Consider the following 57,671-nt stretch of genomic DNA (forward strand, 5'->3'; position numbering starts at 1 on the left):
GATCGTCTTCGAGTCCTCCCCGGGCGACACCGGCGACCCCCGCGAGGACGCCCGCCGTCGCCTTTACTACGTGACCCGGCGCAGCAGCACGAACCCGCCGCCCTCGTCCGCCCGGACGAACTCCGCGCCGGGGTGCAGTCGGCGGGCCTCCTCGCGGGGGTCGCCGGTGTCGCCCGGGGAGGACTCGAAGACGATCCAGTCCGGCACCAGGCCGCGGGTGCCCCCGATCCAGAACACCCGGCAGCGCGAGGTGAGCCGGGCGATCGGGGCGACGTCCGCCTCCACGCGCGCCCCGTCCGGGATGCCCGCGAAGAGCCGCTCGGCGGCCGCCACCCGGTCGGGCATCCGGTACGTCCCCGGCTCGGCCAGCCGGGCCAGGGGCAGCGTGGTCACACTGAGCGCGAGCGCGGCGGCCAGGACGGCCGAGGGCACCTGGAGGGCGTACGCGCGCAGCCGCGGCCGCGGCGAGTGCCGGGAGAGGTCCACCGCGTCCGCGAGCGCGAGCGCCAGGACCGGCATCAGGACCGCGCTGTAGTGCCAGTCGGTGGACCAGTAGTGCGGGTCCCCCGAGAGGAACCGCCAGCCGAGGGTGGGCAGCGCCACCAGCAGCAGCGGTGAGCGCAGGGCCAGCAGGCCGGTGGTGGGGACCAGCAGCCAGCCGAGGGTGGCGAGTTTGACGCCGAGGCCGTCCGTCAGGGCGGCGCCCGGCCCCGCCTGCGCCACCTTGCTCCAGTAGTCGTAGTCCCCGGCCGCGTTGAAGGCGGGGATGACGACGGCGAAGGTCAGGACGCTCGCCGCGGTCCCGAAGGCGGCCGCGAGGGCGGCGAGCCGGACCCCGCGCCGATCGTGCGCCCGGGCCCGCCAGGCGGCCACGCAGGCCAGCGCCGCGAGGGTGAGCCCGAGGTCCTCCTTGACCAGGACCAGCGGCAGCGCCCACAGCAGCGCGGCCCGCGTCCGCCGTCGCAGCAGCGCCTCCAGGGCGAAGGCGAGCAGCGGGACCGCGAAGCAGATCTCGTGGAAGTCGAACTCGACGGCCCGCTGGACCCCCCACGACAGGCCGTACGCCGCGCCCAGCGCGAGCCCGCGCGCCGGCCCCAGCAGCCGCACCGAGGCCCGGGTGACGGGTACGGCGGAGAGCGCGAACAGCGCGGCCTGGGCGACGAGCAGGGTGACGGGGGTCGGGAAGAGCCGGTAGAAGGGCGCGAGGAGCGCGGTCACCGGGCTGAAGTGGTCGCCCAGTATCCGGGTGCCGGGGCCCTTGAGGTCGACGACGGGCGCCTGCAGGTGCGCGTAGGCGCGGACCGCCTGCTCGAATATGCCCAGGTCCCAGGACATGGTCTCCAGGCGCGCGTAGCGGAGCACCGAGAGCAGGGTGTAGGCGGCGAAGAGGACCGCCGCCAGCAGGTATGGGGCCCGGCCCCCCGGCCGCCGGGCCGCGGCGCCGGGACCGGGGCCGGGCGCCGCGGTGGCCCGTACGGCCGGTGGTACGGCGGCCCAGGCCGGGGCGGGGGCCGGGGCGTGCAGGGCGGTCACCGCAGCGGGCTTTCGCCGGCCGCGCTGGAGGGTCCGGGGGAGCCGAAGGCCCGGGGGGACCCGGAGTACCCGGGCGGCGCGGAGGTCCGCGGGCCCGGGGTGACGGGCGCGCTCCCGGAGGCGCCGGTCCCCGGATCCGGGGCGGACGGGGACACGGTGATCACCGCCCCGTCGCTCCCGGGGGCGGTGAAGGGCGGCGAGGATCCGGTCGCCGGGTCGCCGCCCGAGGAGGCGCCCGAAGGGAACGAGGACCCCGCGGGGGCGGAGGAGGAGAGGCCCCCCGGCCCGGACCGGTCGACGGAACCCGACCCGCCGACCCGCGGCGCGGACGGCGCGGCCGGGGGCGCGTCCCGGTGCGCGGGTCCCGTACCGAGGCCGACGGCCGCGAGCGCACCGCCCGCGCCCAGGACGCACACCGCGCAGGCGGACACGGCCGCCAGGCGGCGCCGCCTGCGCCGGGCGCCGCGCTCCGCGACCACCGCGACCGGGGCGGGCAGCACCCGGCGTCCGCTCTCCCCGGCCGCGTGCTTGAACGCGGCGCCGAGCAGATCGTCGTACGGGTGGGAATCGGGGGATTCGGGGAAATCGGGGGAATCACTCACCGCGCGCCTCCTCGAAATGCGGCCGGAGCGCGGCCCGCGCCCGGGACAGGTGGGTCTTGACGGTGCCCGCCGCGATGCCGGTCTCGGCGGCCACCTGTTCCACGGACAGGTCGCAGACGTAGTGCAGGACGGCCACCCGCCGCTGCCGTTCGGGCAGCGTGCGCAGGACGCCGACCAGGGCCACCGTCGCGGGATCGGGTGAACCGGACGCCGCCGGGGGCGCGGCGCCGTGCCGCCGCCAGGCCTCGGCGGCCCGCCCGCGCCGCCGCCACCGGCTGACGGCGAGCCGCCAGGCCACGGTGCGGATCCAGGCCTCGGGCCCGGCGTCGCGGGAGAGCCGGGCCCGCCGGGACCAGGCCCGTACGAAGGCCTCCTGCACCACGTCCTGCGCCTCGTGCAGGTCACCGGTCATCAGGTAGACCTGTCCCACCAGGTGTTTCACGGAGTACGCGTAGAACTCCTCGAACTCCTCGACGGTCATGCGGCTCCCGGTGCTGGACAGATGTCGACGTGTATACGCCTGAGGCACCCGCTCCGGTTGACACGGCACCTCAAGATCTTTTACGCGCCGGACGTACGCATTCCCCCGCGCGACTGTCGGACCCGCGCCGTAAGGTGGGAGGACCCCGGCCCGTACGACGTGTCGGGTCCTTCGCGTTGCCGCCCCACGGCACCCCACCGGACGGAAAGCCGCCTTCATGAGCCTGTACGGACTGCTCGACGCCGTCACCCGGGACCCCGCGCTCAGCGAGGCCGTCCGGGCTGCCGCGGACGGCAACCGCATGCACGTGGACCTCGTCGGACCGGCCGCGGCGCGGCCCTTCGCCATCGCCGCGCTGGCCCGCACGACCGAGCGGACCGTCCTCGCCGTCACCGCGACCGGCCGGGAGGCCGAGGACCTGGCGGCCGCGCTGCGCTCGCTGATGCCGCCCGAGCAGGCCGCCACCGTCGTGGACTACCCGTCCTGGGAGACGCTGCCGCACGAGCGGCTCTCGCCCCGCAGCGACACCGTCGGCCGCCGCCTCGCCGTCCTGCGCCGGCTCGCCCACCCGAGCAAGGACGACCCGGCCGCCGGGCCCGTCAGCATCGTCGTCGCGCCCATCCGCTCCGTGCTCCAGCCGCAGGTCAAGGGACTCGGGGACCTGGTCCCGGTGGCCCTGCGCGGCGGCCAGAGCGCCGACCTCGGCGAGGTCACCGAGGCGCTCGCCGCGGCCGCGTACGCCCGGGTGGAGCTGGTGGAGAAGCGCGGCGAGTTCGCCGTGCGCGGCGGCATCCTCGACGTGTTCCCGCCCACCGAGGAGCACCCCCTGCGGGTGGAGTTCTGGGGCGACGAGGTCGAGGAGATCCGTTACTTCAAGGTCGCCGACCAGCGGTCCCTGGAGATCGCCGAACACGGGCTGTGGGCCCCGCCGTGCCGGGAGCTGCTGCTCACCGACGAGGTGCGCGAGCGCGCCGCCGCGCTGGCCGTCGACCACCCCGAGCTGGGCGAACTGCTCCACAAGATCGCCGAGGGCATCGCGGTGGAGGGCATGGAATCCCTCGCCCCGGTCCTGGTCGACGACATGGAACTGCTGCTGGACGTGCTGCCCGCCGGGGCGATGGCCGTCGTCTGCGACCCCGAGCGGGTCCGCACCCGGGCCGCCGACCTGGTCGCCACCAGCCAGGAGTTCCTCCAGGCCTCCTGGGCGGCCACCGCGGGCGGCGGCGAGGCGCCCATCGACCTGAACGCGGCCTCCCTGTGGGGGATCGCCGACGTCCGCGAACGGGCCCGCGAACTGGGCACCATGTGGTGGTCCGTCTCGCCCTTCGCCGCGGACGCCGACCCGGACGCGGACCTGGGCGGCGACACGCTGCGCCTGGGCATGCACGCCCCCGAGGCCTACCGCGGCGACACCGCCCGCGCCCTCGCCGACACCAAGGGCTGGATCGCCGACGGCTGGCACACCGTCTACGTCACCGAGGGTCACGGCCCCGCCGCCCGCACCGTCGAGGTCCTCGGCGGCGAGGGCATCGCGGCCCGCCTGGAAGCCGACCTCGCGACGCTGGAACCCTCCCTGGTCCACGTCGCCTGCGGCTCCCTGGAGCAGGGGTTCGTCGACCCCGGCCTCAAGATCGCCGTCCTCACCGAGACCGACCTGACCGGCCAGCGCACCGCCACCAAGGACCTCGGCCGGATGCCGACCCGGCGCCGCAAGACCATCGACCCGCTGACCCTCCAGGCCGGCGACTACATCGTCCACGAGCAGCACGGCGTCGGCCGCTACGTCGAGATGGTCCAGCGCACGGTGCAGGGCGCCACCCGCGAGTACCTGCTCGTCGAGTACGCCCCCGCCAAGCGCGGCCAGCCCGGCGACCGCCTCTACATCCCCACCGACCAGCTGGAGCAGGTCACCAAGTACGTCGGCGGCGAGGCCCCCACCCTGCACCGGCTCGGCGGCGCCGACTGGACCAAGACCAAGGCCAGGGCCAAGAAGGCGGTCAAGGAGATCGCCGCCGACCTGATCAAGCTCTACAGCGCGCGGATGGCGGCCCCCGGCCACACCTTCGGCCCCGACACCCCCTGGCAGCGGGAGCTGGAGGACGCCTTCCCGTACGCGGAGACGCCCGACCAGCTGACCACGATCGCCGAGGTCAAGGAGGACATGGAGAAGTCGGTCCCGATGGACCGGCTGATCTGCGGCGACGTCGGCTACGGCAAGACCGAGATCGCGGTCCGCGCCGCCTTCAAGGCCGTCCAGGACGGCAAGCAGGTCGCCGTCCTCGTCCCGACCACGCTGCTCGTGCAGCAGCACTTCGGCACCTTCTCCGAGCGCTACTCCCAGTTCCCCGTCAAGGTCCGCGCGCTGTCGCGGTTCCAGACGGACACCGAGGCGAAGGCCACCCTGGAGGGCCTCAGGGAGGGCTCGGTGGACATCGTCATCGGTACCCACCGGCTGTTCTCGCAGGAGACGAAGTTCAAGGACCTCGGCCTGGTCATCGTCGACGAGGAGCAGCGCTTCGGCGTCGAGCACAAGGAGCAGCTGAAGAAGCTCCGCGCGAACGTCGACGTCCTGACCATGTCCGCGACGCCGATCCCGCGCACCCTGGAGATGGCGGTCACCGGCATCCGCGAAATGTCGACGATCACCACCCCGCCGGAGGAGCGGCACCCGGTGCTGACCTTCGTCGGCCCGTACGAGACCAAGCAGATCGGCGCCGCGATCCGCCGCGAACTGCTGCGCGAGGGGCAGGTCTTCTACATCCACAACCGGGTCGAGTCCATCGACCGGGCGGCCGCCAAGCTGCGCGAGATCGTGCCCGAGGCGCGAATCGCGACGGCGCACGGGCAGATGGGCGAGAGCCAGCTGGAGCAGGTCGTCGTCGACTTCTGGGAGAAGAAGTTCGACGTCCTGGTCTCCACGACGATCGTCGAGTCCGGCATCGACATCTCCAACGCCAACACCCTGATCGTGGAGCGCGGCGACAACTTCGGCCTCTCGCAGCTGCACCAGCTGCGCGGCCGCGTCGGGCGCGGCCGCGAACGCGGTTACGCCTACTTCCTGTACCCGCCGGAGAAGCCGCTGACCGAGACCGCGCACGAGCGGCTCGCGACGATCGCCCAGCACACCGAGATGGGCGCGGGCATGTACGTCGCGATGAAGGACCTTGAGATCCGCGGCGCGGGCAACCTGCTCGGCGGCGAGCAGTCCGGTCACATCGCGGGCGTCGGCTTCGACCTGTACATCCGGATGGTCGGCGAGGCCGTCGCGGACTTCCGCTCCGCGGTCGACGGCGCCGAGCAGGAGGAGGCGCCGCTCGACGTGAAGATCGAGCTGCCGGTCGACGCGCACGTCCCGCACGACTACGCGCCGGGCGAGGGCCTGCGCCTCCAGGCGTACCGCTCGATCGCCGCCGCCACCTCGGAGGCGGACATCAAGGCGGTGCGCGAGGAACTGACCGACCGCTACGGCAAGCTGCCCGAGCCGGTGGAGAACCTGCTGCTGGTGGCCGGGCTGCGGATGCTGGCGCGCGCCTGCGGAGTCGGTGACATCACGCTGGCGGGCCCCAACATCCGCTTCGGCCCCGTCGAGCTGCGGGAGTCGCAGGAACTGCGGCTGAAGCGGCTCTACCCGGGGACGGTCCTCAAGCCGGTCACCTCACAGATCCTGGTGCCCCGCCCGAAGACCGCCCGGGTCGGCGGAAAGCCGCTGGTCGGGCGGGAACTCCTGGCCTGGACGGGGGAGTTCCTCACCACGATCCTCGGTTCCTGACGCCTCGAACGGTCTAGAGGAAGTTCTTCTGGACCAGGAGGCGCACGATGTCGGGGTAGAAGTCCGGGAAGTCCAGCGGCACGATGCCGAAATGGGTCCTCTCGGTCTTCCGGTCGTCCAGGTACTTGAGGACGTCCGGAAGCGTGCCGTAGGCGTTCTGCTGGGGCCAGTTCCCGCCGGCGTAGCTCGTGAAGTTCACGTACATCTTGCCGGAGTTCTGGTTCCGCCAGGCTTCGTCGAACTGCGCCACGATGAGGTCGGTCTTGTCGAACACGGAGGTGTTGTAGACGTCCTGCGTGTCGAAGTAGGTGTTGCTCTTGCTGGACCAGTCGAGGATGCCCCAGGTGTTCGAGAAGTCCGCCGCTATGACGATCTTGCTGCGCACCTGGCCCAGCTTGGGCCAGGACGGCGCCGTCCACACCAGGTTCCGGTAGCCCATGTTGTCCAGGTAGTAGTTGAAGCGGCGCCGGAACTCCTCGTCCCCGAGGGCCTGCCCGCCCCTGCGCTCGTTGCGCACCCTCATGACGACGGTTTCGCCCGGGTAGTTCCTGAAGTGGTTGCGGCAGGCTTCCAGTACGTCCTGGAAGCGGTGCCCTTGGTAGTTGTCCTCGTGGTAAACGCCGAATTCGTTCGGCGCGCCCTGGAGGCCGTTCAGCCGGATGTCGAGGAAGCGGATCCCGCGCTCCAGCTGTTCGGGAACGCCCCAGTTCTGGGTCTGGGACCACTTGGTCCCGTTGGCGGGGTCGGTGCACCACGAGTCGTGCGTCCCGGGGATCGTCAGTTGGTAGAGGTACTTGCTGCTGGGCAGCTTGCCCATCCAGTCGTAGAAGTAGTAACTACCGGCGGCCCGGGCGGTGCCGGGAAGGCCGAGGGTGACCGCTGCTGCGGCGCCTGCTCCGGCTCCCCATTTCAGAACGTCACGACGGGTGGGGCTCATACCTGGTCTCCGTATCTCCGCGGACGCCGTCCGCGGGAGAGTGCGCGCGGTGGTGGTCGGGCCACCGTGTGCGCCGAAAGTAGGCCGGGCCGCTAACGTTTTTCTCACGCCCCACTGACGTGCCAAGAGGGCCGGAGCGCGCGCCGCGGCCGGGGAGGGCACCCTTCGGTGCGCCTCCCCGGCCGCGGAACGGATCAGGCGGGCTGCTCGGGGGCCTTCGCCGTGATCACGGCGAAGACACCGCCCTGCGGGTCGGCGAGGACGGCGATCCGGCCCACCGCCATGTCGAAGGCCGGGGCCAGGACGGTGGCGCCCGCGCGGGTCGCCGCCGCCTGGATCTCGTCGGCGTCGTCCACCTGGAAGTACGGCAGCCAGTTCGGCGGGGTCCCGGGCGGCAGCGCGGACAGGTCCATCATCCCGGCGACCGCGCGGCCGCCGACCTTGAACTCGATGTACCCCTCGGCGCCCGGGATCTCGGTCGTGGCCGTGGTGACCGGCAGGACGGCCGAGTAGAAGGCGGAGGCGGCGGCGGTGTCGCCGGTGCTCAGCTCGTTCCAGATCAGCGCGCCGTGCTCGTTGACGATGCCCGCGCCGTCGAAGGTGCCGGGCTGCCAGAGGCCGACGACCGCGCCCGTCGGGTCGGCGAGGACGGCCATCCGGCCGAGGTCCATGACGTCCATCGGGCCCACCATGACGGTGCCGCCCGCGTCCGTCACCGACTTGAGGGCGGAGTCGATGGAGTCGGTGGACAGGTACGTCGTCCACACGGTCGGCGGCATCGGGTCCGGCACGGTGCCGTCCGGGTTGCTCGCCTTCATGATGCCGGCGACGGGCCTGCCCTTGAGGGTGCAGACCGAGTAGCCGCCGGTCTCCGGCGGGCCGACCTCTCCCTGCCAGCCAAAGAGGTCGCAGTAGAAGTCGAGGGCCGCCTGCTGGTCGGGAACCATCAGGTCGATCCAGCAGGGGGTGCCGGGCTTGTAGGGGCCGTTCATGTCGGGCACGGATGCCTCCGGGGCGGGTGGTGGGGAAGGACGGGCCGTCCCCTACCCGGGCCCTGTCGGGCGGAACCGGGCCGAACGGGTGACCGACCCGGGGCGGGTGCCGATGCGGGGGCGCTTCTGGCCCGTCCGCCCCCTGCTCGGCGTCCTCGGCGCGCCGTCGCTCCCGGCCCAGGCCATGTTCAACCCAGCTGGGCCACCTTCAGCCCGTCCGGCGTTTGAGGACCGGGTCCGGGCGGAGCCCGGGAGGCTGGGCCGCGGGTGGAGTTCGGCGGTGGTTGTCTCCGGCGGCCCCTCAAACGCCGGGGAGGCTGGGATGGTGCCGGGTCAGGCCACCTTCAGCCCGTCCGGCGTTTGAGGACCGGGTCTGGGCGGAGCCCGGGAAGCGGGATGCCCGGCGGGCGGGGACAGCCAGCCGGGCCAGGGTCACAGGCTGGCCCATACCGTTTTGCCCGGCGCACCGCTGCCCCGCGGCCGCACCCCCCACTCCCGCGCCACGGCCCCCACCAGCACCAGCCCCCGCCCGCTCTCCGCAAGGCACGGGTCCACCGCCTCCACCGGCTCCGCCTCGCCCCGCGCGTCGCTCACCTCCACCCGGACCCGCAGCCCGTCGTAGCCGAGCCGGACCTCGAAGTCCCGCCCCGGCACCCGCCCGTGCAGCACGGCGTTCGCGGCCAGCTCCCCGACCACCAGCTCCACGTCCTCGGCCAGCGCGCACCCCCGCGGGATCCCCCACTCTTCGAGCTGCACCCCGGCCAGGCGCCGGGCGAGCCGGGCGCCCCGCGGGGTGGCGGAGAGGAGCTGCCGGAACTCCGGTGCCATGTCACTCTTTTCAGTCGTCACCTCACCGAGCGTGGCCGGACCGCCGTACGCTTTCCAGCAGCGGCGGCACTACGGAGACCCCCCGTAGGTGCGGCGCCGGTTGCGTGTACGTGCTGTACGGGCGAGGGCGGTTCATCACATGAACGACCTGTCGGAACGCGAAGAAGAGCCGGAGCGGCCCATCGAGGTCGACGGCACGGCGCACCTCTTCAAGGCGCTCGGCAAGATCATCAAGGTGCTACGGGAACGGGCGGGCCTCCAGCAGAAGGAACTCGCCGCGCTCGTGCACGTCGGCGAGGACCTGGTCTCCGCCATCGAACGGGGCGTGCGCACCCCGCAACCGGACTTCCTGGAGAACACCGACCGGGCCGTGGGTGCCGGGGGCATCCTGCTCGCCGCCATCCCGGAGTTGAAGGAAGCGCTGAAGCGAGCCCGGACGAGGCACCCCGACTGGTTCCGGAAGTTCGCCGACGCGGAAGCGGTGGCGGTGGCCTTGCACTACTACGAGGTGCAGGCCATTCCGGGGCTGCTCCAGACCGAGGACTACGCACGGGCCGTATTCCGGCACCGCCGTCCTGTGCTGAACGAAGCCACCATCGAGAAGCGAGTGGCAGACCGGCTCGCCCGTCAGGTGATCCTGGAGCGCTGGCCCGCTCCCACAGTGAGCTTCGTACTGGAGGAGTCCATCCTGCTGCGCCCGACGGGCGGCAGGGACGTACACCGCGCGCAGCTGCGCCGCCTGCTGGAGGTGGGCAAACTACGAACCGTCCAGCTCCAGGTGATGCCACTCAATCGCGACGAACACCCATCTCTCGACAGCGCATTCACTCTTCTTCGCCTCAAGGGCCGCAACGAGGTCGCCTATATCGAGAGCTACGGTCACGCGAACCTCATCACTGATCCAGAACAGGTGAGGGTCTACAGCGAGCGCTATGGGATCATCCGGGCACAGGCACTCACGCCCCACGAGTCACTGGCCCTGATCGAGAAGTTGCTGGGAGAACTATGAACACCACGCACCTGGCCTGGTTCAAGAGCAGCTACAGCTCCGGCGAGGGTGGCGAATGCCTCGAAGTCGCCTTCGACTGGCGGAAGTCGAGCTACAGCAGTGGCGAAGGTGGCAACTGCGTCGAGGTCGCCGGATGCGCGGAAGCCGTCCACATCCGGGACTCCAAGGTCCCGGCCGGCCCCCGGCTGGCCGTCGCGCCCCGCGCCTGGGCCGCGTTCCTCGGTGAGGTCACCGGGGCCTAGCGCGGCGGCCGCGGTGGGGGGACCCCGGTGGTCCGCCCCCGCCGCGGCCGGGGATCACTCGTCGGTGTCGATGACTCCGCTGGTCGGGGAGTCGGCCTTCACCGGCTCGTTGAAGCCGGAGAAGGAGACCTCGGAGGCGTCCTTGCCGGTCTCCACGGCCTTGAGCAGGTACGGCCGGCCCGTCGTGGCGACGTAGAGGTTCTCGGTGCCGTCAGTCGTCTTTGTGGTGAGCTTCTGCGCGCTCTGGCCCGCCAGCTGCACGACCCCGTCCTTTCGTGCGCCCGAGCTCTCGTCGAACTCCTTGAGCAGCTCGTCCAGGTCGCAGAGCGCCGAGAGCTCCTTGGAGTCCGCGGCCGACGCCTTGGTCTTCACCCAGTGGCCGGGCAGCTGGGCGAGCGCCGCGTCGGCCTCTGCCTTCGGGGAGTCCTTCATCTGGGTCCGGTAGAAGGTCTCGTCCGCCTTCAGGAAGATGAACTGGGCGTTGCGGATCAGCTCGAACGAGCCTTCGCCCTCGATCGACATCGCCCCCTTGCAGTCCCCGGCCTTGCTGATCGCCATGTCGAGCTTGATCGGCTTGCCCTTGTCCCGGACGGTGCCGGTGATGGTCAGCGAGGAGGCCCCGCGCAGGGCGTCGAGGGAGGAGTTCGCCACCTTCGACCCGGACTGGCCGGGGAAGGGGCCGCCCTCGTCACCGCTGCCGAAGGGGAAGCAGCCGGTGAGGGTGAACAGGGCGGTGGTGGCGACGACCGCGACGGCGGTCAGGCGGGCAGGGCGCACGGGGGACTCTCTTTACGGGGAGGGGGGAGCGGGTGGAACCGGTGAACCGGTGTCCTGCGTGCCATCACAACAGAGTCTGTGAACCGAGTCAACAGTGATCAGTGGGATCGTGCAGTTCACGCTGTGAAGCGGTCCCTCGTCTGTGTACCGGTATGCTCTGTGCATGCCGGACAACGCCACAGAGGTGACCGCAGCCGAGATCGCCCGCCTCGCCGGGGTCGGCCGCGCCGCGGTGAGCAACTGGCGCCGCCGCCATGCCGACTTCCCGAAGCCCGTCGGCGGCAGCGAGACCAGCCCGTCCTTCGCCCTCCCCGAGGTCGAGGCCTGGCTGCGCGCCCAGGGCAAGCTGGCCGAGGTCCCCCCGCGCGAACGCGTCTGGCAGCAGATCACCGCCCACCCCGGCGGAGCCGTCGCCGGGCTGGTCGAGGCGGGCTGCGCGCTGCTCGTCGTCCACGACCGGCCCACCGACTGGCTGGAGCTGAGCGCCGTCTCCGACGCGCGGATGGCCGCGCTGCTGCGGCCCGTCCTCGCCCAGGTGCTCACCGCCCGCCTCGGTCCCGGCCACGCCCTGGCCGTCGACGCCCTGGCCGCCACCACCCCCGCGTCCATGCCGCTGCTGCGCGCCGCCGCCGGGCTCGCCGCGGAGCTCGGAGCCCGTAGCGCCTTCGAGTTCCTGCTCGGCCGCCACCTCGACGCGAACCCCCGCCAGTACACGCTGACCCCGCCCGGCCCCGCCGAGCTGATGGCCGCCCTCGCCGGGCGCGGCGCCCGCAGCGTCCTCGACCCCGCCTGCGGCACCGGCGGCCTGCTGCGCGCCGTCCCCGCGCCCACTGCCCTGTACGGCCAGGACTCCGCGCCCGAACTCGTCGCCCTCACCGCGCTCCGGCTCGCCCTGCACGGCACCGCCGAGGTCCGCGCGGCCGCCGCTGACAGCCTGCGCGCCGACGCCTTCCCGCGGGTCGCCGTCGATGCCGTGCTGTGCCACCCGCCCTTCAACGAACGCAACTGGGGCCACGAGGAACTCGCCTACGACCCGCGCTGGGAGTACGGCTTCCCCGCCCGCACCGAATCCGAACTCGCCTGGGTCCAGCACGCCCTGGCACATCTGCGCGAGGGCGGCACCGCCGTCCTCCTGATGCCCCCGGCCGCGGCCGCCCGCCGCTCCGGCCGCCGCATCCGCGCCGACCTGCTCCGCCGGGGCGCACTGCGGGCCGTCATCGCGCTCCCGGCCGGCGCCGCGCCCCCGTACGGCATCCCCCTGCACCTGTGGGTGCTGCGCAAGAGCGCCGCGCACGCCCCGGCCCCGCCCGGGCTGCTGCTCGTCGACACCGCCGATCTGGGCGGCGGCGAGGGCCGCGAACGGGCCGCGTGGCCCGCCGTGCGGGACGCGGTGCTGGCCGCCTGGACGGCGTACGACGGCGCCGACGGCCCGGACGAGGTCCCCGGCACCCCGGGCCTGAGCCGCTGCGTGCCCGTCATCGAGCTCCTCGACGACGACGTGGACCTCACCCCCGCCCGCCATCTGCCCCCCGCCGCCGCGGGCGGCGGACCGGCCGCGCTGAGCGCCGTACGCGCCCGCCTCGACGAGACCCTCCAGCGCGCCGCCCGGCTCACCCCGCCGCCCGCCGAGCCCGCCGCCGGACCCGTCCGGCTGCCCGCCACCACCATCGGCGAACTCGCCCGCGCGGGCGCCCTGGTGCTGCGCACCGGCACCGGCAGCGGGGCCGGGGACGTGCCCGTCCTCACCGAACACGACGTGTACGGCGGCGGTGCCCCCTCCGGTACCCTCGCCGAATCCGCCGAGGAGCCCGTCCTGACCGAGGCGGGCGACATCGTCGTCCCCGTCGTCGGCGCCGCCGCCGTCGCCCGGGTCGTCGGCCCGGCCGACGCGGGCGCAGCCCTCGGCCGCAACCTCCAGCTGCTGCGCCCCGACCCCGCCGCCCTCGACCCGTGGTTCCTGGCCGGCTTCCTGCGCGGCACCGCCAACAACCGGCAGGCTTCCAGCTACGCCTCCACCGCCACCCGGCTCGACGTGCGCCGCCTCCAGCTGCCCCGGCTGCCGCTCGCCGACCAGCGCCGCTACGGCGAACGCTTCCGCGCGCTCGCCGAGTTCGAGGACGCGCTGCGGCTCGCCGGACGGCTCGGCGAACAGCTCGTACAGGGTCTCCACGACGCGCTGGCGGACGGTACGGTCACGGCGGAGTGAGCCGGTGCGCAACGGTTGTGCACATCCCCTGACCGGCCGGACGGATCGCTGTATACGCTCGCACCCGAGCACGTCCGAGAAGCGCCGTCCCACCACGCGCGAAGTCCGTCAGGAGAACAGCGATGCACGGCCACGGCCCCGGCCTCCCGCCGCCGCACCAGCAGTACGGTCCACAGCGCGGTCAGGACGCCGTCATCGCCCTGCGCGTGGTCTTCGCGCTGGTGCCGCTGCTCAGCTGCGGGTTCCTCAGCTGGGTGACCATGCTGCGGATCGCGATCGTCACCCGGGCCGCCCGCGACTGGGTGCTCTTCGCCCTCTCCGCGGCCCTCGTCATCCTCGGCTTCGCGCTGATCGGCACCGACCCGGTCGCGGACGGCGGCGGCACCCGGGGCGACATCGGACTGGCGCTGCTGCTGGCGACCGGCGTGGCCGCCCTCGCGTATTTCCTCTACGTCGACCTGCGCAGGCCCAGCCGGCCCGCGGCCACCGACTGGTACGCCCCGCCGGTGCCGCCGCAGCAGCCGCAGGGGTACGGCTACGGCTACCCGCCGCAGGCCGGCACGACCGTCCCGGCCCCGCCCCGGCATTCCCCGCAGCCGCAGCCCCGGCCTCACCAGCAGCCGCTTCCGCAGCCCCCGCACACCCCCTCGCCCCCGCGGATCGGCCAGGTCCGCGCCGAGCTCGACGAGCTGAGCGAGCTGCTGCGCAAGCAGGAGACCGAGCGGGGCCACGGCCAGGAGCCCGGCCGGTGACCGAGCGGATCCTCGGCGAGCGCTACCAGCTCGCCACCGTCCTCGGCCAGGGCGGCATGGGCCAGGTCTGGACGGCGTACGACCGGCGCCTGGACCGCCGGGTGGCCGTCAAGCTGCTGCGCCCCGACAAGGTCGCGGGCCCCGGCAGCGTCGCCGAGGAGCTGCGCCGCCGCTTCGTGCGCGAGTGCCGCGTCACGGCGCAGGTCGACCACCCCGGCCTGGTCACCGTCCACGACGCGGGCAGCGACGGGGACGAGCTGTACCTGGTCATGCAGTACGTGGAGGGCGCCGACCTCGCCGACCATCTGGCCGAACACGACCCGTACCCCTGGCCGTGGGCGGTCTCGGTGGTCGCGCAGCTGTGCTCGGTGCTCTCCGCCGTGCACGCGGTGCCGATCGTGCACCGCGACCTCAAACCGCGGAACGTGATGGTGCGCCCCGACGGGACGGTCACCGTCCTCGACCTCGGCGTCGCCTCCGTCATGGACACCGACACCACGCGCCTCACCCACACCGGCTCGCCGATCGGCAGCCCCGCCTACATGGCCCCCGAGCAGGCCATGGGCGGCGCGGTCGGCCCCTACACCGACCTCTACGCGCTGGGCGTGCTGCTCTACGAACTGCTCAGCGGCAACGTCCCCTTCGCCGGGTCCACCGCCCTCGGCGTGCTCCACCGGCACCTGTACGAGCCCCCGCTCCCGGTGCGCCGGCTGCGCCCGGAGGTGCCGCCCCACCTCGAAGCGGTCCTGATGCACCTGCTGGCCAAGGACCCGCAGGACCGGCCCGGCTCCGCGCAGGAGGTCTACGAGGCGCTGATCCCGCTGCTGCCCACCCACGGCAGCCCCAGCGGCCCCCTGGACCCCACCCGCCCCTTCCTGCGCCCGCAGGCCCCCTGGCCGGACCGGGTCACGGTGCCGCCCCGCCCCCAGGTCCCGCCCGCCGCCGCCCCCGCGCGCCGCGACGTCCCGGCGGCCGTCGACGAGGCCAGGAAGCTGCTGGACGAGGGCAGGCTCACCCAGGCCGTGGACATCCTCGGCGACATCCTCCCGGCGGCCGTCGCGCAGCACGGGGAGCACTCGCCCGTCGTCCGGTCGCTGCGCAAGCAGTACGCGGCCACGCTGATGGACGACGGCCAGTACCGCCGGGCCCTGCCCGAACTGCGCCGCCTGGCCGAGGAGTTCCCGGCGGGCGACCCGCAGTCCCTGCGCTTTCGCTACGACGCCGCCCAGTGCCTGGAGCAGCTCGGCGAGCCCGCCGCCGCCCTGGCCGAGTACCGTGCGCTGCTGCCGCTCTTCGAGAACCGCTACGCGAACCCGGATCCGGGGCTGCCGCTGGAGGTCCGGCGCCGGATGGCGCAGCTGCTGCTCTCCCTGGGGGACCGGGCGGCGGCGCACGACACGCTGGTGCGGCTGCTGTTCGACGCGGACCAGCTGCACGGTCCGGGCCACCCGTTCCCCACCGAGGTCCGCCGCACCCTCCAGTGGCTGGGCCAGGTCCGCTGACCCGGGCGCCGCCGCGTGCGGCGGCGCGGACTGTAGGGGTGAAAGCGCACCCCAACGCCCTTGGAATCGTTGGTCGAAGCGGTAGCTGGGACGCCCCGGACTGCATACTATCGATCACCGCAAGGCCCTTGTGCACCAAAGCACAATCCAGCCCGGCCCGGGAGGCTCCTTTGCACCGTCGCACAGCGCTCTCCGTATCCGCCGCCCTGCTCGCGGCGGCCCCCCTCCTGTCCGCCTGCTCCTCCGCCGAGGTCCGCCCCGGCACGGCGGCCGTGGTCGGCGGCGAACGGATCACCACCGCGGCGCTCCAGGCGCAGGTCAAGGACGTCCGCACCGCCCAGAGCAACGCCGAGCAGTCCGCACGGCTCATCGAGGCCAGCGCGGGCCTGGAACGGGTCAAGCTCGGCAAGATGATCCAGCTGCGCATCCTGGAAAAGGCCGCCGACGACGCCGGACTGTCGGTCAGCACCAAGGACGTCGAGGACGCCCGCAAGGCGCAGACCGCCCAGGCCAAGGGCGCCGACCAGCTCGAACAGCTGGCGCTGCAGGCCCGGGTCCCGCTCGCGCCCGACCAGATCGACGGCGAACTCCGCTTCCAGCTGCTGCTCGGCAGGCTCAGCGACCGCTTCGGCGAGGACAAGATCCTCGTCCCGCTCGCGAAGGCCGCCAAGGAGCTGCACATCCAGGTCAACCCGCGCTACGGCGCCTGGAACACGGAGCAGATCGCGCTCGGTGACGCCCGGACCCCCTGGGTCAACCAGAAGACCCGGCCCGAGCAGGCCCCCGCCGGAGCCTGACCCGCCACCGGGGGTAGGTTCGAAGCGTGAACGACCACAGCGCTCCCGAACCCGCCGCACCGCCCGCCGAGCCCACCGGCCGGATCGTCCTGCTGACCGCGAGCCACCGGGTCGCCCCGGGCCTGCTGTCCTGGTCCGCCTGGCAGACCCTGCACGCCGCGGACCGGGTGCTGTGCGCCGACCCGGCGAACCCGCAGCTGCCGTACCTGCGCGAGGCGGGCGTCGAGGTCGAGGCGGGGGTCCCGGACGCCCACGCGCTGGTCGAGGCGTGCGCCGGGGGGCGCACCGTGGTGGTCCTGCCGGGCGGCGAGGGCGACCAGCGGCTCACCGACGGACTGGCCCGGCTGGCCGGCTCGGGCCGCGTCTCGATGCCCGACCTGGAACTGCTGCCCGGCTCCTACGACCTGCCCGGGGCCCGGCTGCTCGACCTGGTGCAGGTCATGGACCGGGTCCGGCGCGCCTGCCCCTGGACCTCCCTCCAGACCCACCGGGGCCTGGCGAAGTACGGCATCGAGGAAGCGTACGAACTCGTCGAGGCCATCGAGGACGGCGACCGCGACGCGCTGCGCGAGGAGCTGGGCGACGTGCTCCTCCAGGTCGTCTTCCACGCGCGCATCGCCGAAGAAGGCGTCGAGGGCGCCGAGGGCGAGGACGGGGAGGCCTTCTCCATCGACGACGTGGCCGGGAGCCTGGTCGACAAGCTGGTCCACCGCCACCCGCACGTCTTCGGCGACGAGGTGGTGAGCGGCCCGCAGGACGTCGAGGCGATCTGGCAGCGCACGAAGGCGGTCGAGAAGCGCCGCGAGTCGGTGACCGACGGGGTGCCGGTGGGCCAGCCGGGGCTGGCGCTCGCGGCGAAGCTCGCGGGCCGGGTCCGCGCGGGCGGCCTGGACGTGCCGCTGCCGAGCGGCGAGGGCATCGGGTACGAACTGCTGGCGCTGGCGGCGCGCGCCGAGGCGGCGGGCACCGACCCGGAGACGGCGCTACGCGCGGCGGCCCGCGCCTACCGGGACGCGATCCGGGCGGCCGAGGGAGTCCCTCCTCTTTAACGCTCCCCTCTTACGCTTTCAGAGCCCTCCGTTTCAACGCTCTCAGCGCGTCCGGCCGCCGGGGTTGTGCCAGTGCGGGTCGGGCCGGTTCAGGAACCACTCGCCGAAGCCGAGCGGCCGGTCGTGGCCCGGGCCGGTGTTCGCGGGCACCGCGTCGTGGAAGATCCGGGCCGGCGCCGCGCCCAGCCCCGCCACCAGCGAGGCGGTCTCGGCGACGAACTGCGGCGGTCCGCTCAGGTAGACGTCCTGGTCGGGCCAGAGCCCGCGGTGGCCGAGCGCCGTCGCGAGCCGCGCGGTGGCCTCGTTGCGGGGGCGCCCGGGCGCGGGCGTGATGTAGGTGACGGCGAGCCAGGGGTGCGCGGCGGCGTACGCGTCGATCAGGGGCCGGTCGTAGAGGTGCGCCCCGTCGCGGGCGACCACGAAGAGCCGTACGTCGTGCCCCGGCGGCCGCGCCAGCAGCTCCTCCAGCATGGCGCGCACCGGAGCCCAGCCGGTGCCCGCCGCGATGAAAGTGGCGGGCCGGTCCTCCCGGCGCAGGGTGACCCGGCCGCCCGCCGAGCCCAGCCGCAGCACCTCGCCGGGCGCGACCTCCCGGACCAGGGCGCTGCTGAGCCGGCCGCCGTCGATCCGGCTGACGTGGAGGTCGAGGGTGTGGTCGGCGCGGGGCGCGTTGGCGACGGAGTAGGTGCGCCAGGTGGCCGGTACCCGGGCGCTGCACACGCTGACGTACTGGCCCGGCAGATAGGGGAGCGGCTGGTGCGGCCGCAGCGTCAGGACGCCGATGTCCGCGCCGTAGCGCAGGTGGCGCACGACCTCCGCGTCCCACCACGGCGGGTCGTGGCTCTGGGCGGCGGCCGCGGTCATCACGTCGGCGATCGCCCGGTAGGCCTCGCTCCAGGCCTTCTCGACCGCCGGGGTCCACGCCGGGCCGCTGGCTTCGGCGAGCGCGGCGAGCAGGCTGGCCCCGACGGCGTCGTAGTGCTCGGGGCGCGCGAGGAACTTGCGGTGGTCGCGGCCGAGGTCGCGGAGGTAGGGGACGAGGGTCCCGTCGTCGATGTGCGCGATGACGTGGGTGAGCGCGGCGAACAGTCGGTCCCGCTGGCGCTCCATGTCCAGGGCGGCGGCCGGGAAGAGGCCGCGGATGTCCGGGTTGTGCCAGAACAGGTGGGTGTAGAAGTACTTGACCGCGTGTTCGGCCCTTCTTTCGACCACGGCGAAACTGCTCTTCAAGATCCTCACATCCACAAGAGCGACAGTAGGAGTGGCCGGGAACCCGGGGTCAAGGGAAGGGTGATCTACGGACAGCCGCGGAAAACCAGTCATATGGGATGAGTGGCGGCGGCCGGGGTACGGTCGCCTGGTGCACCAGCAGACCCCCGCCGAGCCTCCCGCCGAGCCCTCCGCCGGCCCTTCCGCCGAGTCCTCCGCCGAGCGGGCGGGCGGCTGTCCCGTCACCGCCGCCGCCGGGCCCGCCGCCGGACCCGAACTCTTCACCTGGGAGTTCGCGACCGACCCCTACCCGGCCTACGCCTGGCTGCGGGAGCACGCGCCGGTGCACCGCACCACGCTCCCCAGCGGGGTCGACGCCTGGCTGGTCACCCGGTACGCCGACGCCCGCCAGGCCCTCGCCGACCAGCGCCTGAGCAAGAACCCGGTGCACCACGCCGAGCCCGGCAAGACGGGCATCCCCGGCGAGCGCAGCGCCGGTCTGATGACCCACCTGCTCAACATCGACCCGCCGGACCACACGCGGCTGCGGCGCCTGGTGGCGAAGGCCTTCACCCCGCGCAGGGTCGCCGAGTTCGCCCCGCGGGTGCAGGAGCTGACGGACCAGCTCATCGACGCCTTCGCGCAGAAGGGGGAGGCCGACCTGATCCACGAGTTCGCCTTCCCGCTCCCCATCTACGCCATCTGCGAGCTGCTCGGCGTACCGCGCGAGGACCAGGACGACTTCCGCGACTGGGCCGGGATGATGATCCGGCACGGCGGCGGTCCGCGCGGCGGGGTCGCCCGCTCCGTCAAGAAGATCCGCGCGTACCTCGGCGAGCTGATCCACCGCAAGCGCGACGACCTCGGCGACGACCTCATCTCGGACCTGATCCGGGCGAGCGACCACGGCGACCACCTGACGGAGGCCGAGGCCACCGCCATGTGCTTCGTGCTCCTCTTCGCGGGTTTCGAGACCACCATCAACCTGATCGGCAACGGCACCTACGCGCTGCTCCGGAACCCCCGCCAGCGCGCGCTCCTCCAGGAGTCGCTGACGGCCGGTGCGCCGGAGCTGCTGGCGACCGGGATCGAGGAACTGCTCCGGTACGACGGTCCCGTGGAGCTGGCGACCTGGCGCTACGCGACCGAGCCGCTGGCCATCGGCGGCCAGGACGTCCCGGCGGGCGATCCGGTGCTCGTCGTCCTCGCGGCGGCCGACCGGGACCCGGCGCGCTTCGACGCGCCGGACGCTCTGGACCTCGCGCGGAGCGACAACCAGCACCTCGGATACGGGCACGGCATCCACTACTGCCTGGGCGCCCCGCTGGCCCGGCTGGAGGGTCAGACGGCGCTCGCGAGTTTGCTGACGCGTCTGCCCGATCTGGAACTGGCCATTCCTCCCGAGGAGCTGCGGTGGCGGGGCGGACTGATCATGCGTGGCCTGCGCACGCTTCCGGTCCGCTTCACAACCCCAAACGTTGCGGATGCGGAAGGGGCGGCGCCGGGGCCCTTGGCTGACGAAGAGTCAACTCTGTGACCTCGACGTGATCTGCGCATCATCGACTTGTGACAAGCGTTCGAACCCGGCTAGGTTCGCGTCGCCCCCGCCGCCACGCGAAAGGTCCACCCTCATGCGTTCCGGGAACGGCCGCCACAGACGCCCCCGTCAGGTCCCCGCCCTCGTCGTCACCGCCGGAGTCGCCGGCTCCGCGCTCGCTCTGCCGCTGTTCGCCGCCTCCGGCGCGAACGCGGCCGAGACCACCACCTGGGACAGGGTGGCCGAGTGTGAGAGCGGCGGAACCTGGAGCGCCGATTTCGGCAGCGGGTCGTACGGCGGACTCCAGTTCACGCTGGAACAGTGGAAGAGCGCGGGCGGGCTGGAGTTCGCCGCGCGGCCCGACCTCGCCAGCCGCTCGCAGCAGATAGCCATCGCCGAGCGGGTCCTCGCCTCGCAGGGACCGCAGGCCTGGCCGCTGTGCGGGGAGTCCTCCGGGCTCACCCGGGGCGGCCCCGCGCCCACCGTCGACCCGGGCCGCGCAGGTTCCGGTTCCGTCGCGCCGAGCCCGCTGCGCCCCGAAGGAACCCCGGCCTCCGGCACGGGTCCGCTCGCCGGAGCGCCCGCGCCCGCCTCGACGCCGGCCTCCACCGGGCACATCCCCGGAGCCACCACCCCGTCCGGGGCCAGCGCCTCGCCCGGCGCGCTGCCGGCGGTCCCCGAGACCCCGCTGACCTCCGGACTGCCCGTCATGCCACCCCCGGCGCCCGAGACCGGTGGCCCCGCCACCCCGACCGGGCCCACCGGAACGCCCGTGGCGCCCGTAACCGGTGGCTCCGCGCTCCCGGGCGGTCCGACGGCCTCCCCGTCGAACCCCGCGGCCCCGGTGGCCCCGACGGGCCCGGCCGCCACGCCCGGCTCCGCGGCCACGCCGCAGGGCGAAACGTCGGCAACCGGTGGAAAGCACCGCGGAACGCCCGCCGCGGAGACGTCCGCGGCCCCTGACGCCCTGTCGGATCCGTCGTACACCGTCAAGGCCGGGGACAACCTGACGGCGATCGCGACCGCCCAGGGGGTCGAGGGTGGCTGGAATGCCCTTTACGAGGCCAATCAGCAGGTCATCGGGCACGACGCCGACCTCATCACCCCGGGGCAGAATCTCGATCTAAGCCAGAAATAGGGGCACTTCGGGCGCGAAGATCGCCTTGTATGTCCCATTCGTGCAAGTGAGACATGCATCTCTTCGGTCCAACTGGCGTGTCCTGGTCGGAGACTGCCGCAAACCCGGCTCTCACCTGCGTAAACACCCGTCCCGGGAGCGCAAGTAGGGCCCGTTTCTCCCCGATGTCCCTCGTTGAACATCGGGGAGAGACCTGTCTACCTTCTGAATCGCTCGCCACCGCGGGCTCCTTCGACCGCATCGCCGAATCCTGCCGGCGGACGGAGGGAACAGTCGTCGCGCAAGCGCCGAAGGCAGGAGCGGGGGAACCAAGGTAAGTGCCGGAACCGGCCGTTGAGAGACGGTCACGGAACCGGCTTGGGGTTAAGCCGCGCACCACGGTGCGCGACCGGGCAACTCATCCGCCCGAACCCGACAGCTCACTTCGCAGGCGTCGGTGAGGAGAAAACCATGCTGCTTTCCGGCAAGGGCAAGCACCGTCGCGCCTCCAAGGCCACCCGTGTCGTCACCCTCGTCGGTGTCGCCGGTGTCGCCGTGGCGGCCCCGCTGATGACCGCGGGCGCCGCGAGCGCCGCGACCACCTCCCAGTGGGACGCCGTCGCCGCGTGCGAGTCCGGCGGCAACTGGTCCATCAACACGGGCAACGGCTACTACGGCGGCGTGCAGTTCTCGTCCTCCACCTGGGCGGCGTACGGCGGCAAGGCCTACGCCCCGCAGGCCAACCAGGCCACCAAGTCGCAGCAGATAGCCATCGCCGAGAAGGTCCTCAAGGGCCAGGGCAAGGGCGCGTGGCCGTCCTGCGGCGTGGGCCTGTCGAACGCGGCCTACAACGGCGGCGCGGCCGAGGCCCCCAAGCAGGCCAAGCCCGAGAAGAAGGCCGAGAAGAAGGCCCAGCCGAAGCAGGAGACCAAGCGCGCCGAGGCGCCGGTCACCCGCTCCGAGCGCGCCGAGACCCCGGCCCCCGTCAAGAAGACCCCGGCCGCCGAGGCCCCCAAGACGGGCAACGGCTCCTACGAGGTCAAGGCCGGCGACACCCTCGGCACCATCGCCCAGGCGAACGCCGTCAAGGGCGGCTGGCAGCACGTGTTCGAGCTGAACAAGGACATCGTGCAGGACGCCGACCTGATCTTCCCGGGTCAGAAGCTGAAGCTCAGCTGAACCCCGCGGTAACGCTCCACGCATGACCACCACCGCCCGGCGCGTATCCCCCCACGCGCCGGGCCGTCGTGTTTCCGCGGGCGGAATCCCGCCTTCAGCCTTGCTCTATGTCCTGTAAGAGGGGTATTCCCACCCTTTTTCGTCCCAGGGAGCGGTTGCTCGGCGGGCCGACCGCCCCGATCCGGTTAGGCTCTAAGCGGCAGGGCCGTCCCACGGCCCGACACGCCACCGCACACCCAGCGCCACATCCCATAAGGAGATGCTCGTGCCGTCCATCGACGTCGTCGTAGCCCGGGAAATCCTGGACTCCCGAGGCAACCCCACGGTCGAGGTCGAGGTTGGCCTCGACGACGGCAGCACCGGCCGTGCTGCTGTTCCGTCCGGCGCCTCCACCGGTGCCTTCGAGGCCGTCGAGCTGCGGGACGGTGACGCCAACCGCTACCTCGGCAAGGGCGTCGAGAAGGCCGTCCTCGCCGTCATCGAGCAGATCGGCCCGGAGCTCGTCGGCTACGACGCCACCGAGCAGCGCCTGATCGACCAGGCCATGTGCGACCTGGACGCCACCGACAACAAGGGCTCGCTGGGCGCCAACGCGATCCTCGGTGTCTCCCTGGCCGTCGCGCACGCCGCGTCCGAGGCCTCGGACCTGCCGCTCTTCCGCTACCTCGGTGGCCCGAACGCGCACCTGCTGCCCGTTCCGATGATGAACATCCTGAACGGCGGGTCGCACGCCGACTCCAACGTGGACATCCAGGAGTTCATGATCGCTCCGATCGGCGCGGAGTCCTTCTCCGAGGCGCTGCGCTGGGGTTCCGAGGTCTACCACACCCTCAAGAAGGTCCTGCACAGCAAGGGCCTCTCCACCGGCCTGGGCGACGAGGGCGGCTTCGCCCCGAACCTGGAGTCCAACCGCGCCGCGCTCGACCTCATCGTCGAGGCCATCAAGCTGGCCGGCTACGTCCCGGGCAAGGACATCGCGCTGGCGCTCGACGCCGCCGCGTCCGAGTTCTACAAGGACGGCAAGTACGAGTACGAGGGCCAGTCCCGCTCGGCCGCCGAGATGACCGAGTACTACGAGGAGCTCTGCGCCGCGTACCCGCTGGTCTCCCTCGAAGACCCGCTGTTCGAGGACGACTGGGCCGGCTGGAAGATCCTCACCGACCGCCTGGGCTCCAAGGTCCAGATCGTCGGCGACGACCTCTTCGTCACCAACCCGGAGCGCCTCGCCCGCGGCATCGAAGAGGGCTCGGCGAACGCCCTGCTCGTCAAGGTGAACCAGATCGGTTCGCTGACCGAGGCCCTGGACGCCGTCGAGATGGCCCAGCGCAACGGCTTCAAGTGCATGATGTCGCACCGCTCCGGCGAGACCGAGGACGTCACCATCGCCGACCTCGCCGTCGCGGTGAACTGCGGTCAGATCAAGAGCGGCGCCCCGGCCCGCTCGGACCGCGTCGCCAAGTACAACCAGCTGCTGCGCATCGAGGAGATCCTCGACGACGCCGCGGTGTACGCGGGCCGCTCCGCCTTCCCGCGCTTCAAGGGCTGACCCTCCTCCGCGGGGTTCATCCCCGCGGGGCCAGGCAGCCTCCGTACGTCCCCGCGCTCGGTCCCGTACCGTGTGCGGGGACGTATTGCTGTGTGCGCTACAGGGGAGGCGGAGTCAATGGCCGGGAACCGGGATCGGTTCTCCACCTTCTCGACCGCGACCAGGCTCAAGCAGCTCGGAGAACGGACCGCGGCCCACGTCTACCGCTCGCAGACGCGCCGTCAGGTCCGCCGCAGCCGGCTGACCGGCCGGGCCGCGTTGCTGGTGCTGGTGCTCTGTACGCTGGTCGTCGCCCTCGCGTACCCGATGCGCCAGTACGTCTCCCAGCGCTCGGAGATCGCCGACCAGCAGCGGAGCGCCGACGGGGCGCGCAAGCGGCTGGACGAGCTGCGCGACGAAAAGGCCCGCTGGCAGGACCCGGCCTACGCGGAGCAGCAGGCGCGCAGGCACCTGCACTACGTGCGGCCGGGGGAGATCGGCTACACGATGGTCGACTCCGAGACCGCGGAGCACCGCCGCACCGGCGCGGCGACGGCCGACCGGCCCTGGTACTCGAACGTCTGGGACGGCGTCGACAAGGCCGACCGCCCCGCCGACTGACGTTCACCGACCGACCACTTACCGAAAGACGCACCCCAGGCATGCAGACGCCCCCGCCCCAGACCGCACGGACCGAGCCGACGGACGCGGACATCGCCGCGTTCGAGCAGCAGCTCGGCCGCCCGCCGCGCGGACTGCGCGCCATCGCGCACCGCTGTCCCTGCGGGCAGCCCGACGTGGTCGAGACCGCCCCGCGCCTGCCCGACGGCACGCCGTTCCCCACGCTGTACTACTTGACCTGCCCGCGGGCCGCCGGCGCCATCGGCACCCTGGAGGCCAACGGCGTGATGAAGGAGATGCAGGCCCGCCTCGGCACGGACCCGGAGCTGGCCGCCGCCTACCGGGCCGCCCACGAGGACTACCTCACCCGGCGCGACGCGATCGAGGTGCTGGAGGGCTTCCCGAGCGCGGGCGGCATGCCCGACCGGGTGAAGTGCCTGCACGTGCTGGTCGGCCACTCGCTGGCCGCCGGACCGGGCGTGAACCCCTTCGGCGACGAGGCGCTCGCGATGCTCCCCGAGTGGTGGGCCAAGGGCGCCTGCGTCACCCCGTGCGCGGAGAAGTCCGGGGACCCGGAGCCGGCCGGGCGGCCGGAGCAGACGGAGGCCGGCGCGTGACGCGGGTCGCGGGCATCGACTGCGGTACGAACTCCATCCGCCTGCTGGTCGCCGACTGCACCCCGGAGACCGGCGAGCTGATCGAGCTGGACCGGCGGATGACCATCGTCCGGCTCGGCCAGGGCGTCGACAAGACCGGCCGGCTGGCCCCGGAGGCCCTGGAGCGCACCTTCGCGGCCTGCCGCGAGTACGCCGCCGTGATCAAGGAGCTGGGCGCCGAGCGGGTCCGCTTCGTGGCCACCTCGGCCTCGCGCGACGCGGAGAACCGGGACGAGTTCGTCCAGGGCGTCCTGGACATCCTGGGCGTGGAGCCCGAGGTGATCAGCGGGGACCAGGAGGCGGAGTTCTCCTTCACCGGCGCCACCATGGAGCTGACGGGCCGCGACGACCTCGCCACGCCGTACCTGGTCGTGGACATCGGCGGGGGCTCCACCGAGTTCGTGGTGGGCGAGCAGCACGTGCGCGCCGCGCGCTCGGTCGACGTGGGATGCGTCCGGATGACCGAGCGCCACCTCACCGTCGACGGCGTCGTCACCGACCCTCCGACCGAGGCCCAGATCGCCGCGATGCGGGCCGACATCGAGGCCGCGCTGGACCTGGCGGCCGAGTCGGTGCCGCTGTCCGAGGCGCGCACCCTGGTGGGCCTGGCGGGTTCGGTGACCACGGTCGCGGGCATCGCCCTGGGCCTGGCGGAGTACGACTCGCGCGCGATCCACCACAGCCGGATCCCCTACGAGAAGGTCCGCGAGGTCAGCGACCGGATGCTCACCCAGACGCACGCGGAGCGCGCGTCGATCGGCGTGATGCACCCGGGCCGCGTCGACGTCATCGCCGCGGGCGCCCTCGTCCTGCGGGCCCTGATGGAGCGCATCGGCGCCCGCGAGGTCGTGGTGTCCGAGCACGACATCCTCGACGGGATCTGCTGGTCGGCGGCCTGAGAACCCCTCCCAGGGGGTGGGACGGGCCGTCGCGCGAACGAGGTTCGTGAAGTTCTTCACAAGGAAAAGAAGGCGGATGGCCTCAGCGGAGGCCCTTTGAACGGGTTTCCGAGGCCGCCGAGCCGGTTTCGTAGGGGTGTTCGTGTGATTCACGGACACCCCTGCGGTCGGTCCGTAGGTCTCCACGAGAGGCGTGGTCTACCCCGTCGATAGGCCGGAGTGCCAGTTCAGAGCGGGTGGACAACGTCTCCCGCCGCACGGTGGTTCCCCTCGCGCAACATGACCTCCGTCACGTGGGCGGCGCAGTGTAACAGAGGGGTCCGGACACCTTGTGAAGGGGCTCACGAGCGACACCCCTTGGGGTGCTGGATACTCGTTCCATGAGCACCACGGAGCGTCCCAGGATCCTCGTTGTAGGCGGTGGGTACGTAGGCCTGTACGCAGCCAAGCGCATCCTCAAGAAGATGCGCTACGGCGAGGCGACCGTCACGGTCGTCGACCCGCGCTCGTACATGACCTACCAGCCCTTCCTCCCCGAAGTGGCCGCAGGCAGCATCTCGCCTCGGCACGTCGTCGTCCCGCTGCGACGCGTGCTGCCCAAGGCGGAGGTCCTCACCGGCCGGGTCACCAGCATCGACCAGGACCGCAAGGTCGCCGTCGTCACGCCGCTGGTCGGCGAGGCGTACGAGCTGCCCTTCGACTACCTGGTGATCGCGCTCGGCGCCGTCTCCCGCACCTTCCCGATCCCCGGCCTCGCCGAACAGGGCATCGGCATGAAGGGCGTCGAAGAGGGCATCGGCCTGCGCAACCACGTCCTCGAACAGCTCGACAAGGCCGAGTCCACGACGGACGAGGACGTCCGCCGCAAGGCCCTCACCTTCGTCTTCGTCGGCGGCGGCTTCGCCGGCGCGGAGACCATAGGCGAGGTCGAGGACATGGCCCGCGACGCCGCGAAGTACTACACCACCATCAAGCGCGAGGACATGCGCTTCATCCTGGTGGACGCGGCCGACAAGATCCTTCCCGAGGTCGGGCCCAAGCTCGGCACCTGGGGCAAGGAGCACCTCGAGTCGCGCGGCATCGAGATCTACCTGAACACCTCCATGGACTCCTGCGTGGACGGCCACGTGGTGCTGAAGAACGGCCTCGAGGTCGACTCCAACACCCTGGTGTGGACCGCGGGCGTCAAGCCCAACCCGGTCCTGGCCCGCTACGGCCTGCCGCTCGGCCCGCGCGGCCACGTCGACGCCGGCGCCGACCTCCAGGTCACCGGCACCGACTACATCTGGGCCGCGGGCGACAACGCCCAGGTCCCGGACATGGCGGCCCGCAAGGCCGGCGTCGAGAACGCCTGGTGCCCGCCGAACGCCCAGCACGCGCTGCGCCAGTCCAAGGTCCTCGCGGACAACGTCATCTCGGGCATGCGGGGCTTCCCGCAGGGCGAGTACTCGCACTCCAACAAGGGTGCGGTGGCGGGCCTCGGCCTCCACAAGGGCGTAGCGATGATCGTCATGGGCGGCATGAAGATCAAGCTCAAGGGCCGGCTCGCCTGGTACATGCACCGTGGCTACCACGGCATGGCCATGCCGACCTGGAACCGCAAGATCCGCGTCTTCGCCGACTGGACCCTCGCGATGTTCCTCAAGCGCGAGGTCGTCTCCCTCGGTGCGCTGGAGACCCCGCGCGAGGAGTTCTACGAGGCCGCCAAGCCGGCCCCGGCTCCGGCCGCCGCGACGGCTCCCGCCCAGAAGGCCAAGGCCTCCTGACCCGGGCCTGACCGCGAGCATCCCCGCACGACCCCGAAGGGGCCTCCCGCCATCCGTGGTGCGGGCGGCCCCTTCGGTGCGTCCGCGGCGGGCCTCCTGCGGCGTGTCCCCGGCGGCTTACCCGGTGTGCGCGCTGGGTAGAGGCAAGGGTCGGAGCCTTACTGGAGGTGTGCGCCATGACCGACGCCGCGCCGCGGCTGGCCGCTCTCGCCGAGACCCTGCTGGGTGCCCCGCTGCCCGTCAGGATCCGCGCCTGGGACGGCAGTGAGGCGGGTCCGCCCGCCGGTCCCGTCCTGGTGATCCGCCACCGGCGCGCCCTGCGCCGGATGGTGTGGAAGCCCGGCGAAGTGGGCCTCGCCCGGGCCTGGGTGAGCGGGGACCTGACCGTCGAGGGCGATCTGTACGACCTGCTGGACCGGGTGTCGGGGCTGCTCTGGCAGCGTGCCCCCGACCCCGGCGGCGCGCCCCCCGCCGCGCCGCGCGGCCGGGTTGCCGGGGCACGGGCCGCGGCCGCCGGGGCGCTGGAGTTCGTACGCGATCCCCACCGGCGCGCGGCGCTGCGGGAGCTGGCCGCGCTCGCCGGGCCGCTGCCGCCGCCGGGGCCGCCGGGCGAGGAGGTGCCGCGCCGCGGCGGGCCCCGGCACACCAAGGTCCGCGACCGGCAGGCCATCAGCCACCACTACGACGTCGGCAACGACTTCTACGCCCTGGTGCTGGGCCCCTCCATGGTCTACTCCTGCGCCTACTGGAGCCCCGGCGGCGATCTGGAGGCGGCCCAGCGCGACAAGCTGGACCTGGTCTGCCGCAAGCTCGGGCTGCGGCCCGGCGACCGGCTGCTCGACGTGGGCTGCGGCTGGGGCTCGATGGTCCTGCACGCGGCCCGGGAGTACGGGGTGCGCGCCACCGGCATCACGCTCTCGCGCGAGCAGGCCGCCTTCGCCCGCAAGCGGATCGCGGAGGAGGGCCTGACCGACCGGATCGAGATCCGGGTCCAAGACTACCGGGACGTGGCCGACGGGCCCTACGACGCGATCTCCTCCATCGGGATGGCCGAGCACGTCGGCTCCGCCCGCTACCGGGAGTACGCGGGCGACCTGTACGCCCTGCTGCGCCCCGGCGGGCGGCTGCTGAACCACCAGATCGCGCGCCGCCCCGAACCCGACGCCGCGGCGGAGGCGGCGTACCGGATCGACCCGTTCATCGACGCGTACGTCTTCCCCGACGGGGAGCTGTCACCGGTCGGCACCACCGTGGCCGAGCTGGAGCGGGCGGGCTTCGAGGTCCGCGACGTCGAGGCGCTGCGCGAGCACTACGCGCTGACCCTGCGGGCCTGGGTCGCCCGGCTGGAGGACCACTGGGAGGAGGCGGTGGAGCTCACCTCGCCCGGGCGGGCGCGGGTCTGGCTGCTGTACATGGCGGCCTCCGCGCTGGGCTTCGAGCAGAACCGGCTCGGGGTGAACCAGGTGCTGGCGGTGCGGACGGCCGGGGACGGGACCTCGGGGCTGGCGCCGCGCACCCGCGCGTGGTTCTAGGGGCCGGGCGCGACGACGGCGAAGGGCCCCGCGACCTCATGGTCACGGGGCCCTTCGGCCGGTCCCTGCAGGAGCCGGGCTACTCGGTCTTGATGGCGGTCAGCATGTTCAGCCGGGCCGCGCTGCGGGCGGGCCACATGGCGGCCAGTACGCCGACCACACCGGCGAGCAGGAGGAAGATGCCGATCCGGTCCCAGGGCAGGACGAGCGCGTAGCCGGGGATGGTGTCGCTGAGGGTGGAGCCGACCGCCCAGGCGAGGAAGATGCCGATGCCGACGCCGAGGATCGCGCCGAAGAGCGAGATCACGACGGCCTCCAGGCGGATCATGTTCTTGACCCGGCCGCGGTCCAGGCCGATGGCGCGCAGCATGCCGATCTCCTGGGTCCGCTCGAAGACGGACATCGCGAGGGTGTTGACGACCCCGAGCACCGAGATGATCAGCGCCATGCCGAGCAGGCCGTACATGATGTTCAGGGCGATGTTGATCAGGCCGCCCAGCTCGTCGCGCATGTCCTGCTGGGTGGCGACGGTCATCGCCGGGTTCTTGCCGAGCGCGTCGACGACCGCCTGCTGGGCCGTCGCCGAGGCGCCGCCGGTGGTGTTGACGTACACCGAGCGGACGTACGGCTCGTCGCCGTGGGCGGTGAGGACCTTGGCGTCGACGAGGTAGGGCGAGACCAGCTCGTCGAGGCCCTTGAAGACCGCGCCGACCTTGAGCGGGACCTGCGCGCCGTCGTCGAACCGCACGTCGAGCGTGGAGCCGACCGCGAGGCCGTCCTTCTTGGCGGCCTGCTCCGAGACGGCCAGTTCGCCCTTGCCGAGGCTGCTCAGCGAACCGCTGGTGACCTGGACGTTCAGCAGGTCGGCGATGGTCGCGGGGTTGACGCCGGAGGCGGAGCGGAAGTCGTTCTTCACCTGGAGGGAGCCCTCCGCGATGACGGAGACCGCCTTGATGCCCGGCGCCTTCGCAAGAACCTCGGGCACCGACGCGTCCAGGCCGCCGCCGCGGACGCCCTCGGACATGGAGACCCGGTAGTCGGCCTTGATGTTGTCCGTGCTCAGCCGGTCGATGGCCTTGCCCATGGTGATGCCGAGCACCGACAGGGTGGTGACCAGGGTCAGGCCGATGGCCAGGGAGGCGGCGGTGACGGCGGTGCGGCGCGGGTTGCGCACGGCGTTCTGGGTGGCCAGCTTGCCGGGGACCCCGAAGATCTTCTGCAGCGGCGGCCGGAGCACGCCGATGACCGGCAGGGACAGCAGCGGGAGCAGCACGATCAGCCCGATGAGCAGGAAGAACGCACCACCGGCGATGAGCGTCCGGCCGTCGCTGCCGCCCTGCGCCACGCCGATGAGGACGCCGCCGACGCCGAGGCCGCCGAGGATGCAGCCGAAGACGTTGCGCAGCAGGAGGGACTTGGAGGAGGCCGGCAGGTGGGCGCTGCCCATCGCGGCGACCGGGGCGATCCGGCCGGTGCGCCAGGCGGGCAGCAGCGCGGCGACCACGGTGACGACGACACCGATGACCAGGGCCCACACGATGGTGGCCGGGGCGATGACCAGGTCACCGCCCGGCAGCTTCGCGCCGAAGGAGTTCATCACGGAGCGCATGCCGACCGCCAGGCCGATGCCCGTGACCAGGCCGATCGCGGCCGAGAGGAGACCGACTACCAGGGCCTCGCTGAGCACCGAGCGCATGACCTGGCCGCGGGCGGCGCCGACGGCGCGCAGCAGGGCCAGTTCCTTGGTGCGCTGGCTGACCAGCATGGTGAAGGTGTTGTAGATGAGGAAGACGCCGACGAAGAGGGAGATGCCGGCGAAGGCCAGCAGCATGTTGCTCATGCCGCTCATCGACTGCTGGATGTCCTTGGCCTGCTGCGCGGCGAGCGCGGCGCCGGTCTGGGCGTGGTCGTTCTTGCCGAGCAGCGGCGTGATCTGCGTGAGCAGTTGGTCGGGGGAGGTGCCGGCCCGGGCGGCGACGGTCAGCTCCTGGTAGAAGCCGGGCTTGAGGAACATCTCCTGCGCGACGGGGGTGGTGAACAGCACCAGGCTGCCGCCGGCCTTGACCGCGCCGTCCTCGGTGGTGAAGACACCGCTGAGGGTGTACTCCTTCACCGGGCCCTTGGTCGCGACCCGGACCTTGTCGCCGACCGCGTACTTGCCCGCGGCGGCGCTGTCCTTGTCGAGGGCGATCTGGTCGGCCTTCACCGGTCCGGAGCCCTGGACGAAGGTGGAGCGCGGGTCCTTGCCGTCCTTGCCGGGGGCGAAGTTGGAGCCCGCGTTCGACCAGCCCTGGCCGATGAGCTTGCCGTGCTCGTCGCCGACGCCGGCGAAGCCGGTGACCCGGCCGGTGACGGAGGCGACTCCGGCGGTCCGGCCGACCTTGTCGAGGGTCGCCTGGCTGATGCCGGGTTCGCCCTCCTTCTGGCCGTTGTCGCCGCGGGTCTGGCCGTAGGAGGAGACCGAGACGGCGACGCCGTCGTAGCTCTTCGCGGACTGGCTGCTCAGGGACTTCTTGAGGGTGTCGGTGAAGACGAGGGTGCCGGAGACGAACGCGACGCCGAGGGTGACGGCGAGCACCGTCATCAACAGCCTGGCCTTGTGCGCGAGGACGTTGCGCAGGGCGGTACGGAACATGGGTGTGTCAGTCCTGGTGCTGGAAGTCTGGGAGGTGGCTTCGGGGGGCCCGGGGGGCCCGCGACCGGGTCAGCTCGTACGGCCCTTGGCGTCGAAGGCCTTCATGCGGTCCAGCACGCCGTCGGCGGTGGGGCTGATCATCTCGTCCACGATCCGGCCGTCGGCGAGGAAGATCACGCGGTCCGCGTAGGAGGCGGCGACCGGGTCGTGGGTGACCATGACGACGGTCTGGCCGAGCTCGCGGACGGAGTTGCGCAGGAAGCCGAGCACCTCGGCGCCCGAACGGGAGTCCAGGTTTCCGGTCGGCTCGTCACCGAAGATGATCTCGGGGCGGGAGGCCAGGGCGCGGGCCACGGCCACGCGCTGCTGCTGGCCGCCGGAGAGCTGGGTGGGGCGGTGGCCGAGGCGGTCGGACAGGCCGACCATGGCGATGACCGAGTCGAGCCACTGCTTGTCGGGCTTGCGGCCCGCGATGTCCATGGGGAGGGTGATGTTCTCCAGGGCCGTCAGCGTCGGCAGCAGGTTGAACGCCTGGAAGATGAAGCCGATCTTGTCCCGGCGCAGCTGCGTGAGCTGCTTGTCCTTGAGGGAGCCCAGCTCCGTCTCGCCTATCCGGACGGATCCGGCGGAGAAGGTGTCCAGGCCCGCGACGCAGTGCATCAGCGTCGACTTGCCGGATCCGGAGGGGCCCATGATCGCGGTGAACTGGCCGCGGCCGAAGTCCACGGAGACGTTGTCCAGGGCGACCACCTGGGTCTCGCCCTGGCCGTACACCTTGGAGAGCTGCGTGGCGCGGGCGGCCACGGTCTGAGTGGTGTGCGGGGCGTAGTTCACGGTGGTCACGGGAGCTCCTTCGAGCGGCGATCTGACGGACTGGCGGGACTTTCTCCATCCTCTCCGCGCGCACCCCCGCTCCGGATCAGCCGCCGAGCTTGTTCGGGGGGCCACCGGAGGCTGACCGCCGGAGCGCGGGGATCCTCCTCTGGTATGACGGCGCCCCTGAGTCCGGCCCGGGGGAGGCGGTGCCGGCGGCCCCGGGGCGCTCGGCGGGTCCGCTCGCGGTGCGCGGCCGGGGAGTTGCCGGGGCGCGGCGGGGTGGTGCGGGGTGGCGTACGTGGTGGCGCGGGGTGGTGGGAGCCATCGAAATCCCGTCAATCACGGGCGCCGCGTGATCGTCGTCCGCAGGGCACCCACCCCGGGTTCTTGTGTCTGACGGTCCCTCAAGCATCAATAAAATCAGACAACATCGGAAAGAAGAGCCGCCGGTCACGGGCGGGTTCCGGGATACGCTCGCCACTGCGCTCAGGTGCTCGTCATGGGGGACGCAGGGCCCGGATGGTGGAATGCAGACACGGCGAGCTTAAACCTCGCTGGCTTAGGCCGTGCCGGTTCGAGTCCGGCTCCGGGCACTCCCGCCGTGCCGTCGCCCCGTGGACCCGCCACCGCCCCGTTCGCCGCCTTCCGCCGCGTCGGCCGCCGCCCGCGCTCCTCTCCTGCGCTCCGCCCTGCCTTCTTCTAAGATCCTCCTTCAGCAGTAGGGTGATTTTTTTGCTAACGCATTACCCTTGACGCAACAGGCCGCACACCGTGGCCATGGAGGAGTGAGATGAGGAGCAGCAACCCGGTCTTCTCGCGACGGGGGTTCAGCCGCGACAACGGCGGCTACGCGGGCTTTGACGCGCAGCAGGCCGGGACCGCGACCAACCCGTACGCGACGAACCCGTATGCGACCGACCCGCAGACCGGCATGCCCCAGGCGGCGGTCAACCGCGGCGCGATGACCATCGACGACGTCGTGAGCCGTACGGCCATGACGCTCGGCACGGTCGTCCTGACCGCGGTCATCGCCTGGATCGCCCTCCCGGTCGACCCGGCGAACATCAACAAGTCGTACGGCATCGCCCTCGGCGCGGCGCTCATCGCGTTCGTCCTCGCGATGGTCCAGTCTTTCAAGCGCAAGCCGATGCCCGCGGTGATCCTGGCCTACGCGGCCTTCGAGGGCGTCTTCCTCGGCGTCATCAGCTCGGCCACCAGCACCTACATCGGTGAGGGCGTGGTCATCCAGGCCGTCCTGGGCACGATGTGCGTCTTCGCCGGCGTGCTGCTCGCGTACAAGATGCGCTGGATCCGCGTCACCCGCCGCTTCTACGGCTTCGTGATCGCCGCCGCGCTGGGCTTCATGCTCCTCATGGCCGTCAACCTGCTGTTCGCCGTCTTCGGCGGCGGCGACGGCCTCGGCTTCCGGTCCGGCGGGCTCGGCATCCTCTTCGGTGTCATCGGCATCATCCTGGGCGCCTGCTTCCTCGCCCTCGACTTCAAGCAGGTCGAGGACGGCGTGCAGTACGGCGCCCCCCGCGAGGAGTCCTGGCTGGCGGCCTTCGGCCTCACCATGACCCTGGTGTGGATCTACATGGAGATGCTGCGCCTGCTGTCGATCCTCAAGGGCGACTAGTACCCGGGTACGTCCCCCGCGCAGGACACCCGCGCGTACGGAAGGCCCCGCGAGCGCGCTCGCGGGGCCTTCCCGCATGTCGGGGCGTGTAGGGATCCGGGGGCAGGGGTCGGGGGCAAGGGGTGCGGGGGAGGCTCAGCCGAACTTCCTGGCGGCCCTGCGCAGGTCGTATTCGTGGATGATCGCCTTGGCCTGGCCGTACGACAGCTCGTGCGCGCCGAGCAGCCAGCTGACCTTCTCCTCGAACCGGATGAGGGAGGGGCCCTCGTCGACGGTGCGGAGCCAGTCGGAGAGGTCACGACCGGTGGTCTGGGGGATTCTGGAGATCATGTTGCGGTGGGTGGGCTCCGAGAACTCTACGGACATGGGCGCCTCCGGGGGTATCGCCGTGCTGTTCCCTCCCCGTCACCGTGCCTGACCGTTCGCCCGTTGGCAATGGCGCCCGGGCGGCGCGTAAGGTCGGCCGCGTGCTCGATACGTCACCCCTGACCGCCGTCGTGGAGCGGTTCGCCGACCGGCTCCGCTCCGCCCCGCAGAGCCGCCTCCAGCGCGGCGCCGCCGCCGAGGGGCTGGCCCTGGCCCGCGAGCTGTCCCTGCGCGCGCAGCGCCTCGAAGGCCTCCCGGACGCGGCTGCGCCGCGCGAGATGCCGGACGCCGGGATCTTCGTCGTCGGCGATCAGGTCGCGGTGGCCGGGCTGGACCTGGCGGAGGCGCTGCGCGCCGCGGACCCGGTCGGCCCGGACGCGGCGACGGCCCCGTCCGAGGTGCTGGACGAGGCCGTACGGCTGGTGGAGCGGGCGGAAGTCAGAGCGATGCGATGACCCGGTCGGCCAGGATGTAGACGTTGTCGTCGGGGTCCCCGGCGTCACCGCAGGAGAAGGTCAGCGCGTACGCGCCGGAGATGCCCGAGCCGCCCAGCAGGACCGGCGCGGTGCCCGAGCGCAGGGCCTCGGCCAGGCGCTCCGCGGTCTCCCGGTGGCCCGGGGTCATGCACAGGGTGGTGCCGTCGGTGAAGACGTACACGTCCAGGGTGCCCAGCGGGCCGGGGCGGACGTCGGCCAGCGCGGTACGGGCCTGCGCGAGCTCTTCCAGCCGGCTGACGGTGCGCTCGTGGTCGGCGCCCGGCGCGGCGGCCTGGACCGGTACGAAGTCCGGGTGCGAGGGGTGGCGGCGGCGGGCCGCGGCCAGCTCGGCGGAGTCCTCCGGGTAGGCGTAGTCGTCGGCCTCGTCCCCCAGGAAGGGCTCCAGCCCCACCAGGTCCGCCTGGCGGGGCAGGAAGACGGGATTCTCCTCGCCGGCCTCGCCGAGCCCGGGCAGACCGCCCAGCAGCGACGGCGCGTCGGCGGCGTCCCGGGCCTCTTGCGCGGCCCAGAAGGCGCGCGCTTCGGCCAGCTCGCGCTCCCGCTCCTCGGCGAGGGCCTCCGCCACCGCGGTCCGTATCTCCGAGGCGGGAGAGGCGACGGCGGCGCGGGCGTGCGGCACGGTCATGGCGCGGGGGTGCGCCGGAACCGCCAGTTCAGCGCGCAGCGCGGAGACCTGCTTGCGCAGGCCGTGGACTGCGTGCAGCGCGGCGGCGCCCACGGCCGTGGCAGCGGCCGTGGTCAGCAGCAGGGCAAGAGACATGGCGCTCACTGACTAACTCCTGATGTATTCGATCCCCCGACTTCCTACATCAGCTTGTCCCGTCCTGGGAATGGCTTGCAGTGCATTACGTCATGAATTGGACAGGTCTTTCGTCCCGGACGTTCTCCCCTGCCGCGTCCTGACCTGCGCAAATGCCGAACCCCCAGGACATAGGTCACATCCTGGGGGAGATTCGGTCACAGGTCGGCCGCGAGGGGGTTGGATCCGGGGCCGGTGCGGCGTACGGATCGACCGGTTTTCCTTGGGGCGCTTGGGCCCCGAGGAAAACGATCAAGCGGAGGGCCCGTTCGGACTAGCTGAGGCGCTCGATGACCATGGCCATGCCCTGGCCGCCGCCCACGCACATCGTCTCCAGGCCGAACTGCTTGTCGTGGAACTGGAGGCCGTTGATGAGGGTGCCGGTGATCCGCGCGCCCGTCATCCCGAAGGGGTGGCCGACGGCGATGGCACCGCCGTTGACGTTCAGCTTGTCCAGGTCCACGCCGAGGTCGCGGTAGGAGGGGATCACCTGGGCCGCGAAGGCCTCGTTGATCTCGACCAGGTCGATGTCGCCGATGGTCAGGCCGGCGCGCTTGAGGGCCTGCTTGGACGCCTCGACCGGGCCGAGGCCCATGATCTCGGGGGAGAGGCCGGTGACCCCGGTGGAGACGATGCGGGCCAGCGGGGTCAGGCCCAGCTCGCGGGCCTTGGTGTCGCTCATGATGACCAGCGCGGCGGCGCCGTCGTTGAGCGGGCAGCAGTTGCCCGCCGTGACCAGGCCGTCGGGGCGGAAGACGGGCTTGAGGCCCTGGACGCCTTCCAGGGTGACCCCGGCGCGCGGGCCGTCGTCCGTGGAGACCACGGTGCCGTCCGGCGTCGTCACCGGGGTGATCTCGCGCTCCCAGAAGCCGTTCTTGATGGCGGCCTCGGCGAGGTTCTGCGAACGGACGCCGAACTCGTCCATGTCCTGGCGGGTCACGCCCTTGAGGCGGGCCAGGTTCTCGGCCGTCTGCCCCATCGCGATGTACGCGTCGGGGATCAGGCCGTCCTCGCGCGGGTCGTGCCAGGTCGAGCCCTCGCTCTCGGCGACGGCGGCCGTACGGGCCTCGGCGTCGGCGAAGAGCGGGTTGTGGGTCTCGCGGATGTCCGAGGAGCCGTTGACGGAACGGGAGACCATCTCGACGCCCGCCGAGATGAAGACGTCGCCCTCGCCGGCCTTGATGGCGTGCAGGGCCATGCGCGAGGTCTGGAGCGAGGAGGAACAGTAACGGGTGAGCGTCATGCCCGGCAGGTGGTCCATGCCCATCTGCACGGCCACGATCCGGCCCAGGTTGCTGCCCTGCTCGCCGCCCGGCAGGCCGCAGCCCAGCATCAGGTCGTCGATCTCGCGCGGGTCCAGCTCCGGGATCTTCGCGAGGGCGGCCTGGACGATCGTGGCGGTCAGATCGTCCGGGCGCAGGTCCTTGAGGGAGCCCTTGAAGGCCCGGCCGATGGGGGAGCGGGCGGTGGAAACGATGACGGCTTCGGGCATCGGGACTCCAAGGGGTGGGTTGCGGTTGTGCCGGGACCGCATGTGAAGTTACCGGCCCGTACCGTCGAATTCACCGCCCTCGCCGTGTGACGAGCACCGCAATGGCGCCGCGGGCAGCCGATCGGGACCGGGTGACCGGGCCGGTCGTGGCCGGCCCTGGCCGGTCAGGAGACCGGGGCGTCCGGGAGCGACCGGTCGTCCTGCGGCTGCGAGGCGTCCTCCGGCGGGGAGGCAGCTTCCGGCGGTGAGGCGGCGTCGGGCTGCGAGGCGGCTTCGGCCACGCCCTCCGGCAGCCGCCGCCGGCGCCGGTGCTTGAGCAGTGCCCAGGGCGCGCGGGCGGCCGTGACCTCGGTGCCCGCCTGGCTCGCGGCCGCCGAGGCGGCCTCGGCCACCGGGAGCATGTCCTCGTCGCGGGAGACGTCCAGCCGGTCGGACTCGGGCCACAGGGCCAGGGTCGCGCAGAGGGTGGGCAGCACCGCCATGGCGGCGGTCGCGTACCCCTCGGCGGACGGGTGGTAGGAGTCCGGGCCGAACATCTCGCGCGGGTTCGCGGCGAACTCCGGGCCCAGCAGGTCCCCCATCGAGACGGTGCGGCCGCCCTGGGCCACCACGCCGATGGTCTGCGCGGCGGCCAGCTGCCGGGACACCCGGCGGGCCACCCAGCGCAGCGGCTGGTACACCGGCTCGATCGTGCCGAGGTCCGGGCAGGTGCCCACGACGACCTCGGTCCCCGCCAGCCGCAGCCGCTTCACCGCGGCCGTCAGCAGCCGCACCGACTGGGTCGGCGGCATCCTGCGGGTCACGTCATTGGCCCCGATCATCACGACGGCCACGTCGGGGGCCTTCTCGCCGTGGTCGAGCAGCAGCGACACCTGGCGGTCGAGATCGTCCGACATGGCCCCCGACAGCGCGACGTTGCGCAGCTGTACCGGCCGCTCCGCGACCGCGGCCAGTCCCGAGGCCAGCAGCGCCGCAGGGGTCTGCCGGGCCCGCCGTACGCCGAGCCCCGCTGCCGTGGAGTCGCCCAGCATGGCGAGCCGCAGCGGGCCGGGACTCAGCTCCGGGCCGCCGAACTCGCTCCCGTACAGCCCGTCCGCGCGCGGTGGGTCGGGCAGGCCGAAGCCCACGGTCCGCTTGGCCAGCTGGACCTCCGCCACGACCAGCCCCACCGCGGCGGCCCCGAGCAGGCCGAGGCCGCCGCCGCCGTACGCCGCGCCCGCCGCGATCCTGCGGGCCGTTCTCGCCCTCGACACTTCAGGTCACCCTCCTTGCCTCTGCTGGCTTACCTGCCCCGTAGTGCCGCTGCTCCAATCCCTTTCCGCTTAGTCTGGCGGGACCTCCCGGAGAACCCGTGGAGTCCCCTCCTTGGAGAACATGGTGCAATTCCACGACTCGATGATCAGCCTCGTCGGCAACACCCCGCTGGTGAAGCTCAACCGTGTGACCGACGGCATCCAGGCCACCGTCCTGGCCAAGGTCGAGTACTTCAACCCGGGCGGATCCGTGAAGGACCGCATCGCCCTGCGCATGATCGAGGCCGCCGAGCAGAGCGGAGCGCTCAAGCCCGGTGGCACCATCGTGGAGCCGACCAGCGGCAACACCGGTGTAGGACTCGCCATCGTGGCCCAGCAGAAGGGTTACAAGTGCATCTTCGTCTGTCCTGACAAGGTCTCGATGGACAAGATCAACGTGATGCGCGCGTACGGCGCCGAGGTCGTGGTCTGCCCGACCGCCGTCGACCCCGAGCACCCGGACTCGTACTACAACGTGTCCGACCGCCTCGCGCGCGAGCCCGGCGCCTGGAAGCCCGACCAGTACAGCAACCCGAACAACCCCCGTTCGCACTACGAGACCACCGGTCCCGAGCTGTGGGAGCAGACGGAGGGGAAGATCACCCACTTCGTCGCGGGCGTCGGCACGGGCGGCACGATCTCCGGCACCGGCGGGTACCTCAAGGAGGTCTCCGGCGGCAAGGTCAAGGTCATCGGCGCCGACCCCGAGGGCTCGGTCTACTCCGGCGGCTCCGGCCGTCCGTACCTCGTCGAGGGCGTCGGCGAGGACTTCTGGCCCTCCGCCTACGACCGCAACGTGACGGACGAGATCATCGCGGTGTCCGACAAGGACTCCTTCCAGATGACCCGCCGCCTGGCCAAGGAAGAGGGGCTGCTCGTCGGCGGCTCCTGCGGCATGGCCGTCGTGGCGGCGCTGAAGGCGGCCGAGGGCCTCGGGCCGGACGACGTGGTCGTCGTCCTGCTGCCGGACAGCGGCCGCGGCTACCTCAGCAAGATCTTCAGCGACGAGTGGATGGCCGGGCACGGCTTCCTGGAGGAGGCGGGCCCCGCCGCCCGCATCGGCGCGGTCCTGGCCGACAAGGAGGGCGGGATCCCCTCGCTCGTCCACATGCACCCCGAGGAGACCGTCGGGGAGGCCATCGAGGTGCTGCGCGAGTACGGCGTCTCGCAGATGCCGATCGTCAAGCCGGGCGCTGGGCACCCGGACGTGATGGCCGCCGAGGTCATCGGGTCGGTGGTGGAGAAGGAGCTCCTCTCGGCGCTGTTCGCGCAGCGGGCCTCGCTAGGCGACCCGCTGGAGAAGCACATGAGCGCGCCCCTGCCGCAGGTCGGCTCCGGCGAGCCGGTCTCCGAGCTGATGGCGGTGCTGGGTACGGCGGACGCCGCGATCGTCCTGGTCGAGGGCAAGCCGACCGGCGTCGTCAGCCGCCAGGACCTCCTGGCGTTCCTGGCCCGCGGGGCGAAGTAGCCGAACCCCTGGCCGGGGGCCGGGGGCCGGGGGCCGGGGGCCGCGCGTCTGCGGGAGGACGCGGGGGCTTCGTGCGATCGGTACGGGGCCGACACGTGGTGGCAGCACCGGCTTAACACGGCTCCGGCACAGTGGTGTTCGTCGGAAGGGAGCGGGGGATCCGGAAACGGGTCCCCGGAACGGTTCCTCCGGCGTCACGAACGGCGTTGCGCGTCTCCGGAGCGGCTCCCGGACCGCGGGACGCCATGGATACGGACGGCCCTGACCCGGCCCGTGTCCTTCGCGGGGACCGCCGTCGTCCCGCCCCCCGGCCCGCCGGGGGTGCGGCGGTCCCCGCCATACCTCTTCCTCCCGGGCACCGCCCGGTCCCCGGTCGCCTCCGGCGGCGCCTCAAACGCCGGCGGGGCTGGGTTGTCCGGGGTGGCCTGGGCTGGTTCCCGCCCTCTGGCCTCCGGCCCGCTGCCTCCGGCGGCGCCTCAAACGCCGGCGGGGCTGGGATTTGCTGGCCAGGTTCCGGCCCCTGGCCTTCCGTGCGTTGCCTCCGGCGGGGCCGGAATTGCTGGGGCTGGCGATGCCACTATGCGCAGCAAGCGGCCCCGGGGGCGAAAATCAGCCTCGCCGGCGTTTGAGGCGCCGCCGGAGGCAAGGGGTGGGACCGCCCAGCTGTGCGATCCCTCCGGCGTGCACCCGGGCCGGGCGCCGGAAGGAATTCCGGGGTCGCGCAGATGCCTGCCGTAGCGCCAGGGACGTCCCCACCGGGCCGGCGTGACCACGGGCCAGGCCCCCCGGAGGCTCCCGCCCCTACTCCCGCGGAGCGGACAGGCGGGGGAAGGATTTGGCGGCGTGGGCGAAGTTGACGCCCAGGATGCCCGCCCAGGAGACCAGGAGGCCGCTGAAGCCGGCGTTGGCGACGCCGATGGCCGACAGCGGGATCGCCAGGACCAGCGTCACGATGGCGAAGCCGAAGCGTTCGGCGAAGGTGGGGAGGCCGACGCCATGGGCGGCGGAGCCGCCGCGGGCCTCGTGGAGGCGCTGCTCGGCCAGGCGGCGCCGGACCTGGGTGTCCACCTTCTCGACGAACGAATCCACGAGCGCCGCCTCGTACTCGGGCCCCAGTTCCCCGCGGGCCCTCAAGGTGGCGTCGAAGTCTTTCCTGAGCTCTTGGGAGTGGGGTTCCATGCCTCCAGGCTAGGAACGCCCCCGCCGCGCGGCACTGGGGCTAGCCCCCGTATCCCGCCCCCGTATCCCGTCCCGCGCACCGGCCCTCGCTTGCCGTCCTGCATAACCGCATGCAGAGTGCTTGCTGACTGAATACTTCAGGGGTTCACGGGACGGGACGGGAGGGGCGGGATGAGCGACAGCGGGGACGGTCCGGCCGCACGGCTGCAGAAGCTGTTCGAGGGGCACCGGCTCACGCCGACCCAGCGGCGGATCGCCCACTGCATGGTGCGGGGGGCGGCCGAGGTGCCCTTCCTGTCCAGCGTCGAGCTGGCCGATCTGGCCGGGGTCAGCCAGCCGTCGGTCACCCGCTTCGCGGTGGCCCTCGGCTTCGACGGCTACCCGGCACTGCGCCGGCACCTGCGCGAGGTGGCCCCCGCGGCACGCTCCGGCGCGGCCGGCAGCGACACGTACAACTCCTACCAGCAGGCGGTACAGGCCGAGATCGACAACCTGCGCCACCTCTCGGCGATGCTCGCCGACCCGGGGCCGGTGGAGGAGGCGGGGCGGCTGCTCGCCGCTTCGGTCCCGCTGCCGGTGCTCGGGCTGCGGGCCGCGTCCTCGCAGGCGCGCGGGTTCGCGTACTTCGCGGGCAAGGTGCACCCGGACGTGCGCCTGCTGGACGAGGGCGGTTCGATGCTGGCCGACCGGATCGACGCGGCGGTCGCCTCCGGTGCCTCGGCGCTGCTGTGCTTCGCGCTGCCGCGCCACCCGCGCGAGGTGGTGGCGGCCCTGGAGTACGCCCGTACGGCAGGCCTGAGCGTGGTCACGGTCGCCGATTCCGCCTTCGCCCCCGTCGCCCGCCACTCGGACCTGCTGATTCCGGCGCCGGTCGGCACCGGGCTGGCGTTCGACACGGCATGCGCGCCGATGCTCCTGGGGCGGGTGCTGCTGGAGTCGATGGCGGACGCGCTGCCGGACGCGCAGGCCCGGCTGGAGGCCTTCGACGCGAAGGCCGCCGCCCGTTCCCTCTTCGTCGAATAGCGGTAGGGCGGCTACAGCAGGGCGTCCCGGGTCCCGCCGCCCGCCTCCTCGACGAGGGCGGCGAGCGGCTGGCCGGGGCGGGCCGCCGCGAAGCGGACCGCGCCGTCCGCCCCGACCGTGAATCCGTGCACGGGCGGGCGCGGCAGGCTGTTGTAGCCGTAGTGGGCCGTGAAGAAGTACGCGCCCGTGTCCGGTACGGCGATCAGGTCGCCCGCGGCGAGCGGCGGCAGCCGGCGGCCCTCGGCCAGCAGGTCGCCCGCGAAGCAGGCGGGCCCCGCCACGTCCTGGACGACCGGTCCGCCGCCCTTGGGCACGCCCCGGCCGTCGTAGGCCAGGATCCGCAGCGGCCACACGGCGGGCGCGTACACCGTGCGGGTGGCCAGCTGGACCCCGGCGTGGGTGAGCGCGATGGGGCGGCCGCCGGAGGTCTTGGCGTACTCGACCCGGGCGATCACCAGGCCGTGCTTCGCGGTCAGGGACCGGCCGAACTCGGTGACCAGGCCGTACGAGCCGTCGAAGAGGGCGGGGACGGCCGCGCGCAGGGCGGCGACGTACGCGGCGTAGGTGGGGGCCTCCTCGTCCGAGGCGAAGTTCACCGGGAGCCCGCCGCCGATGTCGAGCGTGTCGATCCGCCGCGCTCCGGCCGCCGCGTTGATCTCCTCGGCGAGCGCGTGCACCTCGGCCGCGCCCCGCGCGATCAGCGCCAGCGGTACCCCTTGCGACCCGGAGTGGGTGTGCAGCCGGGTCAGCCAGGGGCGCGCGGCGCAGGCGCGCACCAGCCACGCGCGCGCCCCCTCGTCGCGCAGCGCGAACCCGAACTTCGAGGTGCCGGTGGCGGTGGAGAGCGCGTCGATCGTGCCCGCGCCCGTCTGCGGGTTGATCCGCAGGCCCACCGGGGAGCGCACGGGACCGGGGCGGCCCGCGACCAGGGCGTCGACGCGCTCCAGCTCCTGGCGGTTGTCGATGTTGACGGCGATGCCCCGGTCCAGGGCCTCGCGCAGTTCGGCGGTCGTCTTGGCGGGGGAGTCCAGGACGGTGCGCCCGGGGTCCACCCCCGCGGCCCGGGCCAGGGCCAGCTCGCCGGCGCTGGCCACCTCGCAGCCCAGCCCCGCGTCCGCGAGCAGCCGCAGCACCGGGACCAGCGGGCAGGCCTTGACGGCGAAGGCGTGCAGGACGGGCGTGCCGGGTGGCAGCGCGGCGGCGAAGGCGGCCGTCAGGGCGGCGGCCGAGGCCCGGATCCCGGCGGTGTCGAGCAGGCACACCAGGGGCGCATCGCTCTCGCCGGGTCCCACCAGGCCCTGCCGTACGGCGGCCCGTACGGCCAGGTCGCGGCGCGCGGCGGGGCCCTCGGGGCCCCCGCGGGCGGGCACGTCGGCGCTCGGCGCGGTCATGTCCGCCAGCCAACCACCCCCGCGACATGCCCGCAGCTGTTGACTGAATCTATTCAGGGAGTGAGTATGTGAATGGATTGACCAACAACGGAGGAGGCACCGCCATGTCAGGACCCCGCCCCGTACGTGCCGCGCGAGGTACCGAGCTGAGCACCCTGGGATGGCAGCAGGAGGCCGCGCTGCGGATGCTCCAGAACAACCTCGACCCCGAGGTCGCCGAACACCCCGACAAGCTGGTCGTCTACGGCGGCACCGGCAAGGCCGCGCGCGACTGGCGCTCGTACGACGCGATGGTCCGCACCCTCCAGACCCTCAAGCAGGACGAGACCATGCTGGTCCAGTCCGGCCGCCCGGTCGGCGTCATGCAGACCCACGAATGGGCCCCCCGCGTCCTGCTCGCCAACTCCAACCTGGTCGGCGACTGGGCCAACTGGGAGGAGTTCCGGCGCCTGGAGAACCTGGGCCTGACCATGTACGGCCAGATGACCGCCGGTTCCTGGATCTACATCGGCACCCAGGGCATCCTCCAGGGCACCTACGAGACCTTCGCGGCCGTCGCGGCCAAGAAGTTCAACGGCACCCTCGCGGGCACCATCACCCTGACCGCCGGTCTCGGCGGCATGGGCGGCGCCCAGCCGCTCGCCGTCACGATGAACGACGGCGTCGCGATCTGCATCGACGTCGACCCGCGCGCCATCGACCGCCGCATCGAGCACCGCTACCTCGACGTCAAGGCCGACAACCTGCGCCACGCCCTCCAGCTGGCCACCGAGGCCCGCGACGCCCGCAAGCCGCTCTCCATCGGTCTGCTCGGCAACGCCGCCGAACTCCTCCCGCAGATGCTCGCGGAAGGCGCCCCGGTCGACATCGTGACGGACCAGACCTCGGCCCACGACCCGCTCGCCTACCTCCCCGTCGGCGTGGACTTCGACGACATGGCGGCCTACGCGGCCAAGGACCCGGCCGGTTTCACCACCCGCGCCCGCGAGTCCATGGCCCGCCACGTCGAGGCCATGGTCGGCTTCATGGACGCGGGCGCCGAGGTCTTCGACTACGGCAACTCCATCCGCGGCGAGGCCCAGCTGGCCGGCTACGACCGCGCCTTCGCCTTCCCCGGCTTCGTCCCCGCCTACATCCGCCCCCTCTTCTGCGAGGGCAAGGGCCCCTTCCGCTGGGCCGCCCTGTCCGGCGAGGCCTCGGACATCCACAAGACCGACAAGGCGATGCTCGAACTCTTCCCGGAGAACGAGTCCCTGCACCGCTGGATCAAGATGGCCGGCGAGCGCGTCCACTTCCAGGGCCTGCCCGCCCGCATCTGCTGGCTCGGCTACGGCGAGCGCGACAAGGCCGGCGAGCGCTTCAACGAGATGGTGGCCGACGGCACCCTCGCCGCGCCGCTGGTCATCGGCCGCGACCACCTCGACTGCGGCTCGGTGGCCTCCCCGTACCGCGAGACCGAGGCGATGCTCGACGGCTCCGACGCGATCGCCGACTGGCCGCTCCTGAACGCCATGGTGAACGTCGCCTCCGGCGCGTCCTGGGTCTCCATCCACCACGGCGGCGGCGTCGGCATGGGCCGCTCCATCCACGCCGGCCAGGTCACCGTCGCCGACGGCACGAAGCTCGCGGGCGAGAAGATCCGCCGCGTGCTCACCAACGACCCCGGCATGGGCGTCATCCGCCACGTCGACGCGGGCTACGACATCGCCGAGACCGTGGCCGACGAGCGCGACGTCCGCATCCCGATGCGCGAGGGCGACGACGCGTGAGCGAGCCTGATCTGCCGGGCGCGGCGCCGCTGCCGGGGGCTCTGCCCCCGGGCCCCCGCGCCTCAAACGCCGGCGAGGCTGATATCTCCGGCCCCGGAGCCTCGTTCCACGACATGTGGGCCGAGCTCCGGCCCATCGGCCGCGACGCCGACTCCGGCGGCTACCGACGCTACGCCTGGACCGGCGCCGACACCGACTGCCGCGCGTGGTTCCGCGCCCAGGCGCAATCGCGCGGGCTCGCCTGCGAGACCGACCGCAACGGCAACCAGTGGGCCTGGCTCGGCGACCCCATGGCCGGGGACGCCGTCGTCACCGGCTCCCACCTGGACTCCGTCCCCGACGGCGGGGCCTTCGACGGCCCCCTCGGGGTGGTGTCCTCCTTCGCGGCCCTGGACGAACTCCGCCGGAGGGGGGCGGAGTTCTCCAGGCCGCTGGCCATCACCAACTTCGGCGACGAAGAGGGCGCCCGCTTCGGGCTCGCCTGCGTCGGCTCCCGGCTCACCGCCGGACAGCTGACCAAGGAGAAGGCGTACGAGCTGCGCGACGCGGACGGCATCAGCCTTCCGCAGGCCATGGAGGCCGCCGGACACGACCCCGGGACCATCGGCGCCGACCCGGAGCGGCTCGCCCGCATCGGGGCCTTCGTCGAACTCCACGTCGAGCAGGGCCGCGCCCTGGACCTGTCCGGCGACCGGGTCGGCCTCGCCTCCGCGATCTGGCCGCACGGCCGCTGGCGCTTCGACTTCCGGGGCGAGGCCAACCACGCGGGCACCACCCGGCTGGTGGACCGCCGCGACCCGATGCTCACCTACGCCCAGACCGTCCTGGCCGCCCGCGCCGAGGCGGCCCTCGCGGGGGCCGTCGCCACCTTCGGCAAGATCTCGGTCGAGCCCAACGGGGTCAACGCCATCCCCTCGCTGGTGCGCGGCTGGCTCGACTCGCGCGCCCCCGACCAGGCCGCCCTGGACACCGTCGTCACGGCGATCGAGAAGGCCGCCCGGGAGCGCGCCGAGAGCGAGGGCATCGACCTGAGCGTGGTCCGGGAGTCCTTCACCCCGGTCATCGAGTTCGAGCACGCCCTGCGCGACGAGCTGAACCGGATCCTGGGCGGGGCCGTCCCCGTCCTCGGCACCGGCGCGGGACACGACGCCGGAATCCTCTCCGGATCGATCCCGACCGCCATGCTGTTCGTGCGCAACCCCACCGGCGTCTCCCACTCCCCGGCCGAGTACGCCGCCGAGGACGACTGCGTCGCCGGTGTCCTCGCCCTCGCCGACGTACTGGAAGGCCTCGCATGCAGGTGAAGGGGCACGTGCCGACCGCGCCGCAGACCACGTACTGGCTGGAGCACGCCTGGCTCGGCACCCACGTCGAGCCGGGCGTCGCCCTGGAGGTCCGCGGCGGCCGGATCACCGCCCTGCGCACCGGGGTGGACGCCCCGCCGCCGGGCGCCGAAGTGCTGCGCGGCCTCACCCTGCCGGGGCTGGCCAACGCGCACAGCCACGCCTTCCACCGGGCCCTGCGCGGCACCGTCCAGGTCGGCAGCGGCACCTTCTGGACCTGGCGCGACGTCATGTACCGGGTCGCCCAGAACCTCACCCCCGACCGCTACTTCGCCCTCGCCCGCGCCGTGTACGCGGAGATGGCGCTGGCCGGGATGACCGCCGTCGGCGAGTTCCACTACGTGCACCACGCGCCCGGCGGCGCGCCCTACGCCGACCCCAACGCCATGGGCGAGGCCCTGATCGAAGCCGCCGCCGAGGCGGGCATCCGGATCACCCTCCTCGACACGGCGTACCTCTCCGCCGGCTTCGGCAAGGCCCCGGAACCGCACCAGCTGCGCTTCTCCGACGGCAGCGCCGACGCCTGGGCGGAGCGGGCCGCCGCGCTGAAGCCCCGGGAGCACGCGCTGATCGGCGCGGCCGTGCACTCCGTGCGCGCCGTGCCCGCCGACCAGCTGGCCACGGTCGCCGCCTGGGCCGCCGAGCGCCGCGCCCCGCTGCACGTGCACCTGTCCGAGCAGACCGCCGAGAACGACGCCTGCCAGGCGGCGCACGGGCGCACGCCCACCCAGCTGCTCGCCGACCACGGGGTGCTGGGGCCGCGCACCACCGGCGTGCACAACACGCACCTCACCGACGGGGACATCGCGCTCCTCGGCGGCACCTCCACCGGCACCTGCATGTGCCCCACCACCGAACGCGACCTCGCCGACGGCATCGGCCCCGCCACCCGGCTCCAGCGCGCGGGCAGCCCGCTGTCCCTGGGCAGCGACAGCCACGCCGTCATCGACCTCCTCGAAGAGGCCCGCGCGATGGAGCTGAACGAGCGCCTGCGCAGCCGCACCCGGGGTCACTGGACGGCGAACGCGCTGCTGACCGCCGCCACCGGGGACGGGCAGGCCGCGCTCGGCTGGGACGAGGCCGGCCGCCTGGAGGCGGGTGCGCTCGCGGACTTCACCACGCTCGCGCTGGACTCCGTACGGACGGCGGGGCCGCTGCCGCGGCTCGGGGCGGAGACGGCCGTGTTCGCGGCCTCGGCCGCCGATGTGCGGCACACGGTCGTCGGCGGCCGCCACGTGGTCCGCGACGGTGCGCACGCCCTGGTCGGGGACGTGCCCGCCGCCCTGGCCGATGCGATCGCAGCCCTGCGCGGCTGACTCCCCTGGGGCTCCGCCCCAGACCCCGCGCCTCAAACGCCGGCGAGGCTGTCAGTGCGCTCGATCGCCGCGCGTGCCATTCCAGCCCGCGCGGCGATTGAGCGCTCCGGGCGCGAAGCGTCCGGACCAGACGGGCGCAGCCCCGGTTACCGAGAGGACACCCCAGTGACCACCACCGTCATCAGCAACATCGGCAGCCTCGTCACCAACGACCCCGCCCGGGGCGACGGCTCCCCCCTCGGCCTGATCCGGGACGCGGCCGTCGTCATCGACGGCGACACGGTCGCCTGGGTGGGGGCGAGCGCCGACGCGCCGTCGGCGGACCGCGCGTTCGACGCCAAGGGCCGCGCCGTCATCCCCGGCTTCGTCGACTCCCACTCGCACCTCGTCTTCGCCGGCGACCGCACCCAGGAGTTCAACGCCCGGATGTCGGGCCGCGCCTACTCCGCCGGAGGCATCCGCACCACGGTCGCCGCCACCCGCGCCGCCACCGACGCGGAGCTGGAGGCCAACCTGGTGCGCCACCTGGACGAGGCCCGCCGCCAGGGCACCACCACCTTCGAGACCAAGTCCGGCTACGGCCTGACCGTCGAGGACGAGGCCCGCGCCCTGCGCATCGCCGCCGCCCACACCGAGGAGGTCACCTACCTCGGCGCGCACATCGTCTCCCCCGACTTCGCCGGGGACCCGGGCGCCTACGTCGACCTCGTCACCGGCGAGATGCTGGCGGCCTGCGCCCCGTACGCCCGCTGGGTGGACGTCTTCTGCGAGAAGGGCGCCTTCGACGGCGACCAGGCCCGCGCGATCCTCACCGCGGGCGCGGCCGCAGGGCTGATCCCGCGCATCCACGCCAACCAGCTCTCCCACGGCCCCGGCGTCCAGCTCGCCGTGGAGCTGGAGGCGGCCTCCGCCGACCACTGCACGCACCTCACCGACGCCGACGTCGACGCGCTCGGCCAGGCCGCCGGGACCACGGTGGCCACGCTGCTGCCCGGCGCCGAGTTCTCCACCCGCGCCGCGTGGCCGGACGCCCGGCGGCTGCTGGCCGCGGGGGCGACCGTCGCGCTGTCGACCGACTGCAACCCCGGCTCGTCGTACACGAGTTCCATGCCCTTCTGCGTCGCCCTCGCCGTCCGGGACATGGGCATGACCCCCGACGAGGCCCTCTGGTCCGCCACCGCCGGCGGCGCCCGCGCCCTGCGGCGCACCGACATCGGCGTGCTCGCGCCCGGCGCGCGCGCGGACCTGGCGCTGCTGGAGGCCCCGAGCCACGTCCACCTGGCCTACCGGCCGGGCGTCCCCCTCGTTTCCGCCGTGTGGCAGCGGGGTGTCCGGGCCTCCTGATACCGGGGCGCCGCGTCTCTTCCCTCCGTAGGCCCCTCGGCGTACTTTGAGCCACCAAATCTGATGTGCCGTCAGTAACTTGCCGTCAGTGAACCGTGGTTCCGAGGTCCGAGGGGAAGACGAAGGTGTCCAACCGGAAACGCTCCACCGCGCTCGCGCTCGCCACCGCGCTGGCGGGATCGGCGGTCCTGCTGGCCGCCCCGGCCGCGCAGGCCGCCGTGGTCGACGTGACGTACGACTGCGAGACCCCGATCGGCCCCAAGTCGGCGGTGTCGCCCATCGACATCAAGGCCGTCAAGGAGGGCGACGGCTACAAGCTCACGATGTCCTTCCAGAAGGGCGTCTCCTCCAGCCCCATCGAACTCGGCCCCGGCGCGATGTCACCCAGCGCCGTCGTCCTCGTCTCCGGAGCGGAGACGGCGAGCGTGCCGGTCGCGGGACCGCCCAACGCCGCGGCGGCGCCCGCCAACACGCCCATCAAGATCTCCGACCTCTCGGGCACCTACACCCCGAAGAAGAGCGGCAAGGTCACCTTCACCGCGGGCGTGCTCACCATCAAGGCCATGGGCACCACGACCACCTGCAAGCCCGGCAACAGCCCGAAGCCGTCCCTGGAGATGGACGTGACGGCCGCCGCGGGCGCCCCCAAGGCCCCCGCGCCGGGCTCGGGCGGCTCGGGTGGCTCGGGCGGCCCGGGAGGCACCCTGCCGCAGACCGGACCCGCCGACTCCGCCCTCGCCCTCGGCACCCTGGGCGGCACCGTGCTGCTCTCCGGCGCCGCCGGCGTGCTGTGGCTGACCCGGCGCGGCCAGCGGGCCCGGTCCTGAACGCAGCGGACCCGGCCGTGCCGCCACCGTCCGGGCGGTCCGGGGGCGGTCCGAAGCGGTCCGGGGGCGTGCGGCAGCGGTCCGGGGGCGGGCCGAGGCGGTCCGGCGCGGGGGCCGGGCCGTCGCGTGCGCTCGCGGTGGCCGGGGTGCTCGGGGCGCTGCTCCTCGCCGTCCTGCCCTGCGCCGCCCCGGCGCGGGCGGCGGACCCCGGCTGGAGCGCCGCGCCCGCCGCGGGACCGGCCGCCCGCCCCGGCGCCGCGCGCCCGTACTTCTACTTTGAGGGACCCCCCGGCGCCGTGCTGGAGGACCGGCTGGCCCTGGCCAACCCCACCGACTGGGAACACACCGTCACCCTGCGCGGGGCCGACGCCTACAACACCGGGACCGGCGCCCTCGCGGTGCGCCCGGCCGCGGAGTCCACGGCCGCCGGCTCCTGGATCAGCTTCGGCGCGAGCCGCACCGTCACGATCCCGCCGCGCACCCGCGCCGTCGTCCCCTTCACCGTCACCGTGCCGCCCTCCGCGCTGCCCGGCGACCACCCCGTCGCCGTCGTCGCGGCCGCATCCGGTCACGAGGCCGCCGTACGGGCCCACCTGCGCGTCAGCGGTCCGGCACTGGCCGCCCTCACCGTCGAGCACGCCGCGGTCAGCGGCAGCGGCGCGGCCGCCGTCATCCACTACACCCTGGTCAACCGCGGGAACGTCTCGCTCGCGCCCGAACTGTCGGTGCGCGCCGAGGGCCTGTTCGGCGAGGTGCCGGGCCGCACCGCGCGCACCCTGCCGGTGGAACTGCTGCCCGGCCAGCGGGTCGAGCTGAGCGAGCCCTGGCCCGGGGCGCCGGTCCTCGACGACGTCGACCTCACCCTCACGGTCACCGCCCCCGGCGGCGCGCGGGCCACGGCCACCGCCTCCGCGTGGTTCGTGCCGTGGGGCCTGGTGCTCCGGACCGGCGCGGGGCTGCTCGGCCTCGCCGTCGCGGTCCTGGCCGCGCACCTCCTCGTACGCACCCGGCGGGCCGCCCGCGCGGAGCCCCCCGACGGACCGCCGTCCGGTGCGCCGCCACCGCAGGACGACCGGCTCCCGGCGGCCGGGCCGTCCCGGTCCGGCGCCGTCCCAGGCCCGCGGGCCGGACCCGGATCCGATGCCGAACCCCCTGTGCCAGAGGACGAGTTGACGGGAGCGCCCAGGTGAGCACGCGGTACGAGACCCCGCTCCCGGCAGCCGGCCGCAGCCGCCCCCGCGCGCACCGGCGCGGGCCGGGCCGCTGGGCGGCGGCGCTGGTGGCCGCCGTGACCGGCGCCCTGCTGGCGCTGGCGGCCGTACCGGCCTGGTCCGCACCGGCGGCCGACGGCAAGGCCACCGCGACGCTCTCCCTCCAGGAGGTCGCCAAGGGCACCGAGGTGACCGTCACCGGCGCCGGCTGGCGGCCGAAGACCATGGTGATGCTCCTGGTCTGCGGGCAGAACATGATCGGCGGGACCAACAGCTGCGCCAACGCGGACGGCACCGCCGTCGGCGTCGACGAGGCCGGGCACTTCACCGCCCGGCTGCCGGTGGTGGGACCACCCAAGCCCTGCCCCTGCGTGGTCGACGTGGCCTCCGTCAACGGGGACCAGTCCGCCGTCGCCGTCCCCGTCAAGATCACCGACCATCCGGTGGCGGACCTGCCCCCGGAGTCCGGCACGGCCCGCCTCGCGATCCTCACCGGCGTCCGGCTGGAGGGCGACGACGGGATCCTGACCTGGTTCGGCGCCCCGCCGGGGCGCAGGTTCGTGGTCACCGTCGGCAACCTCGGCTCCGCCCCGGTCACCGACCCCGTCTTCCAGATCGGCACCGCCCACGGGGTGTTCGCGCCGACCTGGGAGGAACACCAGTGGAAGGGCACGATCCCGCCCGGCCAGAAGGCCCGGGTCGCGATCGACGTCTCGCTGGACGCGGGCGCGTACGGCGACTACACGCTCTCGCTGAAGTACGGCGAGAAGGTCCTGGCCACCCAGCCCTGGGGGGTGGACCGGCCGTACGGCGTCCTCGTCTTCTGGGGCCTGCTGTGCCTGGTGATCCCGGCCGCGGTGTTCCGGATCGGGATGGCCGTCGTCGACCGGGTCCGCCCGCGCGCCCCCGGCTCCGGCCGCCACCGCGTGCCCGCCGCGGAGCCCCGCGACCCGGCGAACGCCGTCACCGCGCGGCTGCCGCGCGTCCCCGGCGCCGTACGCCGCCCGGCCGCCGCGGCGCGCCGCCCGGCGCCCGCGGCCCCACCGACCGCCACGGCCGTACTGCCGTGGTTCACCCCGGACGCCGCCGACGCTCCGGGCGCACCACCCGCACGGAAGTCCGCACCGACATCCGCACCGACATCCGCACCGTCAGAAGACCATCCGACAACGAAGGGAACGACGTGAAGACCCAACGGAGGATGAGCGCGGCCGGGGTCGCGCTGATGCTCGGCGGGGCGGGGATCCTGCTGGCGGCGACCCCCGCCCAGGCCGCCGAGATCACGTTCAAGACCGAGTGCATCCCGCCCGCCATCGCCAATCTCCCCCCGATCCAGGGCGAGACGACGGTGGAGATCACGGCGCCGACGACCGCGAAGGTCGGTGACACCGTCGACATCACCTGGAAGACGGTCAAGGCGGCCTCGAAGAACCCGGACCTGCTGGACCTCAACAAGGACGTCGTCCAGCCCAGCGGCAACGTCACCGTCGGCGGGGCCCAGAGCGGCACCGTGGCGGTCCAGGGCCCGCGGCAGAACCCCCCGATCCCCAAGGGCGCCCAGATGGTGCTGCCGGACATGAAGGGCAAGCTCAAGATCGAGAAGGCGGGCGACATCACGCTCACGCCCGACAAGTACACGATCAACGTCAACCAGATCATGACCACCGAGACCAAGTGCTCGCCCAAGGAGACGGTGAAGCCCGGGGCGACCATCAAGGTCGCGGGCGGCGCCACCACGGGCGGCACGACCACGGGCGGAGCCACCACGGGCGGTGCCACGACGACAGGTGGAGCGACGACCACCGGCGGGGCCACCACCACCGGCGGGGCGACCACGACCGGCGGCGCCACGACCACCGGCGGGGCCACCACCGGCGGCAGCGGGGGCCAGACCGACTTCCCGGGCAAGGCCGTGGAGGTCGCCTACGACTGCGGAGCGGTCGTCCCCGGCGGCATCAAGACCCCGGTCACCATCAGCGCCAAGAAGAACGGCGGCGCCTACGCCCTGACCGTCAAGACCGCCAAGGGCGCCATGGCCAGCCCGATGGCCCTGCCCGCGGGGGCCCTCAAGCCCTCGATGAACATCAAGCTCGGCGGCGCCGACAGCGGCACGGTCAAGGTCTCCGGCCCGGCCAACGCGGAGCCCATCCCGGACAAGGCCCCCGTCAGCCTGAGCGACATGAGCGGCACCTACACCCCCGGCAAGACCGGCAAGGTGACGCTCAGCCCCGACCAGCTGACCATCGACGTCACCATGGCCCCGGGCGCCACGCCCATCACCGTGCCCTGCAAGGCCTCCAGCACCGGGGTCTCCCTGGAGCTGGACACGGCGGCCCAGCCGGGCGGCTCCGGCACCTCGGGCACGTCCGGCACCTCCGGCACCTCCGGCACCTCCGGCACCTCCGGCACCTCCGGCGGCAGCGCGGCGGCCGCGGGCGGCCTGGCCGAGACCGGCTCCTCCGACGAGGGCGGGATCAAGGCCCTGGCGCTGGTCGCCGGAACCGTGGTCCTGCTCGGCGGCGCGGTCTTCACCTTCACCCCGTGGCGCCGACTGCGCGGCACGAGGTAACCCCGGCACCCGCCGGGGAACGCCGAACGGCCCGGCACACCGTGGTGGTGTGCCGGGCCGCTGCGTGCGCCGTGGGGGGCGTGCGTCAGTGCACGGTGCCCATCATCTTCTGGACCCTCTTGCGGTACGTGTAGACCGCGAAGCCGGCCAGGGCGGCGGCGAGCGCCTCGAAGGCGATCACCCCGGTGCCGTTCAGGTCCACCCCGCCGATGGACAGGAGGCTGGTGATGCAGTCACCGGCGGTGACCGCGAGGAACCAGACACCCATCATCTGGGAGGCGTACTTCTGCGGGGCCATCTTCGTGGTGACGGAGAGGCCGACCGGGGACACGCACAGCTCACCGATGGTCTGGATCATGTAGATCGAGACCAGCCACATCGGGGAGACCTTCGTGCCGTCGCCCGCCATGTTCATCGGGACGATGAAGACGAAGAAGGAGGCACCGATCAGGACCAGGCCCATCGCGAACTTCACGATGGTGTTCGGCTCCTGGTTCTTCTTCGCCAGCCAGACCCACAGCCAGGCGAAGACCGGCGCCAGCGCCATCACGAACAGCGGGTTCAGCGACTGGTACCAGGTGGCCGAGAAGCCGAAGCCGAAGACGCTGTCGGCGGTCTTGTCGTCGGCGAACAGGGAGAGCGTGGAGCCACCCTGGTCGTAGATCATCCAGAAGACCGCGGCGGCGATGAAGAACCAGATGTAGGCGGTCATCTTCGACTGCTCGGCACCCGACAGCTCCTTGTCGCGCTTGATGCGCGTCAGGACGGCGATCGGGATGAACAGGCCGGCCAGCGTCAGCGGGACCAGCGCCCAGTTCAGCGTGTACGCGCCGAGGGCGACGACGGCGCCGTAGAAGACGGCGATGCCCAGGACCGCGAAGGCGACCTTCGTGAGGACGGCCTTGCGCTCCTCCGGGGACAGCGGGTTCGGGACCAGGCTGCTCTTCGGGCTCAGGTGCTTGGTGCCGAGCAGGAACTGGGTGAGGCCCAGGCCCATGCCGACGGCGGCGAGGGCGAAGCCCAGGTGCCAGTTGTGCTCCTTGCCGACCGTGCCCACGACCAGCGGGGCGACGAAGGCGCCGAGGTTGATGCCGATGTAGAAGAGGGTGAAGCCACCGTCACGGCGCGGGTCCTCGGGACCGTTGTACAGGTGGCCGACCATCGTGGAGATGTTGGCCTTCAGCAGGCCGGAACCGGCCGCGACCAGGACCAGACCGACGAAGAACATCGCCTGGCCGGGAACGGCCAGGGACAGGTGACCCGCCATGATCACGAAACCGGCGATGGCGACCGTCTTGCGGGCGCCCCAGACACGGTCTCCGAACCATCCGCCCGGCATCGCCATGAGGTAGACCATGGAGACGTACACCGAGTAGATGGCCGTGGTCGTGGCCGCGGTCATGGCCAGACCGCCGCCCTGGCTGCCCGTGGCGGCGTCGGCGCCGCCAGAAACCAGGTAGTACACCAGGAGGGCGCGCATGCCGTAGTAGGAGAAGCGCTCCCACATCTCGGTCATGAACAGAGTGGCCAGGCCACGGGGGTGGCCGAAGAAGGTCTTCTCGGTGGACGGGTCCGCCGAGCCCTTCGTCAGGCTGGAAGCCATGGTCGATCCTTGCTTGATCGGGACGCTTCGCTTCGTGAGCGGAACAGCGCCCGGTGGGGGGTGGCCGGCACCGGCGACGCGTGTCCCACCCCACGCCCGGGGGTCTCACCGCCGGTGAGGCGGCGAAGGAACATCGGTCACCGGGATCCACACCCTGTCGCGCACCTTCGCACGCAGGGCCCGGCCCACAGGTCATTCACTGTCATCAAGCCCGATGAGGGCGGTCTCCATGGGAGCGCCTCGCCGGTCAGGACAGAAGTGGAGACCTTCGGCTCGCTTTTCGGCGCAAAGGTCCCCGGGGTAGTGCATCAGGCGTCTCGACACCATACGACACGACACAGCGGGATATGAATGGACTTGAGAGATGGATCACAGGTTTCCAGGGAACCGTTTGATCACATTCAAAGGCCGCGCGCACCCACAAGGGTAGATCCCCAGGGGTGCCCCGGTGCAGCCCTGCGGCCTCCCGGCGCGGACTACCATCACCCACATGACGCGTGTACTGCTCGCCGAGGACGACGCATCCATCTCGGAACCCCTGGCCCGCGCCCTGCGCCGGGAGGGGTACGAGGTCGAGGTCCGCGAGGACGGACCGACCGCGCTGGACGCGGGACTGCAGGGCGGCGTCGATCTTGTCGTCCTGGACCTGGGCCTGCCCGGGATGGACGGCCTGGAAGTCGCCCGCCGACTGCGCGCCGAGGGCCACGGCTTCCCGATCCTGGTGCTGACCGCACGGGCCGACGAGGTCGACACCGTGGTCGGGCTGGACGCCGGGGCCGACGACTACGTCACCAAGCCCTTCCGGCTCGCCGAGCTGCTGGCCCGGGTCCGGGCCCTGCTCCGGCGCGGCGCCACCGAACCCGCGCAGCCCCCCGCCACCCACGGCGTGCGGATCGACGTCGAGTCGCACCGCGCCTGGATGGGGGAGGAGGAGCTCCAGCTCACGGCGAAGGAGTTCGACCTGCTGCGGGTCCTGGTCCGCGACGCGGGCCGGGTCGTCACCCGCGACCAGCTCATGCGCGAGGTGTGGGACACCACCTGGTGGTCCTCCACGAAGACCCTGGACATGCACATCTCCTGGCTGCGAAAGAAGCTGGGCGACGACGCCGCGAACCCGCGCTACATCGCGACCGTCCGGGGCGTCGGCTTCCGCTTCGAGAAGAGCTGACCGCACGGACCGGCCGCGATCCGCGGCCGCCGACCGCGGCGGCCGCGGAGGCACCCGTTAGGGCATCCTCTATGGCATGCGCCGCCGCCTGATCAACTCCACGCTCGCCGTGGTGCTCGTCGTCATCGCCGTCTTCGGGATCTCCCTGGTGATCGTGGAGACCCGGACCATCACCAGCAGTGCCCAGGACAGCGTCGAATCCGAGGCGCTGCGCCTCGTCGGCATCGTCGAGTCGAACGTGCTGGAGAAGAAGGCGATCGACGCCCGGTCGCTCGGCGAGCAGCTGGAGGCCGGGCGGCACGCCCGCATCCAGGTCCCCGGCCAGCCCCCGATCGAGATCGGCGCCCCCCTCGACGGCAGCGTCCTGCGCGGCGCCGCCAAGGGCGAGACGGGCGAGAGCGTGGTCGTCG

General features: G+C 72.8%; 48 protein-coding genes, 1 tRNA gene and 1 riboswitch (1 of these 50 running past the window's edge). Of the genes, 32 read left to right on the forward strand and 17 right to left on the reverse strand.

Translation table 11 applies throughout. From position 1 onward, the window contains the following. Positions 1-66: 66 nt before the first annotated feature. The 3 genes from ABZY31_RS15325 to ABZY31_RS15335 form a co-directional block, all read right to left on the reverse strand. Positions 67-1,404 (reverse strand): DUF2079 domain-containing protein, encoded by a 1,338-nt coding sequence (locus tag ABZY31_RS15325; RefSeq protein WP_356409994.1) that lies wholly within the window; start codon positions 1,402-1,404, stop codon positions 67-69. A 125-nt stretch (positions 1,405-1,529) separates the two neighbouring features. Then, positions 1,530-2,135, reverse strand: a complete 606-nt coding sequence (locus tag ABZY31_RS15330; protein WP_356409798.1) for a hypothetical protein — start codon at positions 2,133-2,135, stop codon at positions 1,530-1,532. Continuing rightward, positions 2,128-2,616 carry a SigE family RNA polymerase sigma factor gene (locus ABZY31_RS15335; protein WP_356409801.1) on the reverse strand — a complete coding sequence of 163 codons (489 nt, stop codon included), beginning with the start codon at positions 2,614-2,616 and terminating at the stop codon, positions 2,128-2,130. The genes ABZY31_RS15330 and ABZY31_RS15335 overlap by 8 nt, the downstream gene beginning before the upstream one ends. Before the next feature lie 217 nt (positions 2,617-2,833). Between ABZY31_RS15335 and mfd the strand changes: the two genes are divergently transcribed. After that, complete coding sequence (gene mfd, locus ABZY31_RS15340) at positions 2,834-6,385, forward strand: transcription-repair coupling factor (RefSeq protein WP_356409804.1); 3,552 nt, start codon at positions 2,834-2,836, stop codon at positions 6,383-6,385. Positions 6,386-6,398: 13 nt separating this feature from the next. Here the strand turns inward: mfd and ABZY31_RS15345 are convergent, their stop codons facing one another. The 3 genes from ABZY31_RS15345 to ABZY31_RS15355 all read right to left on the reverse strand — a co-directional run bounded on the left by ABZY31_RS15345 (position 6,399) and on the right by ABZY31_RS15355 (position 9,163). Further along, positions 6,399-7,322, reverse strand: coding sequence for a phosphatidylinositol-specific phospholipase C (locus ABZY31_RS15345; protein WP_356409807.1), 924 nt, complete (start codon positions 7,320-7,322; stop codon positions 6,399-6,401). A gap of 194 nt (positions 7,323-7,516) precedes the next feature. Next, positions 7,517-8,314: a VOC family protein gene (locus ABZY31_RS15350; protein WP_356409997.1), complete on the reverse strand. Its 798-nt coding sequence runs from the start codon at positions 8,312-8,314 to the stop codon at positions 7,517-7,519. Positions 8,315-8,746: 432 nt separating this feature from the next. Then, positions 8,747-9,163, reverse strand: coding sequence for an ATP-binding protein (locus ABZY31_RS15355; RefSeq protein ID WP_356409810.1), 417 nt, complete (start codon positions 9,161-9,163; stop codon positions 8,747-8,749). A gap of 118 nt (positions 9,164-9,281) precedes the next feature. On the opposite strand from ABZY31_RS15355, the gene ABZY31_RS15360 reads away from it, so the two are divergent. Both ABZY31_RS15360 and ABZY31_RS15365 read left to right on the forward strand, forming a co-directional pair. After that, positions 9,282-10,151, forward strand: a complete 870-nt coding sequence (locus tag ABZY31_RS15360; RefSeq protein ID WP_356409813.1) for a helix-turn-helix transcriptional regulator — start codon at positions 9,282-9,284, stop codon at positions 10,149-10,151. Then, positions 10,148-10,393 (forward strand): DUF397 domain-containing protein, encoded by a 246-nt coding sequence (locus ABZY31_RS15365; RefSeq protein ID WP_356409815.1) that lies wholly within the window; start codon positions 10,148-10,150, stop codon positions 10,391-10,393. The genes ABZY31_RS15360 and ABZY31_RS15365 overlap by 4 nt, the downstream gene beginning before the upstream one ends. Before the next feature lie 54 nt (positions 10,394-10,447). Here ABZY31_RS15365 and ABZY31_RS15370 read toward each other — a convergent pair whose 3' ends face one another. Continuing rightward, positions 10,448-11,170 (reverse strand): hypothetical protein, encoded by a 723-nt coding sequence (locus tag ABZY31_RS15370; protein WP_356409817.1) that lies wholly within the window; start codon positions 11,168-11,170, stop codon positions 10,448-10,450. A gap of 163 nt (positions 11,171-11,333) precedes the next feature. On the opposite strand from ABZY31_RS15370, the gene ABZY31_RS15375 reads away from it, so the two are divergent. From ABZY31_RS15375 to ABZY31_RS15395, 5 genes are all read left to right on the forward strand, one after another. After that, entirely contained in the window at positions 11,334-13,376 is a 2,043-nt protein-coding gene (locus ABZY31_RS15375) for an N-6 DNA methylase (RefSeq protein ID WP_356409820.1), read from the forward strand. A 122-nt stretch (positions 13,377-13,498) separates the two neighbouring features. Continuing rightward, complete coding sequence (locus tag ABZY31_RS15380; RefSeq protein ID WP_356409823.1) at positions 13,499-14,128, forward strand: hypothetical protein; 630 nt, start codon at positions 13,499-13,501, stop codon at positions 14,126-14,128. Then, positions 14,125-15,630: a protein kinase gene (locus ABZY31_RS15385; protein ID WP_356409826.1), complete on the forward strand. Its 1,506-nt coding sequence runs from the start codon at positions 14,125-14,127 to the stop codon at positions 15,628-15,630. Before ABZY31_RS15380 ends, ABZY31_RS15385 begins: the two co-directional genes overlap by 4 nt. Before the next feature lie 170 nt (positions 15,631-15,800). Continuing rightward, positions 15,801-16,427, forward strand: a complete 627-nt coding sequence (locus tag ABZY31_RS15390; RefSeq protein WP_356409829.1) for a SurA N-terminal domain-containing protein — start codon at positions 15,801-15,803, stop codon at positions 16,425-16,427. Positions 16,428-16,453: 26 nt separating this feature from the next. Continuing rightward, positions 16,454-17,476, forward strand: coding sequence for a nucleoside triphosphate pyrophosphohydrolase (locus ABZY31_RS15395; protein ID WP_356409832.1), 1,023 nt, complete (start codon positions 16,454-16,456; stop codon positions 17,474-17,476). A gap of 42 nt (positions 17,477-17,518) precedes the next feature. On the opposite strand, the gene ABZY31_RS15400 is transcribed toward ABZY31_RS15395, so the two are convergent. Next, a complete protein-coding gene (locus ABZY31_RS15400; RefSeq protein WP_356409834.1) occupies positions 17,519-18,715 on the reverse strand; it encodes a globin domain-containing protein in 1,197 nt (398 codons plus the stop codon). A 118-nt stretch (positions 18,716-18,833) separates the two neighbouring features. Between ABZY31_RS15400 and ABZY31_RS15405 the strand changes: the two genes are divergently transcribed. From ABZY31_RS15405 to ABZY31_RS15445, 9 genes are all read left to right on the forward strand, one after another. Further along, the gene (locus ABZY31_RS15405) at positions 18,834-20,222 is read left to right on the forward strand and encodes a cytochrome P450 (RefSeq protein ID WP_356410000.1); all 1,389 of its coding nucleotides are present in this window, start codon (positions 18,834-18,836) and stop codon (positions 20,220-20,222) included. A gap of 94 nt (positions 20,223-20,316) precedes the next feature. Next, complete coding sequence (locus tag ABZY31_RS15410; protein WP_356409837.1) at positions 20,317-21,360, forward strand: transglycosylase family protein; 1,044 nt, start codon at positions 20,317-20,319, stop codon at positions 21,358-21,360. Positions 21,361-21,635: 275 nt separating this feature from the next. Further along, positions 21,636-21,808, forward strand: a riboswitch (cyclic di-AMP (ydaO/yuaA leader). A 2-nt stretch (positions 21,809-21,810) separates the two neighbouring features. Further along, on the forward strand, positions 21,811-22,518 hold the full coding sequence (locus ABZY31_RS15415) for a transglycosylase family protein (protein ID WP_356409840.1): 708 nt from the start codon (positions 21,811-21,813) through the stop codon (positions 22,516-22,518). A 259-nt stretch (positions 22,519-22,777) separates the two neighbouring features. Beyond that, positions 22,778-24,064: a phosphopyruvate hydratase gene (gene eno / locus ABZY31_RS15420; RefSeq protein WP_356409843.1), complete on the forward strand. Its 1,287-nt coding sequence runs from the start codon at positions 22,778-22,780 to the stop codon at positions 24,062-24,064. A gap of 117 nt (positions 24,065-24,181) precedes the next feature. After that, the gene (locus ABZY31_RS15425; protein WP_356409846.1) at positions 24,182-24,664 is read left to right on the forward strand and encodes a septum formation initiator family protein; all 483 of its coding nucleotides are present in this window, start codon (positions 24,182-24,184) and stop codon (positions 24,662-24,664) included. Positions 24,665-24,705: 41 nt separating this feature from the next. After that, positions 24,706-25,281 carry a DUF501 domain-containing protein gene (locus ABZY31_RS15430; protein WP_356409849.1) on the forward strand — a complete coding sequence of 192 codons (576 nt, stop codon included), beginning with the start codon at positions 24,706-24,708 and terminating at the stop codon, positions 25,279-25,281. Further along, the gene (locus ABZY31_RS15435; protein WP_356409851.1) at positions 25,278-26,219 is read left to right on the forward strand and encodes a Ppx/GppA phosphatase family protein; all 942 of its coding nucleotides are present in this window, start codon (positions 25,278-25,280) and stop codon (positions 26,217-26,219) included. The genes ABZY31_RS15430 and ABZY31_RS15435 overlap by 4 nt, the downstream gene beginning before the upstream one ends. 380 nt (positions 26,220-26,599) lie before the next feature. Next, positions 26,600-27,985, forward strand: a complete 1,386-nt coding sequence (locus ABZY31_RS15440; protein WP_356409854.1) for an NAD(P)/FAD-dependent oxidoreductase — start codon at positions 26,600-26,602, stop codon at positions 27,983-27,985. Between the two features lie 176 nt (positions 27,986-28,161). Continuing rightward, positions 28,162-29,517 carry a cyclopropane-fatty-acyl-phospholipid synthase family protein gene (locus ABZY31_RS15445; RefSeq protein WP_356409857.1) on the forward strand — a complete coding sequence of 452 codons (1,356 nt, stop codon included), beginning with the start codon at positions 28,162-28,164 and terminating at the stop codon, positions 29,515-29,517. 79 nt (positions 29,518-29,596) lie between these two features. On the opposite strand, the gene ABZY31_RS15450 is transcribed toward ABZY31_RS15445, so the two are convergent. Continuing rightward, positions 29,597-32,152, reverse strand: a complete 2,556-nt coding sequence (locus tag ABZY31_RS15450) for an ABC transporter permease (RefSeq protein ID WP_356409860.1) — start codon at positions 32,150-32,152, stop codon at positions 29,597-29,599. A 69-nt stretch (positions 32,153-32,221) separates the two neighbouring features. Continuing rightward, complete coding sequence (locus ABZY31_RS15455; protein ID WP_356410003.1) at positions 32,222-32,986, reverse strand: ABC transporter ATP-binding protein; 765 nt, start codon at positions 32,984-32,986, stop codon at positions 32,222-32,224. A gap of 495 nt (positions 32,987-33,481) precedes the next feature. On the opposite strand from ABZY31_RS15455, the gene ABZY31_RS15460 reads away from it, so the two are divergent. Further along, a tRNA-Leu gene (locus tag ABZY31_RS15460) sits at positions 33,482-33,561 on the forward strand. Positions 33,562-33,758: 197 nt separating this feature from the next. Further along, complete coding sequence (locus ABZY31_RS15465; protein ID WP_356409863.1) at positions 33,759-34,604, forward strand: Bax inhibitor-1/YccA family protein; 846 nt, start codon at positions 33,759-33,761, stop codon at positions 34,602-34,604. 135 nt (positions 34,605-34,739) lie between these two features. On the opposite strand, the gene ABZY31_RS15470 is transcribed toward ABZY31_RS15465, so the two are convergent. Beyond that, positions 34,740-34,970: a DUF4287 domain-containing protein gene (locus tag ABZY31_RS15470; RefSeq protein ID WP_330330803.1), complete on the reverse strand. Its 231-nt coding sequence runs from the start codon at positions 34,968-34,970 to the stop codon at positions 34,740-34,742. A 101-nt stretch (positions 34,971-35,071) separates the two neighbouring features. Here ABZY31_RS15470 and ABZY31_RS15475 point away from each other — a divergent pair, with 101 nt between their 5' ends. Further along, entirely contained in the window at positions 35,072-35,425 is a 354-nt protein-coding gene (locus ABZY31_RS15475; RefSeq protein ID WP_356409866.1) for a hypothetical protein, read from the forward strand. On the opposite strand, the gene ABZY31_RS15480 is transcribed toward ABZY31_RS15475, so the two are convergent. The 3 genes from ABZY31_RS15480 to ABZY31_RS15490 all read right to left on the reverse strand — a co-directional run bounded on the left by ABZY31_RS15480 (position 35,409) and on the right by ABZY31_RS15490 (position 39,011). Beyond that, a complete protein-coding gene (locus ABZY31_RS15480) occupies positions 35,409-36,227 on the reverse strand; it encodes a hypothetical protein (protein ID WP_356410006.1) in 819 nt (272 codons plus the stop codon). The genes ABZY31_RS15475 and ABZY31_RS15480 overlap by 17 nt on opposite strands. Before the next feature lie 313 nt (positions 36,228-36,540). Beyond that, entirely contained in the window at positions 36,541-37,758 is a 1,218-nt protein-coding gene (locus tag ABZY31_RS15485; RefSeq protein WP_356409869.1) for an acetyl-CoA C-acetyltransferase, read from the reverse strand. 164 nt (positions 37,759-37,922) lie between these two features. Next, positions 37,923-39,011, reverse strand: coding sequence for an SGNH/GDSL hydrolase family protein (locus tag ABZY31_RS15490; protein ID WP_356409871.1), 1,089 nt, complete (start codon positions 39,009-39,011; stop codon positions 37,923-37,925). Between the two features lie 124 nt (positions 39,012-39,135). Here ABZY31_RS15490 and ABZY31_RS15495 point away from each other — a divergent pair, with 124 nt between their 5' ends. Next, the gene (locus ABZY31_RS15495; protein ID WP_356410007.1) at positions 39,136-40,518 is read left to right on the forward strand and encodes a cystathionine beta-synthase; all 1,383 of its coding nucleotides are present in this window, start codon (positions 39,136-39,138) and stop codon (positions 40,516-40,518) included. Between the two features lie 801 nt (positions 40,519-41,319). Here ABZY31_RS15495 and ABZY31_RS15500 read toward each other — a convergent pair. After that, complete coding sequence (locus ABZY31_RS15500) at positions 41,320-41,697, reverse strand: hypothetical protein (protein ID WP_356409874.1); 378 nt, start codon at positions 41,695-41,697, stop codon at positions 41,320-41,322. A 171-nt stretch (positions 41,698-41,868) separates the two neighbouring features. Between ABZY31_RS15500 and ABZY31_RS15505 the strand changes: the two genes are divergently transcribed. After that, the gene (locus ABZY31_RS15505) at positions 41,869-42,720 is read left to right on the forward strand and encodes a MurR/RpiR family transcriptional regulator (RefSeq protein WP_356409876.1); all 852 of its coding nucleotides are present in this window, start codon (positions 41,869-41,871) and stop codon (positions 42,718-42,720) included. 11 nt (positions 42,721-42,731) lie between these two features. Here ABZY31_RS15505 and ABZY31_RS15510 read toward each other — a convergent pair whose 3' ends face one another. Continuing rightward, positions 42,732-44,111, reverse strand: a complete 1,380-nt coding sequence (locus ABZY31_RS15510; RefSeq protein ID WP_356409879.1) for a diaminopimelate decarboxylase — start codon at positions 44,109-44,111, stop codon at positions 42,732-42,734. Between the two features lie 104 nt (positions 44,112-44,215). Between ABZY31_RS15510 and hutU the strand changes: the two genes are divergently transcribed. The 8 genes from hutU to ABZY31_RS15550 all read left to right on the forward strand — a co-directional run bounded on the left by hutU (position 44,216) and on the right by ABZY31_RS15550 (position 54,490). After that, complete coding sequence (hutU, locus tag ABZY31_RS15515) at positions 44,216-45,880, forward strand: urocanate hydratase (protein ID WP_356409882.1); 1,665 nt, start codon at positions 44,216-44,218, stop codon at positions 45,878-45,880. 113 nt (positions 45,881-45,993) lie between these two features. Further along, the gene (locus tag ABZY31_RS15520) at positions 45,994-47,184 is read left to right on the forward strand and encodes an allantoate amidohydrolase (RefSeq protein WP_356410009.1); all 1,191 of its coding nucleotides are present in this window, start codon (positions 45,994-45,996) and stop codon (positions 47,182-47,184) included. Next, entirely contained in the window at positions 47,175-48,539 is a 1,365-nt protein-coding gene (locus tag ABZY31_RS15525) for a formimidoylglutamate deiminase (RefSeq protein WP_356409885.1), read from the forward strand. Before ABZY31_RS15520 ends, ABZY31_RS15525 begins: the two co-directional genes overlap by 10 nt. Positions 48,540-48,704: 165 nt before the next feature. Beyond that, the gene (hutI, locus tag ABZY31_RS15530; protein WP_356409888.1) at positions 48,705-49,883 is read left to right on the forward strand and encodes an imidazolonepropionase; all 1,179 of its coding nucleotides are present in this window, start codon (positions 48,705-48,707) and stop codon (positions 49,881-49,883) included. A gap of 125 nt (positions 49,884-50,008) precedes the next feature. Next, the gene (locus tag ABZY31_RS15535; RefSeq protein WP_356409891.1) at positions 50,009-50,710 is read left to right on the forward strand and encodes an LPXTG cell wall anchor domain-containing protein; all 702 of its coding nucleotides are present in this window, start codon (positions 50,009-50,011) and stop codon (positions 50,708-50,710) included. A 146-nt stretch (positions 50,711-50,856) separates the two neighbouring features. Beyond that, entirely contained in the window at positions 50,857-51,900 is a 1,044-nt protein-coding gene (locus ABZY31_RS15540; RefSeq protein ID WP_356409894.1) for a hypothetical protein, read from the forward strand. A gap of 119 nt (positions 51,901-52,019) precedes the next feature. Then, positions 52,020-53,108 (forward strand): hypothetical protein, encoded by a 1,089-nt coding sequence (locus ABZY31_RS15545; protein ID WP_356410012.1) that lies wholly within the window; start codon positions 52,020-52,022, stop codon positions 53,106-53,108. A 14-nt stretch (positions 53,109-53,122) separates the two neighbouring features. Further along, positions 53,123-54,490, forward strand: a complete 1,368-nt coding sequence (locus ABZY31_RS15550) for a hypothetical protein (RefSeq protein ID WP_356410015.1) — start codon at positions 53,123-53,125, stop codon at positions 54,488-54,490. Positions 54,491-54,575: 85 nt separating this feature from the next. Here ABZY31_RS15550 and ABZY31_RS15555 read toward each other — a convergent pair whose 3' ends face one another. Beyond that, positions 54,576-56,093, reverse strand: a complete 1,518-nt coding sequence (locus ABZY31_RS15555) for an oligopeptide:H+ symporter (RefSeq protein ID WP_356409896.1) — start codon at positions 56,091-56,093, stop codon at positions 54,576-54,578. Positions 56,094-56,583: 490 nt separating this feature from the next. Here ABZY31_RS15555 and ABZY31_RS15560 point away from each other — a divergent pair, with 490 nt between their 5' ends. Together ABZY31_RS15560 and ABZY31_RS15565 are read left to right on the forward strand one after the other, a co-directional pair. Continuing rightward, positions 56,584-57,261, forward strand: coding sequence for a response regulator transcription factor (locus ABZY31_RS15560; RefSeq protein ID WP_226734440.1), 678 nt, complete (start codon positions 56,584-56,586; stop codon positions 57,259-57,261). 76 nt (positions 57,262-57,337) lie between these two features. Next, on the forward strand, positions 57,338-57,671 hold the 5' portion of the coding sequence (locus tag ABZY31_RS15565) for an ATP-binding protein (RefSeq protein WP_356409899.1). It continues 932 nt past the right edge of the window; 334 of the gene's 1,266 nt are visible here — the first part of the coding sequence; it begins with the start codon at positions 57,338-57,340; its stop codon lies off the right edge, out of view.

Origin of the sequence: Streptomyces sp. NPDC006529 (assembly GCF_040611795.1) — a bacterium.
Taxonomy (GTDB): domain Bacteria; phylum Actinomycetota; class Actinomycetes; order Streptomycetales; family Streptomycetaceae; genus Streptomyces.

Bases quoted from the DNA above. Each gene is read 5' to 3' on its own strand.
- ABZY31_RS15335 (WP_356409801.1), bottom strand. From the start codon at position 2,616: ATGACCGTCGAGGAGTTCGAGGAGTTCTACGCGTACTCCGTGAAACAC.
- mfd (WP_356409804.1), top strand. From the start codon at position 2,834: ATGAGCCTGTACGGACTGCTCGACGCCGTCACCCGGGACCCCGCGCTC.
- ABZY31_RS15345 (WP_356409807.1), bottom strand. From the start codon at position 7,322: ATGAGCCCCACCCGTCGTGACGTTCTGAAATGGGGAGCCGGAGCAGGC.
- ABZY31_RS15350 (WP_356409997.1), bottom strand. From the start codon at position 8,314: ATGAACGGCCCCTACAAGCCCGGCACCCCCTGCTGGATCGACCTGATG.
- ABZY31_RS15360 (WP_356409813.1), top strand. From the start codon at position 9,282: ATGAACGACCTGTCGGAACGCGAAGAAGAGCCGGAGCGGCCCATCGAG.
- ABZY31_RS15365 (WP_356409815.1), top strand. From the start codon at position 10,148: ATGAACACCACGCACCTGGCCTGGTTCAAGAGCAGCTACAGCTCCGGC.
- ABZY31_RS15375 (WP_356409820.1), top strand. From the start codon at position 11,334: ATGCCGGACAACGCCACAGAGGTGACCGCAGCCGAGATCGCCCGCCTC.
- ABZY31_RS15380 (WP_356409823.1), top strand. From the start codon at position 13,499: ATGCACGGCCACGGCCCCGGCCTCCCGCCGCCGCACCAGCAGTACGGT.
- ABZY31_RS15410 (WP_356409837.1), top strand. From the start codon at position 20,317: ATGCGTTCCGGGAACGGCCGCCACAGACGCCCCCGTCAGGTCCCCGCC.
- ABZY31_RS15415 (WP_356409840.1), top strand. From the start codon at position 21,811: ATGCTGCTTTCCGGCAAGGGCAAGCACCGTCGCGCCTCCAAGGCCACC.
- eno (WP_356409843.1), top strand. From the start codon at position 22,778: ATGCTCGTGCCGTCCATCGACGTCGTCGTAGCCCGGGAAATCCTGGAC.
- ABZY31_RS15425 (WP_356409846.1), top strand. From the start codon at position 24,182: ATGGCCGGGAACCGGGATCGGTTCTCCACCTTCTCGACCGCGACCAGG.
- ABZY31_RS15430 (WP_356409849.1), top strand. From the start codon at position 24,706: ATGCAGACGCCCCCGCCCCAGACCGCACGGACCGAGCCGACGGACGCG.
- ABZY31_RS15440 (WP_356409854.1), top strand. From the start codon at position 26,600: ATGAGCACCACGGAGCGTCCCAGGATCCTCGTTGTAGGCGGTGGGTAC.
- ABZY31_RS15445 (WP_356409857.1), top strand. From the start codon at position 28,162: ATGACCGACGCCGCGCCGCGGCTGGCCGCTCTCGCCGAGACCCTGCTG.
- ABZY31_RS15450 (WP_356409860.1), bottom strand. From the start codon at position 32,152: ATGTTCCGTACCGCCCTGCGCAACGTCCTCGCGCACAAGGCCAGGCTG.
- ABZY31_RS15465 (WP_356409863.1), top strand. From the start codon at position 33,759: ATGAGGAGCAGCAACCCGGTCTTCTCGCGACGGGGGTTCAGCCGCGAC.
- ABZY31_RS15470 (WP_330330803.1), bottom strand. From the start codon at position 34,970: ATGTCCGTAGAGTTCTCGGAGCCCACCCACCGCAACATGATCTCCAGA.
- ABZY31_RS15480 (WP_356410006.1), bottom strand. From the start codon at position 36,227: ATGTCTCTTGCCCTGCTGCTGACCACGGCCGCTGCCACGGCCGTGGGC.
- ABZY31_RS15485 (WP_356409869.1), bottom strand. From the start codon at position 37,758: ATGCCCGAAGCCGTCATCGTTTCCACCGCCCGCTCCCCCATCGGCCGG.
- ABZY31_RS15500 (WP_356409874.1), bottom strand. From the start codon at position 41,697: ATGGAACCCCACTCCCAAGAGCTCAGGAAAGACTTCGACGCCACCTTG.
- ABZY31_RS15505 (WP_356409876.1), top strand. From the start codon at position 41,869: ATGAGCGACAGCGGGGACGGTCCGGCCGCACGGCTGCAGAAGCTGTTC.
- ABZY31_RS15510 (WP_356409879.1), bottom strand. From the start codon at position 44,111: ATGACCGCGCCGAGCGCCGACGTGCCCGCCCGCGGGGGCCCCGAGGGC.
- hutU (WP_356409882.1), top strand. From the start codon at position 44,216: ATGTCAGGACCCCGCCCCGTACGTGCCGCGCGAGGTACCGAGCTGAGC.
- ABZY31_RS15520 (WP_356410009.1), top strand. From the start codon at position 45,994: ATGTGGGCCGAGCTCCGGCCCATCGGCCGCGACGCCGACTCCGGCGGC.
- ABZY31_RS15525 (WP_356409885.1), top strand. From the start codon at position 47,175: ATGCAGGTGAAGGGGCACGTGCCGACCGCGCCGCAGACCACGTACTGG.
- ABZY31_RS15550 (WP_356410015.1), top strand. From the start codon at position 53,123: ATGAGCGCGGCCGGGGTCGCGCTGATGCTCGGCGGGGCGGGGATCCTG.
- ABZY31_RS15555 (WP_356409896.1), bottom strand. From the start codon at position 56,093: ATGGCTTCCAGCCTGACGAAGGGCTCGGCGGACCCGTCCACCGAGAAG.
- ABZY31_RS15560 (WP_226734440.1), top strand. From the start codon at position 56,584: ATGACGCGTGTACTGCTCGCCGAGGACGACGCATCCATCTCGGAACCC.